The organism is Enterobacter sp. HK169 (assembly GCF_001719105.1).
GTDB lineage: Bacteria > Pseudomonadota > Gammaproteobacteria > Enterobacterales > Enterobacteriaceae > Enterobacter > Enterobacter asburiae_B.
This window is the reverse complement of record NZ_CP017087.1, coordinates 1,653,816-1,711,021: the sequence shown is the minus strand read 5'-3', so window position 1 is coordinate 1,711,021 and position 57,206 is coordinate 1,653,816. Positions and strand designations below refer to the sequence as shown.

Genomic DNA, 57,206 nt, shown 5'->3' with positions numbered 1-57,206 from the left:
GAACCGGCTCGATATGGGGCTGGTGACGCTGCCGGTGAGCGGCAGAGCGCTGGACGTCATGCCGGTAATGGACGAAGAGTTTGTTTTTATCGCGTCGCGGGAGCAGCAGGATGCGTTCAGGGATTTTACCCCGGAGGCGCTGCACGCTCAGCCGCTGATTGCCTTTGAATCAGGCAGCGGTACCCGGGCGCTGATCGATGGCTGGTTTGCGGCGAATGGATTAGCGATCGCACCGGTGATGCAGCTTGGCAGCATCGAGGCGATCAAACGCATGGTTCGTGCGGGTCTGGGCTACAGTATTGTGCCGCGAATGGCGGTCGAACAGGATGCCGATCGCGAAGGGCTATGTGTGATGTCGCTTACGCCCATGCTGCAGCGGCAGCTGGCGGTGGTAATGCGGCAGGATAAAATCCTCAGCAAAGGGATCGCGGCCATTATTCGGCTCGTGCAAGATCCTTCGGCTGTTTAGCGATCGGCGGTGTCGACGGTCAGGCTGGATTGCTGCGACTGGGTTTTGTCCTGATGGTGGTACCAGGCGCCAATTGAAGAGTAAACGAAGCGGCCAAAGAAAAACAGGAAGCTGATGAGCAGTATGATGCGGGTCATTCGGGTATTAAATTGATGTCGTTTTCGCATACGCGTGACCTGACTCACTCTGTTTTTCCTGGATAAGCCCTTTTGGGCGACGAGGATATTAAGGCACAGCGGGAAGATGGGGTCAATTCTGAAGTGTGTAAATAACCGTCAATGTTTACATTGATTAATGTTATTGAAATTAATTAATGCATTTACCATATTGATAATATGAAGAAAATAATTTCAAAAAAACACCGCGAAAAGTTATTTGCGTAAAGTAGTTTGATTTAAGTCAACGGCTTCCCGGCCCTGATATTTAAAATCCTTCCTCCATACAGTTCGCCCCGCACGCCGCCGGGCGGCGCGTACGTCAGGTTGGATGCCTGTCTTTATTTTCCCTCAGGAGCGAAAGGGTTTAACCGGGCATCTATGAACATTCTGGCTTTCCTGAAAAAAAATGAAAACCGCTGGTGGGCATTACCGCTTATTTTGCCTGTGCTTTTACTTCCCGTGCTGAGCATTGCGAATACATTCACGCAGCTGGGCGACGGCATTGCGGCACTCTATTATTTACCCCTCTCATTTTTGCTTTCGCTGATGATGTTCTTTGGCCTGGAAGCGCTGCCCGGGATCGTATTGTCGCTGTTTATCCGCTATTACCCGTCGGTCGGAATGTTTGAAACCGTCGCGGGGATCCTCCATTTTGTCGTCCCTTTAGTGCTCAGCTGGGGTGGCTACCGGGTGTTTGCGCCCAGACGGAATATGACCGCGTACGGCGACGTGCGGCTGATGGCGCAGCGCATCTTCTGGCAGGCGTTCTGCCCCGCGACGCTATTTCTGGTGCTGTTTCAGTTTGCGGTGTATTTAGGCGTGTATGAGAGCCGTCAGAGCCTTGCGGGATTAAATCCGCTCAATATTCGCACGCTCATCAACTATCAGACGCTGCTGGTCAGCGGGCTAACGGGCGTGCCGCTGAGCTATCTGCTGATCCGCCTGCTTCGTCATCCGCGCTATATCAAAAGCCTTCTCTCGCAGATCCGTTCCGAGATAGACAAAAAGGTGACGGTCGTTGAGTTGTTGGTGTGGGCTATCGCGCTTGGCGGGCTGCTTTCGCTGCTGCTGCTTCCGATGAATGAGAACAGCTCCATTTTCACCACCAACTATACTCTTTCCCTGCTGATGCCGGTGATGCTCTGGGGCGCGATGCGTTTTGGCTATAAGCTGATTTCGCTTATCTGGACGCCGATACTGCTGGTGTCTATTCACTATTTTTACCGCTATATCCCGGTGAACCCGGGGTATGACATTCAGCTGGCGATCACCTCTTCCAGTTACCTGGTCTTCTCGTTCGTGGTGATTTATATGTCGATGCTGGCGACCCGGCAGCGCGCGGCGAACAAACGCTCCCGCAGGCTGGCGCTGCTCGACCCGGTCGTCCATATGCCTAATCTGCGGGCGCTGTCGCGCGATCTGGCGAAAAACCCGTGGTCGGCGCTCTGCCTGCTGCGCATTCCGGAGCTGGAAATTCTGGGCCGAAATTACGGCGTGTTGCTGAGGATTCAGTACAAGCAGCAGCTGGCGCAGTGGGTGAATGGCATTCTCCAGCCCAATGAGCTGGTGTATCACCTGACCGGGTATGACCTGGCGGTACGGCTCAACGCGGAATCGCACCAGCAGCGGATTGAAGCCCTGGACGAGCACATCAAGCAGTTCCGCTTTGTCTGGGACGGCATGCCGCTGCAGCCGCAGGTGGGCGTGAGCTATTGCTATGTCCGGTCCCCGGTTAACCATCTTTATCTGGTGCTGGGCGAGCTGGGCGTGGTTGCCGACCTGTCGCTCTCCTCCAACCATCCGGAAAACCTTCAGCAGCGTGGGGCCGTCCATTTGCAGCGCAACCTGAAGGATAAAGTCGCGATGATGAGCCGCCTGCAAAAGGCGCTTGATAACGACGAATTCACCCTGCTGGTTCAACCCGTTCGCGGCATGCGTGGCGATTGCTATCACGAAGTCCTGCTCCGGATGCCGGATATAAACGGGCTATTGATCTCCCCCGACCAGTTCCTGCCCGTCGCGCAGGAGTTTGGTCTCTCCTCGCGGGTAGATTTATGGGTGCTCGAGCACACCCTGCGCTTTCTCGCCGCGCATCGCGAAAGACTGCCCGGCCAGCGCTTTGCCATTAATCTTGCCCCGTCGACCGTGTGTCGGGTGCAGTTTCCGCTTGAGGTGAATCGCCTGCTGGCGAAATACGCCATTGAGCCGTGGCAGCTAATCTTTGAAGTGACGGAGTGCAGCACTTTTTGCAATGCGGAACAGGCGCTACACATCCTCCGGCAGCTGCAGAAAATGGGGGTACGTATTGCAATTGATGATTTTGGCACCGGCTATGCGAGCTATGCGCGGCTGAAAAGCGTGGACGCGGATATTCTCAAGATTGACGGCAGCTTTATTCGCAATATCGTCAACAACAGCCTGGATTATCAGATTGTGGCGTCTATCTGCCATCTGGCGCGCATGAAGAAAATGCTGGTGGTGGCGGAGTATGTCGAAAGCGAAGAGATACGTAGCGCGGTTCACGCGCTAGGCATCGATTATGTGCAGGGTTATCTGATTGGCAGACCGGCACCGCTTGAGTCGCTGCTGGAAGCAGAGGCGTCCACTGCGGACGCCTGAGCCGTTACGCGGCGACGTCGGCGCTCTCTTCTTCAATTTTGAGCAGCCAGCCGGTGACCGCTTCCCAGTACTGCTGCTCTTTTTCCAGATCCAGCAGGACCAGCGCGTTCTGACTAAACCAGTCGTGCGGGAAGCTCAGCGTCCAGTGGTGGTCGTCGGTTTTAAGCTTCAGCGTGGGCGGCGTGGTGGTGGCCTGACGCTGGTTATTGAGCAGCACGCCCAGACGCAGCAGCTGAATAAGCGGCAGAAACTGTTTTTTCTTGAACAGCGTAAAGCGCGGCAGGTCGTCGAGCTTGATGGCCTTGCGGTGATAACGCACCAGGGTCGCCATCATGGTTTGCTGCTCCTGGTTGAAGCCAGGCAGATCGCTGTTTTGCAGAATGTAGGCCGAATGGCGGTGCATCCCGCTGTGGTTGATGTTCAGCCCCACCTCGTGCAGCATCGCGGCCCATTTCAACAGCGCGGCAAGCTGCGGGTGCGCGAGCTTCGGATTCTGCTCCTGCCACTGTTCGTACATCTGCACCGTGGTGTCCAGCACGCGCTTCGCCTGTTCACGGTCGATGTTGTACTGGTTGGCCAGGCTTTGCGCGGTGCGGCTGCGAATATCCTGATGGCGGAAACGGCCTTCCATCTCATACAGCACGCCTTCACGCAGCGCGCCGTCCGACAGACGCAGCTCTTTTATGGCGAGGGCATCAAACACGCCGCAGAGAATAGCCAGCCCCGGCACGAATACCGCTTTACGCTCGTCGGAAAGACCCGGCAGGCTTAAGGCGTCAAAACTTTTATGCTTCAGCACTTCTTCGGTCAGCAATGTCAGGCGTTCGGGCGTGATAAACCCGTCTTTTTCACCCATCGCCAGCAGCACTTCATGCGCCGCCTTGATGGTGCCCGACGCGCCCAGCGCCACGTTCCAGCCCTGAATACGGTACTGCCAGGCCAGATTTTCCAGCTTCTGGACAGCGGCCATACGCGCGCGCTGGAAGTTCTCGCGGGTGATGGTGCCACCCGGGAAATACATCTGCGCGAAGCTGACGCAGCCCATTCGGCGGCTTTCCACCAGGCGCGGCTCAAAGTCTTCGCCGATCACCAGCTCCGTTGAGCCACCGCCGATATCGATAACCAGCTTGCGCCCTTTTTCCGGCTGGGTGTGCTCAACGCCCATGAAAATCAGACGTGCTTCCTCGTTACCGGAGATGATCTCAATCGGGTAGGGGATCACTTTTTCGGCCCGCTTGAGGAACTCCGGGGCGTTCAGGGCCTGGCGCAGGGTGTGGGTGCCCACGATGCACACGCTGGAAGGCGAGAAGCCCTGCAGGCGTTCAGCAAACAGCGACAGGCAGTTTAACCCGCGCTCCATCGCCTCTTCGCTGAGCATGCTGCGTTCATCAAGACCATCCGCCAGGTGTACGCGCTGCTTCAGACGACCGATGATCTGCAGCGCGCCATCCACCTCACGGGCGATGACCATGTGGAAACTGTTAGAGCCAAGGTCGACCGCGGCGAATTCCTGCGGGCGTGGGGTCTTATCATTTATCGGCATAGGTTAATCGGGTTGCTCGAGTGATTTGATATAGTCGTAAATCGCCAGTTGCGACCGCACTTTGCGGCGGTTGCCGCGCGGTACATAGCGGTTACTGAGTTCTTTGTCGATATAGCGTGCTTTCACGGTATCGCTGAACAGAATCTCGATGATGTCGAGGATCTGCTGCTTCAGACGCGGATCCAGCAGCGGTGCCGCGACTTCAATACGGTAGTCAATATTGCGCGTCATCCAGTCTGCCGAAGAGAGATAGACCTGTTTATCACCCGCATTATCAAAAATATAGATCCGATCGTGTTCCAGGTAACGGTCAACGATGCTGATCACACGAATATTGTCGCTGATGCCTTCCAGTTCCGGGATCAGCGAGCACATGCCGCGGATCAGCAGGTTAACCGGCACGCCTGAGCTGGACGCCGCGTACAGCCTGTCCACCAGCCCTTTGTCGACCAGGTTGTTAAGCTTCAGCGTGATGCCGGACGACAGCCCTTTCTGGGCATTGGCGATCTCTTTATCGATCATATCGTACAGCAGGCGGCGCGAGTTCTGCGGCGAGACCAGCAGATAGTCAAAGCTCACCGGACGGTACGGGTTTTCGATAAAGTTAAAGACCCGGCGCACTTCGTTAGTAATGCGGGCGTCGGCGGTTAAGAGCGAGTAGTCGGTATAAATTCGCGCCGTTTTCTCGTTAAAGTTCCCGGTACCGATGTGGGCATAACGCACTACATCGTCGCCCTCTTTACGGGAAATCAGGAACAGCTTGGCGTGAATTTTCAGACCCGGCGCGGAGAAGATGACGTGCACACCGGCTTCCGTCAGACGGCGCGCCCAGTGAATGTTGGCCTCTTCGTCGAAGCGCGCCTGCAGCTCAACCACCACGGTGACCTTTTTGGCGTTGTGCGCCGCATGGATCATCGCGTCGATGATGCGGGAATCTTTTGCCACGCGGTAGATGTTGATTTTGATCGCCAGCACGCTCGGGTCGAATGAGGCCTGACGCAGCAGCTCCAGCACGTGCTCGAAGGTGTGGTACGGATAGTAAAGCAGCACGTCGCGTTCGCGAATGGCGTCGAATCCGTTGCGGAATTTATCGAACCACAGATGGCGCAGGCGCGGCAGCGGCTTGTTCACCAGATTGGCTTTGCCGACGTTCGGGAAGCCAATAAAGTCTTTAAAGTTGTGGTAACGACCGCCCGGCACGATGGAGTCATAGCGCGAAATGGTCAGTTTCTCGCGCAGCATCTCCACCATGGCGTCCGGCATATCGCGCTGATAGACAAAACGTACCGGTTCGGCCGTCAGGCGCTGTTTCAGGCTGGAGGACATCAGCTCCATCAGGCTGGCTTCCATCTCGTGCACCAGGTCATATTCGGCGTCACGGGTCATCTTCATCGAGTAGGCGTTTAACGCATCGTAATCGAAGAAGCCTTTGAAGATGTCGTCCAGGCAGTAGCGCAGGATGTTATCGAGCAGGATCATCGGCTTGCGTCTGCGCGGGGTTTCCGGCGGCAGGTTCACAAAGCGCGGCACCTTGTCGGACGGGATCTCCAGCAGCGCGTAACGGATAGACTCACCGCGAATAATTTCCACCGCCAGGTAGGTGTAATCATCCTTCAGGAACTGAACCAGATCGGTTTCGCGGTTGATCAGAATCGGGGTAATGTGCTGGCGCAGATAGTGTTTGAAGTAGTGGCGCAGCCAGTTTTGTTGGTTAACGGAAAGCTGGCGTTCGTTAATCAGGAAGATTTGATTGCGCGCCATCTCCAGCAGCAGTTCGTTATACAGGCCGTCAAATTCCTGATCGGCTTTCAGCACGCGGGACTGGATTTTGCCCAGCAGATGCCGCGAGTGCGAGTTTAAGCCCTGTTCTTCGCTGATGATGATGCGTCTTTTCAGCTCGGCAAAGCGAACCTTGTAGAACTCATCCAGGTTGTTGGAATAAATGCCCAAAAAACGCATGCGCTCGATTAGCGGGTTACTTTTGTCTGCCGCTTCCTGGAGTACACGTTCGTTGAATGCTAACCAGCTTAGCTCTTTCTCGATATATAACTTTTCCTGACCCATTACAGCTCACACTCCAGTTCAATCACAGGACGTGGTAAATCCGTCTCGTCCTTATTATGGCGAGCATTTCCACGATATGTCCAACAGTGCCAGAAAAGTATGACAGTTATTTTTTTTGTTGGGGATTTTAGAAGGTTGGAGAAGGGAATATCGGGTAATGCAATGAACAGGTCGGGTAAGCGCAGCAGCGCCACCCGACGTAACAACCTACTCTTCCGCCGCATAACCCTGCGGGGGTAACTTCACGCCGTCCAGCCAGGCTGCGCCGTCGCGCATCTCGAGACGCCCGTCGACAAACCAGCTGACCACCAGCGGGTAAATGGCGTGTTCCTGGGTCTGCACGCGTTCGGTCACGTCTTCTTCGCTATCGCCGTCAAAGACCGGAACTTTGGCCTGCAGGATCACCGGGCCGCCGTCCAGCTCGTCGGTAACGAAATGCACGGAGGTGCCGTGCTCCTCATCGCCGTTTTCCAGAACCTGACGATGGGTGTGCAGGCCGGGATATTTCGGCAGCAGGGAAGGGTGGATATTCAGCAGACGACCAGCGAAGTGTTCGACGAAGGCCGGGCTCAGAATACGCATATAGCCCGCCAGCACGACCACGTCCGGCGCGTAGGCATCAATCTCATGCACCAGCTCGCGGTCAAAGGCTTCACGCCCGGCGAACTGACTGGCTTCCAGCGCGTGCGCGGGAATGTTCGCTTCCCGCGCGCGCTCAAGGCCGAACGCGTCGGCCTTGTTGCTGAAAACTGCCCGAATGGTGCCATTGATTTTCTTCTGCTTGCAGGCGTCTATGATGGCCTGCAAATTGCTTCCGTTGCCGGAAATGAGCACCACGATGTTTTTCATTCAATGACCACACGCTGTTCGGAATCGGAAGCTTTAATCGTACCGATTTTCCACGCGTTTTCACCTTTTTCAGTCAGCAGCTTAACCGCTTTATCCGCTTCGCTTGCCGGCAGGGCGATAACCATGCCCACGCCGCAGTTAAAGGTGCGGTACATTTCGTGAGAGCTCACGTTGCCTGCGGTCTGCAGCCAGTTAAATACGGCCGGCCACTGCCATGAGGATTCGTCGATCACCGCCTGGGTGTTATCCGGCAGGACGCGCGGGATGTTTTCCCAGAAGCCGCCGCCGGTCAGGTGAGCGATAGCGTGAACGTCGACGTTCTCGATAAGCTCAAGCACGTTTTTCACGTAGATGCGGGTCGGCGCCAGCAGATGGTCAGCCAGCGGTTTACCGTCCAGCTCGGTGGTCAGCGGGTCACAGCCGCTCACTTCGAGGATTTTACGCACCAGGGAGTAGCCGTTGGAGTGCGGGCCGCTGGAGGCGAGCGCGATCAGCACATCGCCATCGGCCACTTTGCTGCCGTCGATAATTTCTGATTTTTCTACTACGCCGACGCAGAAGCCCGCGACGTCATAATCTTCGCCGTGATACATGCCCGGCATTTCTGCGGTTTCACCACCGACCAGCGCACAGCCGGACTGCAGACAGCCTTCGGCGATACCGTTAATCACGCTGGCAGCGGTATCCACGTCCAGTTTGCCGGTTGCGTAGTAATCGAGGAAGAACAGCGGCTCTGCGCCCTGTACCACCAGGTCATTCACGCACATTGCGACCAGATCGATACCGATCGTGTCGTGACGTTTTAAATCCATCGCCAGGCGCAGTTTAGTGCCTACACCGTCAGTTCCCGAGACCAGAACAGGTTCACGATATTTTTGCGGCAGCGCGCACAGTGCGCCGAAGCCACCCAGACCACCCATCACTTCCGGGCGGCGGGTTTTTTTCACCACACCTTTGATTCGGTCAACCAGCGCATTACCTGCGTCAATATCAACACCGGCATCTTTGTAGCTGAGAGAAGTTTTGTTGGTCACGGCTTAAATCCCCACGCGATTGCATAGCTAGTAAGAAAAATCGGCGCAATTCTAACAGTCCAGGCAAACGTTTGCGAGCCTATTCTGGACGTGGAGATCTTTTTTTCTGTGTGCCACGTGAATGCAGCCAAACTTGACTCTGTTCACGAAAATGAAACCGGTTTCTGAGAACTGCTTGCAACAGCTATGCCCTTTGCACATCATCGAACTGAAACCGGTTTCTGTAATTGTTTTTGCAGAAAATAACGCAGAATGAGGGAAAACGAATGTCAGGATTTAAAGCAGATTTTCTGTGGGGCGGGGCCGTTGCGGCGCACCAGCTGGAAGGCGGCTGGAAAGAGGGCGGCAAGGGCGTGAGCGTTGCCGATGTCATGACCGCGGGGGCGCACGGCGTGCCGCGTGAAATCACCAACGGCGTTCTGGAGGGGAAAAATTATCCTAACCATGAAGCCATTGATTTCTACCACCGCTATAAAGAAGACATCAAACTCTTTGCCGAGATGGGGTTCAAATGCTTCCGCACCTCTATTGCCTGGACGCGGATCTTCCCGAAAGGCGACGAGCTTGAGCCTAACGAGGCTGGCCTGAAATTCTATGACGATCTGTTCGACGAATGCCTGAAGTACGGCATCGAACCGGTTATCACCCTGTCTCACTTCGAGATGCCTTTCCATCTGGTCACCGAATACGGCGGCTGGCGCAACCGTAAGCTGATCGACTTCTTCGTTCGTTTTGCAAAAGTGGTGTTCCAGCGCTACCAGCATAAGGTGAAGTACTGGATGACCTTCAACGAGATCAACAACCAGGCTAACTTCCACGAAGACTTTGCGCCGTTCACGAACTCCGGGCTGAAGTACGCGCCGGGTGAAGACCGTGAACCGGTGATGTTCCAGGCGGCGCACTACGAGCTCGTGGCCAGCGCCCTGGCGGTGAAGGCGGGGCGCGAGATTAACCCGTCGCTGCAGATCGGCTGCATGATTGCCATGTGTCCTATCTACCCGCTGACCTGTGCGCCGGACGATATGATGATGGCGATGAACGCCATGCACCGCCGCTACTGGTTCACCGACGTGCACGTTCGCGGGAAGTACCCGCAGCACCTGCTCAACTACTTCGAACGTCGCGGCTTCGCGCTGGATATCACCGAAGAGGATAAAGCCGCGCTGAAGCAGGGCTGCGTCGATTACATCGGCTTCAGCTACTACATGTCCTTCGCCACCAAGGCGACGGCGGACAACCCGCAGCTGGATTACGACGAAAGCAAGAGCCTGGTCTCTAACCCCTACGTGCAGAAATCCGACTGGGGCTGGCAGATTGACCCGGTCGGGCTGCGTTACTCCCTGAACTGGTTCTGGGATCACTACCAGCTGCCGCTGTTTATCGTTGAGAACGGCTTTGGCGCGATCGACGTGCAGGAGAGCGACGGCACGGTGAACGACCAGTACCGTATTGATTATCTGGCCGCCCATATCCGCGAGATGAAAAAAGCGGTGGTGGAAGATGGCGTGGATCTGATGGGCTACACCCCGTGGGGCTGCATCGACCTGGTGTCTGCCGGCACGGGCGAAATGAAAAAACGCTACGGCTTTATCTTTGTGGATAAAGACAATGATGGAAACGGCACGCTGAACCGCAGTAAGAAAAAATCGTTCGACTGGTATAAGCAGGTGATTGCGAGCAACGGCGAGAACCTGTAATTGTCGGGTGGCGCTAACGCTTACCCGACCTACACTACACGTAGGCCCGCGTAAGCGCAGCGCCACCGGGCAGAACCCCGCACCCAAGCCGGAGTCTCGCCTCCGGTTTTTTTGTCTCTAAATCACTTTGCTTGATATACGTCAAGCAACATGGGTATGGCCTAATCCGAAAAAAGCGGTATAATCCCGCGATTTTTTTGCGGACGCCACCTCAGAGGAGAAAGAGAATGAAGATTGTGGAAGTGAAACACCCACTCGTTAAACACAAGTTGGGCCTGATGCGTGAGCATGACATCAGCACGAAGCGTTTTCGCGAACTGGCATCTGAAGTCGGCAGCTTGCTGACCTACGAAGCGACCTCTGATCTGGAAACAGAAAAAGTCACCATCGAAGGCTGGAACGGCCCGGTGCAGGTTGAGCAGATCAAAGGTAAGAAAATTACCGTGGTGCCAATCCTGCGTGCCGGTCTCGGCATGATGGAAGGCGTGCTGGAGCACGTGCCAAGCGCGCGTATCAGCGTGGTGGGTATCTACCGTAACGAAGAAACCCTTGAGCCGGTTCCTTACTTCCAGAAGCTGGTCTCTAACATCGACGAGCGTATGGCGCTGGTGGTTGACCCAATGCTCGCGACCGGTGGCTCTATGATCGCCACCATCGACCTGCTGAAAAACGCGGGCTGTAACAGCATTAAGGTGCTGGTACTGGTTGCCGCTCCGGAAGGTATCGCGGCGCTGGAAAAAGCGCACCCGGACGTTGAGCTGTATACCGCCTCTATCGACCAGGGGCTGAACGAGCACGGGTACATCATCCCGGGGCTCGGCGATGCCGGCGATAAGATCTTTGGTACGAAATAATCGAATAACGATAAATAAGCCGACTTTGATAGTCGGCTTTTTTTTGAATAAAACACCAACAATACTACACAGAGGAAAACACTATGACGCGCCGTGCTATCGGGGTGAGTGAAAGACCGCCGCTTTTACAGACTATCCCGCTTAGTTTGCAGCACCTGTTCGCCATGTTTGGCGCAACCGTGCTGGTGCCAATCCTGTTCCACATTAACCCGGCCACCGTGCTGCTGTTCAACGGCATCGGTACGCTGCTGTACCTCTTTATCTGTAAAGGCAAAATCCCGGCGTATCTCGGGTCGAGCTTCGCCTTTATCTCGCCGGTGTTACTGTTGCTTCCGCTGGGTTATGAAGTCGCGCTGGGCGGCTTTATCATGTGTGGCGTCCTGTTCTGCGTGGTGTCCTTCATTGTGAAGAAAGCCGGTACCGGCTGGCTGGACGTGATGTTCCCCCCTGCGGCGATGGGCGCAATCGTTGCCGTCATCGGTCTTGAGCTGGCGGGCGTCGCGGCGAATATGGCCGGTCTGCTGCCTGCTGACGGTCAGTCACCGGATTCCAAAACCATTATCATCTCGCTGGTAACGCTGGGCGTCACGGTGTTTGGCTCCGTGCTGTTCCGCGGCTTCATGGCGATTATCCCGATCCTGATCGGCGTGCTGGCGGGCTATGCGCTCTCCTTCGCGATGGGCGTGGTGGACACCACCCCGATTGCTCAGGCGCACTGGTTCGCCCTGCCGACCTTCTATACGCCACGCTTCGAATGGTTTGCTATTTTCACCATTCTGCCCGCGGCGCTGGTGGTGATTGCGGAGCACGTCGGACACCTGGTGGTGACGGCGAACATCGTTAAGCGCGATTTAATCCGCGACCCGGGCCTGCACCGCTCCATGTTTGCGAACGGTTTCTCCACCATCATCTCCGGTTTCTTCGGCTCGACGCCAAACACTACCTACGGCGAGAACATCGGCGTGATGGCGATTACCCGCGTCTACAGTACCTGGGTTATCGGCGGCGCGGCGATTATCGCCATTCTGCTCTCCTGCGTCGGTAAACTTGCGGCAGCGATTCAGATCATTCCGGTGCCGGTAATGGGCGGCGTTTCTCTGCTGCTGTACGGCGTGATCGGCGCCTCCGGTATTCGCGTGCTGATTGAATCCAAAGTGGATTACAGCAAGGCGCAAAACCTGATCCTGACCTCCGTTATCCTGATCATCGGCGTGAGCGGCGCGAAGGTGCACATTGGTGCGGCCGAGCTGAAGGGCATGGCGCTGGCGACCATCGTCGGCGTGGGCCTGAGCCTGATCTTCAAGCTGATCTCGGTCATCCGCCCGGAAGAAGAAATTCTCGACGCGGACGACAGCGAAAAAGCACCACATTGATCGAAAAGTCGGGCGAGGGATCGCCCGGTTCTCTCCTTGCAGGTTCCGTGTTAAACTCCATTCCGATTTTACGTAGGATCTCTGGTTGAGGTATTTCTGAACGGACCGGCACAGCTCTCTCTGCCACTCTATCTCCCTGACGACGAAACTTTCGCGAGTTTCTGGCCGGGTGATAACCCCTCTTTACTGGCTGCACTGCAAAACGTGCTGCGCCAGGATCACAGCGGATACATCTATATCTGGTCACGTGAAGGCGCGGGGCGCAGCCATCTGCTGCATGCCGCCTGCGCGGAGCTTTCGGCGCGCGGTGATGCAGTAGGCTACGTGCCGCTGGATAAACGTACCTGGTTCGTGCCTGAGGTGCTGGAGGGAATGGAACATCTCTCGCTGGTCTGCATCGATAATATCGAATGCGTGGCGGGGGACGAGCCGTGGGAAATGGCGATCTTTAACCTCTACAACCGCATTCTGGAGTCGGGCAAAACCCGGCTGCTGATCACCGGCGATCGTCCGCCGAGACAGCTCAATCTGGGGCTGCCGGATCTGGCGTCTCGTCTGGACTGGGGGCAAATCTACAAGCTCCAGCCGCTGTCGGATGAAGATAAGCTTCAGGCGTTACAGCTGCGCGCAAAACAGCGTGGGTTTGAGCTGCCGGAGGATGTGGGGCGCTTCCTGCTCAAGCGGCTGGATCGCGAAATGCGCACGCTGTTTGACACCCTCGATCAGCTCGATCGCGCCTCCATTACCGCCCAGCGCAAGCTGACCATTCCGTTTGTGAAAGATATTCTTAAGCTTTGAGTTTTTTGCCCGGTGGCGGCTGCGCCTTACCGGGCCTACGAAAACCTGCCGCCCTTTGTAGGCCGGGTAAGGCGCAGCCGCCACCCGGCTAAAGATCTCCTATCAGGTGCTCCACCAGCAGCGGAATCGGTCTTCCCGACGCCACGCTCCTGCCGCTCTCTCGCCACAGCGCCGTACCGCTAATGTCCAGATGCGCCCACGGGATCGTCGGCGGGCAAAAGTGGTGCAGCAGCCACGCCGCCGAGGCGCTGATCGCCGCATTGTTGGTCGGCGTGTTGCACAGATCGGCAATCGCGCTTTCGGTCTGTTTTTTCAGCCGCGCATCCAGCGGCAGGGACCACACTTCATCGCCGCTCTGCTTGCCCGCCAGCGTCAGCGCCGCACGCAGCGGTTCATCCTGCGTCATCAGCCCGCTCAGCTCATACCCCAGCGCCTTCACGACCGCACCGGTTAAGGTCGCCATATCAATAATATAGCGCGCCTGCGGATGACGAAGGCTGGCCCAGGCGATGGCGTCCGCCAGCACCAGTCGGCCTTCGGCATCGGTGTTGTTGATTTCAACCGTGGTGCCATTGCAGGCCGTCGCCACCGTGCCGGGCTGCATGGCGTCTGGGCCGATGGCGTTTTCCGCCAGCGCCAGCACGCCCATGATGCGTACGGGCAGCGCCAGCTCTGCCACGGTCAGCATCAGGCCTAGCACGTTAGCCGCACCGCACATGTCGTATTTCATGGTGTACATGCCCGCGCCTTCCTTCAGCCACAGGCCGCCGGTATCGAAGGTTATGCCTTTTCCCACATAGCAGCGCACCGGGCCGTCGTTGACGCCGTCATAATGGATCGCCAGCAGGCGCGGCGGACAGGTCGCCCCTTTGCCAACGGCGTGCAGCAGCCCCAGACCCTGCTCAGCAATAGCCTTTTCGTTCAGCACTTCGCAGCGCAGGGCGGGGAAGGCGGCACAGAGCCTTTGCGCCTCTTCCACCACAAACTGCGGCGTGCATCGGTCGGACGGGATATCCGCCAGACGTCGCGCCGCGACCATGCCGCGGGCGATGGCCTGCTGCTGGCGGAAGACATCCTCCAGTTTTGCCTGCTGTTCCGGCAGGCAGAGGGCGGTGATGTGCGTAAGGCGCACCGTGGATTCATCCGTTTTCTTCAGCTTCAGGTCGCTTAGCCTGTGCGCCTGATTAAAGAGAAAACGCAGCACCTGCGCCAGCACCACATCGTCGATAGCAGTAACGTCCAGTATCAGCCCGGGGCTGACGGGCGAGGCCAGCAGCGGGCGCAGCGCCGTCAGCAATCCTTCGGTCAGGCTATCCTGCCAGAGGGCATCCGGCAGCAGAGTGATCCGGGCAAACGGGGCGCAGCCAAAGCGGGTGTCAGCGATGCTGGCAGACTCGCGCATTTCCGCGACAAGCGCCGTTTCGGGCAAATGCGTACAGGAGGCGGACGCAATCAAATGGCTTTGCGGAGCCGCGTCAGAAAGCGCGGTGATAAACTGATACGTGATCATCATGACTCCTCAATCGGCGCGCGGATCCGCGCGGCATAGGCCTGCATCCACTCATCGTCTACGGCGTAATAATGCGTTTTCTCCCGCAGGCGTTCGGTACGAAAAACGGTGAGGGGCTGGCGAGCCGTCGCCACCACAAACGAGAAGGTTTTGATGTTGGTGGCAGCCCCGAATTCGCCCCTGTTGTTCATGCACACCACGGAAAGATCGCCCGCGCGGCCAAAGCGCGACATCAGCTTGTCTTCCAGCTCGAACACCACCGAATCCGCCGCCTGCTGGGGCGTCATACCCTGCGCCATGCGGCGGACGATTTCGTAGCTGGTGCAGCCTTTCATTAGATCTTCACCGACGCCCGTTGCGGTGGCCGCGCCGGTTTCACTGTCGCAGTAAAAGCCGGAACCAATAATGGGTGAATCCCCGAGTCGACCGCGCTTTTTCATGAACAGGCCGCTGGTGGAGGTGGCGACGCTCATTGACCCCTGCTTATCGAGGCCGATAATGCCGACGGTGTCATGTCCGTCGTAAGGGCTTAGGCCCTTATCCAGCGTTTCGCGGCAGCGTTTGCGGTAGTGCTGCATGGCGCGGTCAGTGAGCATGGTTTTGTCGGCAAAGCCCTGGCTCAGCGCCCATTCCCGCGCGCCCTGGCCGACCAGCAGGCTGTTGTAGCGCTGGCGGCTTAACGCATGCGCCACGCGCACCGGGTTGGCAATATCCACCAGGTTGCCCACGGCGCCAAACGCCAGCGTGTCGCCGTCCATGTAGGCGGCGTCCAGCTCCACCTCGCCATTTTCGGTGGGCAGTCCGCCGTAGCCGACGGATTTATAAAACGGAAAGTCTTCGACGGCGGCGACGGCATCCACCACCGCAGCGGAGACCGGTTTCCCCGCAGCCAGCGCGGATGCAGACTCCGTAACGCCTTCAAGCGCCATTCTCCAGGTCGCGATAATTCCCCACATGCTTTACTCCTGTTTTGCAAGGGCGGTGTCGGTTTGCGTAACGGTGGCCATTTCCGCCGCACGGTACTGTTTGTCCACGATACGCATGAAAGGCAGGTACAGCATGGCGCCAATCAGCAGGTTGATAAGCTGCATCACGCTGCCGCTCAGGTGCCCGGTGACGATAAAACCGCTGATGACCGGCGGCAGCGTCCAGGGAATAAACACCCCGGTGGTGACGGCAACCGCGCCAATCTTCATCGCCGCATACTGCACGGTGACCAGCACCAGCGGCACCAGGTTGAACGGGATAAGCATGATTGGGTTCATGATCACCGGCAGGCCAAACAGGATCGGTTCGTTGATGTTAAACACCGACGCCCCGGCGCCGAGGCGCGCCACTTCACGCATGTTTTTGCTGCGGGCGAAAATCAGCATTGCAATGACCAGCGACAGCGTGGCCCCCGCGCCGCCCATCCAGATCATGTCAAAAAATTGTTCAGTGATAATGTGTGGCGGCGTCGAACCTGCCTGAATCGCAGCGATGTTGTCGGTCTGGTTTTCCATCCACAGCGGGCGAATGATGCCGTTGATCATGGAGCCGGAGTTAATGCCCACTGACCACAGGATGGTGATGCTGAACACCGTCATCAGAGCGCCAAAGTAAGAGGTGCCGTAGTGGCGCACCGGCGTGGCAACCACTTCGTAAATAAACTGGTGGATGGTGTTGTAGTGGGTGTTTTCAAACACGATGCGGATACCCAGCACCAGAATCATCACCAGCAGGGCCGGGATCAGCGCGGCGAACGACTCCTGCACCGCCGGAGGCACGCCGTCCGGCATTTTGATCACCAGTTTTTTGCGCTTGAGCCAGCAGAACAGTTCCGTCCACAGCAGGGAACCGATCATCGCCACGAACAGCCCTTTGCTGCCAATCCACTCCACCGGAATGACGGTAATACCGCCGTTTTCCGCCACTTTGATAAAGGGCGTCAGGATGAGAAAGGCGACCAGCGCCAGGATACCGCAGGAGATGCGGTCTTCACCGTAGTGTTCCGCCAGGCGGAAGGCCACCAGGAAGCTGATGAACAGCGACATGGTGGAGAACACCGCGTTGAACGGGATTTCAATAATGGCGCTCCAGCTCTCACCAAAGGCCTGAGACATAAACTGCTGATAGGCTTGATTCGGGAACGACGAGATCACCAGCAGAATAGAGCCGACGATGATAAACGGCATGAATGACACGTAGGCGCCGCGAATGGCCCCGAGGTGACGCTGCTGGGCCGTTTTGGCCGCCAGCGGCATCAGTTTTGCTTCAAGAAATCCCAGAACATTGTTCATTGTGAACTCCGTACAAGATTGAGGGGTGTTGTTTGTGTTATGTCTGGGGATTATCAGTGAAGCGCGGCGGGCGAAAGGTGAAATCGGTCACAAAGCAATCGCTGGTGTAGTATAAATCTCATAAGATTGGTTCTGAGGATCCTGCGATGGAAATTAAACTGCATGCTAATGCCACCACGACGCCGCGCATCCGTCGCTATCTACAGCAGTCAGATAAAAGCGACAGGGAGCTGGCCACGGAGCTGGGTATTTCGGTCACTACCGTCAGGCGCTGGCGCAACCGCGAGCAGGTTTCGGATAATCACACGACGCCAAAAGTGATACACAAAGCATTGAGACAGGAGCAGGTTGCGCTGGTCAATGCCCTGCGGGATATCACTGGCGCCCCGCTGGACGAACTGCTGCAGATGGTCAATAGCGAACTCGGGATCGCCGTGTCCCGCGCGACCCTGAACCGCTATCTCAAACCGGCTTCGATAAAGCAGAAGGGCGCGACGTTGCAGGGAAAAAAGGCGCTGAAGGCAGGTATCGTGCCGCAAAAACTCCTGTTACATCATCAGCCTCTGTCGCTGCATATGGACGATGGCGGGGAACAGCATCTGCTGTGGGCGCGTGAACCCGTGAGCGGCTGGTGCTACGCCCGGCTGTACGCGGGCATTTCTCCGCAGCTGCTGGCCCACTGGGCGAATGACGCTCTGGAAGCCTGTCCGGCTGATATTCAATCTGTTGAGACTTTTGGTTTCGAGGTGAAGCTTGAGGAGCGTAATATCAACGTGACAGCGCATCCACAGCAATACCGCGCCGTTCAGGTTGATCTACCGCTATGTGAAATCATCCCACGTCTGAACAGTGAACCGGCAGGCGAGCTGTTGATCCAGCTGTGCGAATTTTACAACCGGGGAAAAGCGCAGAAAAAGCTGGGAGAGAGTACGCCGCAGGCCTTTCTGGAAGCGCTGCGGCATAAGGACTAGAGGATCTCGAGCACGTCTTCCGGCGGGCGTCCAATGCGCGCCTGGCCGTTCGCCACTACTATCGGGCGCTCAATCAGCTTTGGATTTTCAACCATCGCCTGGATCAGCTCAGCCTCGGTGAGACGGCTGTCATCCAGGTTAAGCGACTTATACAGATCTTCTTTCTGACGCATCAGCTCTCTTGCACTGCCCATTCCCAGCATGTGCAGCAGCTGGCGGAGGGTTTGCGCGTCAGGTGGGGTGTCGAGGTACAGCACCACTTCCGGCTCAACGCCGTTAGACTTCAGCAGGCTCAGGGTATCGCGGCTCTTGGAGCAGCGAGGGTTGTGATAAATTTTTACGGCGTCTGTCATGACGTGAATTCTCCTTTATTACATCTTCTCGTACGGCTTAAAGCGCTGCTGCAGGCCGCGCAGCTGATCGATACGCGCGTCGTAACGGGCCTGCTGGAGGCTGCCGAGTTTGACCTGCGCGCTGGCGCTGCTGAGCGTGGAAATCGCCTGATCGAGGCGGCCCACCAGGGCAAAACCTTCGGCACGCGCCGCCAGCTCCTGATCGCGGTTGCCGAGCTGGGCTTCCGCCTGAGCGAGCAGATCCCAGCCGTTTTGATCGTCTTTATTGTTGAAGGTGTAGCGGTTCAGAATGGTCGCCGCTTCGCCAGGCTGACCGCCCTGTAAGTAAGCGTTCGCCAGGTTAAGCTGCAGCACCGGGTTGGTACGGACGTCTTTCGCCCCTTTCAGACGGTTGATCGCATCGGCCGTTTTCTTCTGCCCCAGATCGATATCCGTTGACAGATCGAGGTACCACGGGTTGTTCGGGTCGGCTGCCAGAAGCGGCTGCAGCGCTTTACGCGCCTCGTCGTATTTGCTGGCTTCCATCGCCTGGAGCGCCTGACCATACTGCGCGGCGTTTTTCTCACGCACGTTGCCTTTCGCCAGGGAATCCAGCAGGTCGCTGGTGAGCTGGTTACGCCCGGAGTTGTACATCCCAAGCGTTCTCACTTTCGCCATGTAGAAATCCTGTGATGACTGGACCACCACCGGACGCATCTGGTTGGCACGGTTACGCGCGTCCGACAGTCGGCTTTCAGGTAATGGGTGCGTCAGCAGGATTTCCGGCGGACGGGAAGAGTAACGCGCCTGATCGAGCAGTTTTTCGAGGAAGCTCGGCATGGCCTGCGGGTCAAAGCCCGAACGCTGCAGCACCTGAATCCCGATGCGGTCCGCTTCCTGTTCATTTTGCTGGGTAAAGCTGATCATTCCCTGGCGCGTTCCAGCCAGCGTACCGGTCAGGGCCGCCATCCCGGCCTGCGGGCTGGCCATCGCCAGCAGAATGGAGCCCAGCGCGCCCACCCAGGTGAGGGGGGCGTTACGTTTCTGGTCTTCCATGGCGCGCGCCAGGTGGCGCTGGGTGACGTGCGAAATTTCGTGCGCCATCACCGAGGCCAGCTGGCTTTCGTTGTCAGAGTAACGGAATAACGCCGAGTGCAGCACCACGTTTCCGCCAAAGAAGGCGAAGGCGTTGATTTCGTCATTATTGATTAAATAGAAATGGAAGGGCGTTTTTACCGAGTCGGCGTGCGAAACCAGGCGCATCCCCAGCCCGTTAATGTACTGTACCAGCAAAGGGTCGTTAATCAGCGGGGCGCTGCCGCGCAGCTGGCGAACATAGTAATCCCCCATTTGCATCTCTTGCCCAATAGAGAGCGTGCTTCCTGCTGTGGTGCCCATGTCCGGCAATGAATCGGACGAGTCAGCAAAAGCGGGCAACACCTGACCGACCGTCACCGCGGCAATCAGTGTTGCAACCAGTGTTTTTCTCAACTGCCTGAACATAACCACTGTCCTGTATGTTGGATGTGCTAATTTGACCGATGAAGCGGCATATCGTTCATCTCTGCTGCTCTGCGAGTGTAGCCGTGTTGCAGCATGAAGAAAATCCCATTCATCAGGCTTTTGCGGATTGCGATCGGGATACAAAAAGCGAAAGTCTTTTTTGTGACAGTTAGATACAATTCACCGTCTCACTCCCGCCATTCGATTCAGGGAAGGGTTGTATGCTCGAAATGTTAATGCAGTGGTACCGGCGTCGGTTCAGCGACCCGGAAGCTATTGCTTTGTTGGTTATTCTGGTTGCCGGGTTCGGTATTCTGTTCTTCTTCAGCGGCCTGCTCGCGCCACTGCTGGTGGCGATTGTGCTGGCGTACCTGCTGGAGTGGCCAACAGTTCGCCTGGAACACATCGGCTGTTCCCGGCGCTGGGCGACCAGCATCGTACTGGTGCTGTTTGTCGGCATCCTGCTGTTGATGGCCTTTGTGGTGATGCCGGTTGCCTGGCAGCAGGGAATTAACCTGATCCGCGACATGCCCGGTATGCTGAACAAGCTGTCTGATTTCGCCGCCACGCTACCGCGCCGTTACCCGGCCCTGATGGATGCCGGGATTATCGACGCGATGGCCGAAAATATGCGCGCCCGCATCATGACGATGGGCGATTCGGTGGTGAAGTACTCTCTGGCCTCGCTGGTCGGGCTGCTGACGCTGGCGGTTTACCTTGTGCTCGTGCCGCTGATGGTCTTCTTCCTGGTGAAAGATAAAGATCAGATGCTCAACGCCGTGCGCCGTATTCTGCCGCGCAACCGCGGTCTGGCAGGACAGGTCTGGGAAGAGATGAACCAGCAGATCACCAACTACATTCGCGGCAAGGTGCTGGAGATGATTGTCGTGGGGGTAGCCACCTGGATTGGCTTCCTGATTTTCGGGCTGAACTACTCGCTGCTGCTGGCGGTGCTGGTGGGGTTGTCGGTCCTGATTCCGTACATCGGCGCGTTTGTGGTGACCATTCCGGTTGTTGGGGTCGCACTGTTCCAGTTTGGGCTGGGGACGGAGTTCTGGAGCTGCTTTGCGGTGTACCTGATTATTCAGGGCCTGGACGGTAACCTGCTGGTGCCGGTGCTGTTCTCCGAAGCGGTGAACCTGCATCCGCTGGTGATTATCTTATCCGTGGTGATTTTCGGCGGGCTGTGGGGATTCTGGGGCGTGTTCTTTGCGATTCCGCTGGCGACGCTGATTAAGGCCGTGGTCCACGCGTGGCCGGATGTGCCGGCGGTGGAAGATAAGTAGTTTTTGTGCGGCCTGATGCCCTCACTCCGACCCTCTCCCACGGGGAGAGGGGGAAAACATTAAAAACGGCAACCTGGGTTGCCGTTTTGCTGTTTATCAGGCGCTTGCTTTCAGCCAGTTCAACACCACGTCGTGGTGGTTGCTGGTTTTGAAGTCGTCAAACACATGTTCAACTTTACCGTCAGCGTCAATCAGGAAGCTGATGCGGTGAATGCCGTCGTAGGTTTTACCCATAAACGTCTTCTCGCCCCAGACGCCGAACTGCTCGCACACCTGATGATCTTCATCAGAAAGCAGCGTGAAGTTCAGCAGCTCTTTTTCAGCAAATCGTGACAGCTTTTCTGGTTTATCCGTGCTGATACCCAGCACTTCCACACCGACTTTTTTCAACTCGTCCATGTTGTCGCGTAAGCCGCAGGCCTGTACGGTGCAGCCGGGGGTCATGGCTTTCGGGTAGAAATAGACCAGAACACGCTGTCCCTGGAAGTCGGTCAAATTTACTTGCTCGCCGTCTTGATCCGGTAAGCTAAATTTCGGTGCGATGTCACCGGCTTTCAGTGGGTTCATTACTCAACTCCATCCTGTTCGTGCTGCGAATAATTGACGACGCTTATACTGCCCTGCGCGTTTAATTCTGTACAGAGGGCTTTGAACGCTTGCTCGATATTTGACGCATCCTGTGAGGCAGGGCTGTGCGCGGTAATTTGAATAAACAGCACCGGAAGACGCTGGTCACCGCTTGTCTGCGTACGGGAAACCAGTTCGGCAATATTCATCTGATGATTGTCAAAAAGCGCGGTGAAACGCTCAATCAGATGCGGTGAATCAGGCACTTCAACCTGCACCCAGACGGTAGAAGGCAGTGCCGGACGCGGACGCGCGGTGGTGCGCTTCATGACAATCAGCAAATCCAGTTCGGCCCCTTCAGCGGCAGGGTCGATTCAATCAACGTAATGGCGTTCCATGTCCCGGAAAGCAACATAATAAATGTGAACTCTTCGCCAAGCATCGCCAGACGGCTGTCTTCGATATTACAGCCGCAGCTGCTTACGTGACGGGTGATGGTGTTCACGATACCCGGCCTGTCGGCACCCAGCGCAGTGATAACCAGGTAATGTTGTGATGAGGTTGTCAAACCTGTTCTTCCTTTGCATGGTTAAGTCTTCCTAAGGAAAGCATAAAAAAAACATGCATACAACCGCCTGCGAGCCTCAGGTCGCTTGCTTTTATTACAGTTCCAAACGTAACATTGAGGCTCTTGTTCGCACAGAGGATGGCTCATGTTCACGGGAAGTATTGTCGCGCTTGTTACACCGATGGATGAAAAAGGTAATGTCTGCCGGTCAAGCATGAAGAAGCTCATTGATTACCATGTCGCCAACGGAACCTCGGCGATCGTTTCGGTAGGGACTACCGGTGAATCCGCAACGCTGAGCCACGACGAGCACGGCGATGTGGTGATGCTGACCCTGGAACTGGCGGACGGACGTATTCCGGTCATCGCGGGGACAGGGGCTAATGCAACCGCAGAAGCTATCAGCCTGACCAAACGTTTTAACGACAGCGGCATCGTGGGCTGTCTGACGGTGACCCCTTATTACAACCGTCCTACTCAGGAAGGTTTGTTCCAGCACTTCAAAGCCATCGCTGAACATACTGACTTGCCACAAATTCTGTATAATGTGCCGTCCCGTACCGGTTGCGATATGCTGCCGGAAACCGTTGGTCGTCTCTCGGAAGTAAAAAATATTATCGGTATTAAAGAGGCGACAGGGAACTTAAGCCGCGTTCATCAGATCAAAGAGCTGGTTTCAGACGACTTTATCCTGTTGAGTGGTGATGATGCGACCGCGCTGGACTTTATGCAGCTCGGTGGTCATGGCGTGATCTCCGTAACGTCAAACGTTGCGGCGCGCGATATGGCTGAAATGTGCAAACTGGCCGCAGCCGGTCACTTTGATGAAGCGCGCGTCATTAATCAGCGTCTGATGCCGCTGCACAATAAATTATTTGTCGAACCCAATCCGATCCCAGTGAAATGGGCATGTAAGGAGTTGGGGCTTGTAGCAACCGATACGCTGCGTCTGCCAATGACACCGATTACCGACCACGGTCGTGATATCGTCAGGGCGGCGCTGAAGCATGCCGGTTTGCTGTAGAGTTTAGGGAGATTTGATGGCTTATTCAGTACAGAAGTCGCGCCTGGCGAAGGTTGCGAGTGTTTCGCTTGTTATGCTGCTCGCTGCCTGTAGTTCAGATTCGCGCTACAAGCGCCAGGTGAGCGGTGATGAATCCTATCTGGATGCGACCCCGCTTGCTGAACTTCACGCACCGGCTGGTATGATCCTGCCGATTCAGAACGGCGATTATAATATTCCCGTGACCAACGGCAGCGGCCTGGTCGGTAAAGCGCTTGATATTCGTCCGCCAGCACAGCCTCTGGCGCTGGTGAGCGGGGCGCGTACCCAGTTCACCGGTGATACGGCGTCTCTGATGGTTGAGAGCGCGCGCGGTAGCACGCTGTGGCCGCAGGTTGTCAGCGTCATTCAGTCGAAGAACTACACCATCGATAAACGCGATGACGCCAGCCAGACGTTAACCACCGACTGGATCGAATGGAACCGTCTGGATGAAGACCAGCAGTACCGTGGTCGCTATCAAGTCTCCGTTAAACCACAGGGTTACCAGCAGGCGGTTAACGTTAAGCTGTTGAACCTGGAGCAGGCGGGTAAACCGGTTGCGGATGCCGCGTCCCTGCAGCGTTACAGCACCGAAATGCTGAACGTGATTGCCGCGGGTCTGGATAAGACCGCTACCGATGCCGCCAACGCCGCGCAGAGCCGCAACGGCGCGACCTTCGATGTGCAAAGCGGTGCGGATGATACCGGCCTGCCAATGCTGGTGGTGCGTGCACCGTTTAACCAGACCTGGCAGCGTCTGCCAGCGACGCTGGAAAAAGTGGGCATGAAAGTGACCGACAGCACGCGTTCAACCGGCAGCATGACGGCAACGTATAAGCCGCTCTCCGACAGCGCATGGCAGGAACTGGGCGCGAAAGATCCTCAGCTTGCCTCCGGTGACTACAAGATTCAGGTAGGCGACCTTGATAACCGCAGCAGTCTGCAGTTTATCGATCCAAAAGGTCATACGCTGACCCAGTCGCAGAACGATGCGCTGGTCGCTGTCTTCCAGGCAGCATTCAGCAAATAAATACGAGGGCTGGTGAATCCAGCCCTTTTTATTTTAGTGCTACGCAAACGTGTGCGTGGCATAATATCCCCAGTTTTGAACACAAATCATCACACCAGGAGTAATGAAGATGCAGAAGCAAGCTGAGTTGTATCGTGGCAAAGCGAAGACCGTATACAGCACGGAAAACCCGGATCTGTTGGTGCTCGAGTTCCGCAATGATACGTCAGCAGGGGATGGCGCACGCATTGAGCAGTTCGATCGTAAAGGCATGGTGAACAACAAGTTCAACCACTTCATTATGACCAAACTGGCCGAAGCGGGCATCCCGACCCAGATGGAAGCGTTGCTGTCCGATACGGAATGTCTGGTGAAAAAACTGGATATGGTTCCGGTTGAGTGCGTTATTCGTAACCGTGCGGCGGGCTCCCTGGTGAAGCGTCTGGGCATTGAAGAAGGTATCGAACTGAATCCACCGCTGTTCGACCTGTTCCTGAAAAACGATGCCATGCACGACCCGATGGTCAACGAATCCTACTGCGAAACCTTCGGCTGGGTGAGCAAAGAGAACCTGGCGCGTATGCAGGAGCTGACCTACAAAGCCAACGACGTGCTGAAAAAACTGTTTGATGACGCGGGCCTGATCCTCGTCGACTTCAAGCTGGAGTTTGGTCTGTTCAAAGGCGAAGTGGTGCTGGGCGATGAGTTCTCACCGGACGGTAGCCGCCTGTGGGATAAAGAAACCCTGGATAAAATGGACAAAGACCGTTTCCGTCAGAGCCTGGGTGGCCTGATTGAAGCGTACGAAGCGGTTGCTCACCGTTTAGGCGTTAAGCTCGACTAACTCCCTCACTTGCCAAAGGATGTTCCCATCCTTTGGCGTCTTACCTTTGTTTCCTATGGTAATCTTGCCGTTAACCGCCTACGATCATAGCTATTATAAATGGAATAGTTCGAGGTGGTTATGCGCTGGCAAGGGCGTCGTGAAAGTGACAATGTAGAAGACAGACGTAGTGATGGCGGCGGCGGTCCTTCAATGGGTGGGCCAGGCTTCCGGTTACCCAGCGGCAAGGGCGGGATAATCCTGCTGATTGTCGTGCTGGTTGCGGGGTATTACGGCGTTGACCTCACCGGGTTGATGACCGGTCAGCCGCTGCAGCAGCAGGAGCATTCTCAGCGCTCCATCAGCCCGAATGAAGATGAAGCGGCCAAATTTACCTCCGTTATTCTCGCCACAACAGAAGACACCTGGGGTCAGCTGTTTGAGAAGATGGGGCGTACCTACCAGCAGCCGAAACTGGTGATGTACCGGGGGCAACCCGCACCGGATGCGGTACCGGGCAATCTGTGATGGGGCCGTTCTACTGCCCGGCAGACGGCACCGTCTATATCGATCTCTCTTTTTACGATGACATGAAACGCAAGCTTGGCGCTGACGGTGATTTTGCCCAGGGCTACGTGATCGCGCATGAAGTCGGTCATCACGTGCAAAAGCTGCTGGGGATTGAGCCAAAAGTGCGCCAGCTTCAGCAAAATGCGTCTCAGGCTGACGTGAACCGCCTTTCCGTTAAAATGGAACTGCAGGCGGACTGCTTCGCGGGGGTCTGGGGCCACAGCATGCAGCAGCAGGGCGTGCTGGAATCCGGCGATCTTGAAGAGGCGTTAAATGCCGCTCAGGCTATCGGTGACGACCGCCTTCAGCAGCAAAGCCAGGGGCGCGTCGTGCCGGACAGCTTCACTCACGGTACTTCACAGCAGCGCTATAGCTGGTTCAAACGCGGCTTCGACAGCGGCGATCCGGCGCAGTGTAATACCTTCGGCAAAGCGATGTAATGTTGCAGTTTGAACAGCTGATAAGCGAGCTTGAGCGCACAGGCCATCGTCGGCTGGTGGTGCTCAGCGGTGAGGCGCAGTGGACGTTAACCCAGGCGCTGACCCTGCGTGACGCCTTGCCCGGAGACTGGGTAAGGCTTGACGAACACCCTTCAAAAGCCATCGGCGGCCTGCTGGGACGCGAGTTCCGGCACGCTGTTTTTGACGCCAGCGCCGGGTTTGATGTCGCCGCATTTGCCGCCCTGAGCGGAACGCTGAGCGCCGGAAGCCTTCTGGTGCTGCGGGTTCCGCCGCTTGATGCGTGGCCCGGGTTGCCAGACAGCGATTCACTGCGCTGGAGCGACAGCGCCGAAGCGATAGCCACGCCGCATTTTGTCCACCATTTCTGCCGGACGATTGCCGCCGATCCCGACGCTATTGTCTGGCTTCAGGGCTGCGGGTTATCCCTTCCGCCTTTACCCGACGCGCCAGACTGGCAGCCTGCCAGCGGCGCACCGCAGCGCGAGCAGGCTGAGATCCTGGATGTGCTGCTGGGGATGCCGGAGGGCATCGTGGCCGTCACCGCCGCGCGCGGGCGAGGAAAATCAGCCCTGGCGGGAATGCTGCTGAACCGCATTGCCGGCAGCGCCGTGGTTACCGCACCGTCGAAGGGGGCGACGGATATCATCGCCCGCTTTGCCGGAGAGCGTTTTCATTTTATGGCCCCGGACGCGCTGCTTGCCTCTTCATACCAGGCTGACTGGCTAATTGTCGATGAAGCCGCTGCGATCCCCGGACCTCTGCTGGAAAAGCTAGTTGCCCGTTTCCCTCGCGTGCTGTTGACCACCACGGTGCAGGGATATGAAGGGACGGGCCGGGGATTCTTGCTTAAATTCTGCGGTCGGTTTACCGGGCTGCAGCGCTACAGCTTATCTACACCGGTACGCTGGGCGGCGGGCTGCCCGCTTGAGCGGGTTGTCGCCAGCGCGCTGCTGTTTGACGATACGCTGATCGACCGTCGTCCGGAAGGGGAGGTGCGTTTAACGTCCCTGACGCCGACGGCATGGGAAAGCCGCCCGGCGCTTGCAGCGAGCGTATACGAGCTTCTCTGCGCGGCGCATTATCGCACCTCGCCGCTCGATTTACGCCGCATGATGGACGCGCCCGGGCAGCAGTTTGCCGTTGCCGAAACGAATCCGGTTATCGCCGGGGCGCTCTGGCTGGTGGAGGAGGGCGGGCTCTCCCCTGAGCTTAGCCGCGCCGTATGGGCAGGATATCGGCGTCCGCGCGGTAACCTGGTGGCGCAGTCTCTGGCGGCGCACGGCGGCTCTCCGCTGGCGGCGACGCTCAGAGGACGACGGGTCACCCGCATTGCCGTACATCCTCACCGTCAGCGGGAAGGGATTGGCCAGGCGCTTGTTCGCGGCGCCAGGGGCGAAGACTATCTGTCGGTGAGCTTTGGTTATACCGATGAGCTGTGGCGTTTCTGGCAGCAATGTGGGTTTGTGCTGGTGAGGATGGGCAGCCATCGTGAAGCCAGCAGCGGCTGCTACACCGCGATGGCCTTGCTGCCCCAGAGCGAGGCCGGGCGTCAGCTGTGCGAGCAGGCGCAGCAGCGTCTGAAGCGCGATGCGCGGGTGCTATCGGCCTGGAACGGTGAAAAGATCCCCGTGGAAGACGGCTGGGAAGCTACCCTTAATAATGACGACTGGCTGGAGCTGGCGGGGTTTGCTTTTGCGCATCGGGCGTTTTCAACCTCGGTTGCCGCACTGACGCGGCTGTTGTTAACCGTGGACATGCCGCTTCCTGCCCTGCGTGGGAAAATGGATGGAAAAACGGAAGACGTCGGGCGAAAAGCGTTGCTGGCAACGTTGCGAAATGAAACCGCGCAAGCGATTGAAAGTCTTGATTATCTCCGTAGCCAGCAGTTGAAAGAAGACATTTTGCAATGGCAATTTTTTCAATGACTTCTTCAGTAAAGTGGCATGGTCATTCACGTCGGGAGGCGTAGAATCCAGGTCATCTATTAAGGAGACCACCATGAAACGCGACCATTTTGTTGTTCAAAGCCCTGACAAACCGGCTAAACAGTTACTGCTTCTGTTTCATGGCGTTGGCGATAATGCCGTCAATATGGGTCAGATTGGCAGCTGGTTTGCGCCCGTGTTTCCGGAGGCATTGATTGTCAGCATCGGTGGCGTAGAGCCATGTGGTCCGAACGGACGCCAGTGGTTCTCTGTTCAGGGCGTGACGGAAGAGAACCGTCAGGCTCGCATCGACGCCATCATGCCTACCTTTATCGACATCGTCCGCTACTGGCAGCAGCAGAGCGGCGTGGGTGCTGACGCGACCGCGCTGATTGGCTTCTCGCAGGGGTCAATCATGTCGCTGGAAAGCGTAAAAGCGCAGCCGGGTCTGGCGTCACGCGTCATTGCGTTTAACGGCCGTTTTGCGACGTTACCGACAAGCGCGACCACGCAGACCACGATCCACCTGATCCACGGTGGTGAAGACCGGGTGATTGAGCTCTCGCATGCGGTTGCCGCTCAGGAAGCGCTGATTCGCGAAGGTGGGGACGTGACGCTGGATATTGTTGACGATCTGGGCCACGCGATTGACGACCGTAGCATGCAGTTCGCGCTCGATCGTTTGCGCTATACCGTACCGAAGCACTACTTTGATGAAGCGCTCAGCGGCGGCAAGCCGGATAACGATGATATTGTAGAGTTTATGTGATTATTTCCCCTCACCTCTAAGGGGGAGGGAACATGGCTCCCCTCGCCCCTCTGGGGATGTACGGTCCGGGGACATGGTAGACAGGTGTTCGGGGACATGGTGAACACTTTTTAACACCCTTTACCCATGGTGATCGACTTTTTCTTCAGGTCGATCACCCCCACTTTCGTGCTGTACCACCACACTTCATAGCAGCCATTTTCCTCCGTCTCCTTCAGCCCGACCCGCTCTCCCCTGAACGCCTTGCCTGCGCTCAGACTCACCCCTTTCACGCTCAGCTTGCCGCTGATATCCACTTTCCTGACCATCACCCCGTCATCATATTCCGGTGGCGTCATGATGCCTCTGTACTGCCGCGCTGACGGCTGATACCGCGAGGCCGGTACCGCCATATCCAGCGCCTCGTGCGGGCGTTCAAGGTTGTAGACCGTCCGCCAGTGGTCAAAGGCGCGCTGCAGCTCACCGCTGTCCGCGAACCATTTTCCCTGCAGCACTTCGGCCTTCAGGCTGCGGTGAAAACGCTCCAGCTTGCCCTGCGTCTGCGGATGATAAGGCCGGGAATGGCCCACCCGGATACCCTGGCGCATCAGCCACAGCTCCAGCGCTGTCCAGGTACCGGTGGTGTCGCCCCACGGTGAGCCGTTGTCCATCGTCATCCGGTCCGGCAGGCCGTAGCGTTCAAACACGCTGACCAGTTGCTGCTGCACGGTCTCGCGCCGTTCATCGGTACAGTGTGTGAGGCACAGGGAAAAACGGGAGTGGTCGTCCAGCAGGGTGAGCGGATGGCTGCGGCCACCGTCAAAGGAAAAGTGGCCCTTAAAATCCATCTGCCAGAGGCGGTTCGGCGCGTCGTGTTCGAAGCGGCCCGTGCCGGGAATGCCCGGTGAAGCGCCCGGCAGAAGACCATGGCGGGCCATCAGGTTATGGACGGTGCTGAAGGCGGGCATGCGGTGCCCCTGGTCTTCGAGCCAGCGCTTAATCTTGCGTGCTCCCCAGCGTTCATGGCGGTCATGGGCCATGCGCAGCAGGGCTGTAATGTCGTCTGACGAGCGGTTCGGGGAATGACGGGGTATGCGGGGGCGGTCCTGAAGGCCGGACGGGCCTTCCTGAGCCCAGCGCTGAAGCCACTTGTAGCCGGTGGCAGGTGAAATGCCGTAGTGACGGCAGAGGTAACGGATGTTCGCCCCGTCCTGCGAGGCGAACAAAACAAACTCGGTACGTAATGACATGGTATCTCTCGCATCCCAGGGCATAAGCGACTCCATAAACGGGTTCTTATGCCTTAGTTGTAAGTGTCTACCATGTCCCCGAACAAGTGTTCACTATGTCCCCGGATCGTACAGGGGAGAGGGGCTGGGGGTGAGGGGATTACTTCTTCTGGTCCTTCTTCGGCCAGTCGTCGTCATCGTCCCACTTGTCGTTAAAATCACGGTGCGGGGGAAGATCCGGTTTGTTGGCGAGAAATTTTTTATGGTCAACGCGCTTAAGATCTTTAATCACGTTCAGCAGTACGCCAACCAGAAAAACTAACACCAGAATCCACCAGTACTTTGAAAGCCAATCCATTCGCTATTCCTCTCAGAGCGTTCGTCAGGCGACGAGTTGCTCCATAATACGTTGATACATACGGGCCAGCAGTTGCAAATCTGCCGCATTGACACACTCATTGATTTTATGAATGGTTGCGTTCACTGGACCCAGTTCGACAACCTGGGCGCCCATACGGGCGATAAAGCGTCCGTCTGAGGTGCCACCCGTTGTCAGCAGCTGTGGCTTAATTTCATTATAGTGCTCGATGGCGTTCACCACCGCATCCACCAGCTTACCGCGCTGCGTCAGGAACGGCTGGCCGGAAAGCCACCACTCCACAGTGTAGCGCAGGTGATATTTTTCCAGCAGCGCGATAACGCGCGCCTTGATCATCTCATCGGTCAGTTCGGTGCTGAAGCGGAAGTTAAACTGGACGAAGTAATCACCCGGGATCACGTTATTGCTGCCGGTCCCGGCCTTGACGTTCGCAATCTGCATGCTGGTTGGCGGAAAAAATTCGTTGCCTTTATCCCACTCGATGCCCACCAGTTCGCTCAGCATCGGCGCAGCGCGATGGACCGGGTTATCGGCCAGATGCGGGTAAGCCACGTGCCCCTGAACGCCGTGAATGGTCAGGTTACAGGTCAGCGAGCCTCGGCGCCCGTTTTTGACGACATCGCCCACCACTTCGGTACTGGACGGCTCACCGACCAGGCAGTAGTCGAGACGCTCGTTACGCGCCATCAGCGCTTCAACAACCTTCACGGTGCCGTTATGGGCGCTGGCTTCTTCGTCGGAGGTGATTAAAAACGCCAGACGGTTTTTGTGGTTTGGATGCTGAGCCACAAAGCGCTCTGCCGCCACGACCATCGCCGCCAGCGAGCCTTTCATGTCTGCCGCGCCGCGACCAAACAGCATGCCGTCGCGGATGGTCGGTTCAAACGGCGGGTTGATCCAGCGATCCGCGTCACCGGCGGGAACGACGTCAGTATGCCCGGCAAAGGCCAGCGTTTCGCCCTGTCCGCGCCACGCCCAGAAGTTCTGGGTATCGCCAAAATCCATGCGTTCAACGGTAAAACCGATGGCACGCAGGCGCTCAATCATAAGTGCCTGACAACCTGCGTCGTCCGGGCTAAGGGAAGGACGGCGAATAAGCTGCTGAGTCAGCTCAATGACCGGGCATGACATAAACTACACCTCAACGAAAAAAGTCGGAATAAAGGGTTTCACTGAAACCCAGCAGCATAGGCTGCCCTGGCGCGCAGAGCAATGGGCGTTTGATAATTGCCGGCATGTCGAGCATCAGTTTTGCCGCGCTGTCGGCGTTGTTGATGCTGGCGCGCAGAGATTCGTCCAGCTTACGCCAGGTGGTGCCGCGGGTGTTCAGCAGGGCTTCCCACCCCAGCTCGCCGATCGCGCTATGCAGAAATTCTGCATCAAGCCCGTCTGCACGGTAATCGTGAAAACGATACTCCACGTCGTTTGCTTCCAGCCAGCGGCGGGCTTTTTTGATGGTGTCGCAATTTTTAATGCCGTACATCACAACCATGGTGAATCCTTTTGACCTAATGATGATTAAATGTTCAGTAAATTCGAAGATATATCCTTAAGTGGAATATAACACATTCAGGAATCGTCTGGATTTACGCTTCTTCTTAATTCAACTCACATCTGTACGCTGAATATTCTTTCACCCTTTAAGCATAGATGTCCATAAAGTTTAAATTTCGAATAAACTCAGCGGGTAAAATAAAACTCACCCGTTCGGAGGGTTATTTCAAAATATTGCTAGCCGTCACAAAAAATTGAGGCCTCTCCGTTCATATTTATCATAAATCCCCGCAGGACGTGGGGTACAATCACAGCAATTGGTTAAATAATCTTCACAATGATGGTCCGTTTTTGTAGAATGCGCATAATAATAAGAGAGGTTGTTATGATTGAACGTGAACTGGGGAACTGGAAAGATTTTATCGAAGGCATGCTTCGTAAATGACATTCAGTAAGAATTGCAAGAGCACTAAAATAAGTAAAATAACCATAGTGTGAATTAATCACACAATAAAAAGGCGGCCGATAAAGCCGCCTTTTTTATTTCAATCACTTACTCAGCCCGTTCCTTTAGCGGGAAGCGACGACGCACCAGCACAAAGAACAACGGCACGAAGTAAATGGCCAGGATGGTGGCCGAAATCATGCCGCCCATCACCCCCGTCCCGACGGCATGCTGGCTGCTGGAGCCTGCACCCGTACTGGTTGCCATCGGCAGTACGCCAAAGACAAACGCCAGCGACGTCATCAGGATCGGGCGTAAGCGCTGACGGCAGGCGTGCAGCGTGGCGGCCATCAGCTCGTGGCCTTTGGCATTCATCTCGTTGGCAAATTCAACGATCAGAATGGCGTTTTTCGCCGATAGCCCAATCACGGTGAGCAGACCCACCTGGAAGTAAACATCGTTCTCGAGGCCGCGCATCCAGGTCGCCAGCAGCGCACCGATAACCCCAAGGGGCACGACCAGCATGACCGAGAACGGTACCGACCAGCTTTCATACAGTGCGGCTAGGCAGAGGAAGACCACCAGCAGAGAGAGCGCGTAAAGTGCGGGAGCCTGTGCCCCGGAGAGACGCTCCTGGTAGGACATGGCCGTCCACTCCAGACCAAAACCGGCGGGCAGCTGCTGGACCAGTTTTTCCATGGTATCCATAGCGGTACCGGTACTGACGCCCGGCGCAGCTTCCCCGACGATTTCAACCGCAGAGTAGCCGTTATAGCGCTCCAGACGCGGCGAACCGCTCTCCCAGCGCGAGGTGGCAAACGCGGAGAACGGCACCATGCCGCCAGCGTTATTCCTGACAAACCAGCGGTTTATATCATCCGGCAGCATGCGGAACGGCGCGGCGGACTGGACATACACTTTTTTCACGCGGCCGCGATCCATAAAGTCATTCACATAGCTTGAGCCCCACGCCGTTTGCAGGGTGTCGTTGATATCGTTGATCGAGACGCCCAGCGCCTGCGCCTTACGCTGATCGATATCCACCTGGAGCTGCGGGCTGTCGTCAAGACCGTTATGGCGGACGCGGGTCAGGCCAGGATCGTTGCCCGCCAGCGCTAACAGCTTATCGCGTGCCGCCATCAGCGCCGTGTGGCCCGCACCGGCGTGATCCTGCAGCTCCATATCAAACCCGGCGGAACTGCCCAGACCGCTTATCGCCGGCGGGCTGCTGGCGAAGACGCGCGCCTCTTTAATATGCGCAAAAGCTTTGGTCGCACGTTCAATAATGGCAAATGACGTTCCGGTTTTGGTATCGCGCTCGTCCCAGTCCTTCAGGCGGACGAACATGCGGGCGACGTTCTGCCCGTTTCCGCCCGGGCCAGAGCCCACGGTGGAGAAGACCGACACAACGTTATCTTTCTCTTTGGTGAAGAAGTACTGCTCCACTTTCTGGACCACTTTCAGCGTCTGCTGCTGCGTTGCGCCGCTCGGGAGCTGAACCGAGGTGGTGAACATGCCCCGGTCTTCCATCGGCAGGAACGAGGTGGGGAGATGCATAAACAGCCAGACCATGCCGCCCAGCAGCACAACGTAAATCATCATCCAGCGCAGGCTGCGATGGAGCACGCCACCGACGGCAGATTCATACCGCGCGGCATTGCGGTTGAACATCCGGTTAAACCAGCCGAAGAACCCTTTTTGCCCGTGCTGCTCCCCTTTGTGCAGCGGTTTCAGAATGGTGGCGCACAGCGCGGGGGTGAGGATCAGCGCCACCAGCACGGAGAGCACCATCGCCGAGACGATGGTTATTGAGAACTGACGGTAAATCGCCCCGGTTGTGCCGCCAAAAAAGGCCATCGGGATAAAGACGGCCGACAGCACCATCGCGATACCGACCAGCGCCCCCTGAATTTGCCCCATGGATTTGCGCGTCGCCTGGCGCGGGGAGAGTCCTTCTTCGCTCATGATGCGTTCGACGTTTTCAACCACCACGATGGCATCATCCACCAGAAGGCCAATCGCCAGCACCATCGCAAACATCGTCAGGGTGTTAATGCTGTACCCGAACGCGTAAAGCACCGCAAAGGTCCCCAGCAGCACCACGGGCACGGCAATGGTTGGGATCAGCGTCGCGCGGAAGTTTTGCAGGAACAGGTACATCACCAGGAACACCAGCGCGATGGCCTCCAGCAGGGTCTTCACCACGTCCTCGATCGACGCTTTAACGAAGGAGGTGGTTTCATAGGCGACTTTGTACTCCAGCCCGTGCGGGAAATACTGTGAAAGCTCGTCCAGACGGTCCAGCACCAGTTTCGCCGTGGCCATTTCGTTTGCGCCCGAGGCAAGCTTTATCCCCAGACCGGAGGCCTGATTGCCGTTAAAGCGGCTTAGGTAGTCATATTTTTCCGCCCCCATTTCCACCGTGGCGACATCGCCCAGACGCACTTCCGACCCATCCTGATTCACGCGCAGGGTGATGTTGCGGAACTGGTCCGGCGTCTGCAGCAGGGATTGCGAATTGATGGTGGCGTTCAGGGCCTGCTTATCGACGGACGGCGTTCCCCCCAGCTGCCCCACCGCAATCTGGGCGTTCTGGGCCTTGATGGCATTCGTCACGTCGGTTGCCGTCATCTGGACGCTGTTCAGCTTGTTGGGGTCGAGCCAGATGCGCATAGAGTATTGTGAGCCATAGGCGTCGATATCCCCGACGCCGTTGATACGGCTGATGGGATCCTGAATATTACTGGCGACGTAGTCGGCAATGTCCTGTTTATCCATCGAGCCATCTGTCGAGACAAACGCGATGGTTAAAATGTTGGTATCACCGGTTTTACGCACGGTCACGCCCTGATTCTGCACCGCCTGGGGCAGCTTGCGCATGGCCGACTGCAGCTGGTTTTGCACCTGCTGCACCGCTTCGTCCGGGTCCGTGCCCGCCTTAAAGCTCAGGGTAACCGTCGCCTGGCCCGTGGCGCTACTTTGTGAGGACATGTACATCAGGTTATCCAGACCCGTCATGTTCTGCTCGATAACCTGCGTCACGGTGTTTTCCAGCGTTTGAGCGGAGGCGCCGGGGTAGTTTGCCGTTACGCGCACGTTAGGCGGTGCCAGATCGGGGTATTGCTCAACAGGAAGTGAAGTAATCGCCAGGACACCTGTCAGACACAACAGGATGGCAAGCACCCAGGCAAAAATGGGGCGATCGATGAAAAAATTCGCCATGAAAGTGTGACCTCGTTTTGCTGCACGTCATTATTGTTTATTGCCCGCATAACTTTAGCGGTAAGGCCCAGGTCAAACGTGGAGAAATAAAGGAGATAATGTAAATTATCATGCGCTTTTTCCCGCGCGTCCTCCTTTACCGTTATTTACCCGTTAACGGCGCGGGTGCAGGGAACGTCACGCTGACCAGCGTGCCGCCGTTTTGCGGCTGCGAGAAGTGCAGCATTCCTCCGAGCCGTTGCGCACGTTCGCGCATAATATTCAGGCCGTAATGTCCTGGCGGCTCGCTGGCTTCGCCAATCCCGATGCCGTTGTCACGAATGCTGACGCTGTGCGTACCGTCCACGGCGGTCACGCAGCTGACGGTGATCTCGCTGGCCTGCGCGTGCTTAATGGCGTTCAGCACGGCCTCACGCACGATCTGCAGCAAATGCACCTGCTTTTGCGCGTCCAGCGCCAGCGAGGAGAGGCGGCAGTCTAAATGCAGCTTCGCCTGCGTCTGGCTCTGCAGGACGTCGAGGGACTCCTGCAGCGCCGCGGGTAAGTTTGCGTGGTTCAGCGTCAGGCGGAAGGTGGTGAGCAGCTCGCGCAGCTGCTGCCAGGCATTATTCAGCTCGCGTGAGAAGTCGGTGATGATGGTCTGCGCCGGGGTATTTTCCTCGGGCACGGCGCGTTTGAGTAGCGCAAGCTGAATGCGCAGATACGACAGCACCTGCGCCAGCGAATCGTGCAGCTCGCGGGCAATGGTGGCGCGCTCTTCCATCAGCAGCAGCTGCTGGTAATGTTTTTGCGCCTGGTTAAAGTACAGCCCGCGCCCGAGCATGGTCGCCACGCTTCTCATCAGCGGAAGGGGAACGCTGTCCGTCTCGCTTTGCCAGCGCAGCTCGCCGTAAAGGGTGTCCTGCATCAGTACCGGCAGGTGCTGCAGAGGAATACCATGTGACTCCGTCCCTTCAGACAGCCGCCAGTCGTCGCTGGTGCGCAGTTCGAGATAATTCATCTGCGTATAGTCATGGACAATCTGCAGGATATGCCGAAAGCAGTGGCTGTCTATCTGGCCGGTATTCAGCGCCTGAGAGCATTTGAACAGCATGTCGAGCTGCTGGTGGGCTTCATGCAGATGCCGAGTCTTTTCCGCGACCGAGGCTTCGAGCGAACGGTAGAGCGTAGCCAGCTCGGCGGACATGTGGTTGAAGGCGCGGGAGAGTTGGCCCAGCTCGTTCGGCAGGGCGGTATCGGGCGCCGGGGTTGCAAATTCCCCTCGCTCAACCCGTTCGCTGGCCGCCACCAGATTGTTAAGCGGCAACACCACCTGGCGACGGATGCGTCGCAGGGTAAATAGCGTCAGCAGCAGGATCCCGAGAGCGCCCGCCAGCGAGAGCAGGGTCACCGTCTGGATTTTATGTTCGGTGTAGTTCTGGAGGGCGAGCACAAAGGCATCAATGCGGCCGACAAAATCCTCAATGTGGGTTTGATACCACGCGCTGTCGCCGCGGGCGATGCGCGCATCCATCTCCAGCCAGGCTACGTGCAGCTGCTGGTAGCGCGCTTTAACATTGTCCGGGACGTACCAGCGGTTCAGCTTCTGCAGGGCAGGCGCGCTCAGCGTCCGTTGCCAGCTGTCGCGATGCGCGGCAAGGGCATGGCTGTTGCGCTGCATCTCGTAGCCCAGACGATAGCTCTGCATGCGCAGCGAACCCGCGATATTAATGGCTTCGGCGTCACGCTGGCTGCTGGCTAGCGTCAGCAGCGCGACGGTACTGGTCAGCACCGATAAGGCAATTATCGAAAAGAAAGCCCAGGCAAGGCTTCCGGAAACGGGTCGTTTAACGGTCACAGAACGGCTCTCTGAATAAAATTGATCTGCTACAGGTTCACTGTAAATAATTCGGCATTCCGGGCATTTGAACATTGCCCGATCGCGCCGTGATGCGTAAATACCATATTCATACAAAGAATAAGGTTATTGAACCAAAAACAGGTGTGGTTATGAATCGTTTTATTATGGCTAACAGCCAGCAGTGCATCGGGTGTCGCGCCTGCGAAGTGGCCTGCGTGATGGCGCACAACGATGAGCAGCACGTCCTGAGCGAGCGCCATTTTCATCCCCGCATTACGGTCCTGAGGTCCGGCGAGAAGAGTAGCCCCGTCACCTGCCATCACTGTGAAAATGCGCCCTGCGCGCAAAGCTGTCCGAACGGCGCCATCAGCAAATGCGATGACAGCGTACAGGTGAATCAACAAAAATGCATCGGCTGTAAGGCCTGCGTGGTGGCCTGCCCGTTTGGCACGATGGAGATTATCGTCACCCCGCTCGACAACGGCGGCGTGAAGGCCTCGGCGAATAAATGCGATCTCTGTCTGACGCGGCTACACGGCCCGGCCTGTATCGAAAATTGCCCGGCAGATGTCCTCTCACTGGCGACGCCTGCTGTCCTTGATACTCTGGCGAAATCGCGCCGCCAGCGCACGGCCTGCCTGGAAGCGCAGCCCTGGCATGCGGAAGCCGTCAGAGAGGACGCTTCGCGCACCAAACTGCATCAGATGCAAACAACCCCGCCACGCGGCGAGCCCGACAAGCTGGCTGCCGCAGAACGCGTGGGCCATTTTAACGAAATTTACCTGCCGTTCCGGGACGAGCAGGCCGCCCGCGAGGCGTCGCGCTGCCTGAAATGCGGAGAGCACAGCATTTGCGAATGGACCTGCCCGCTGCATAACCACATCCCGCAGTGGATCGAGCGCCTCAACACGGGGGATATCGCCGGCGCGGTCGAGCTTTCACATCAGACCAACTGTTTACCTGAAATTACCGGCCGCGTCTGTCCGCAGGACCGATTATGCGAGGGTGCCTGCACAATACGTGAAGAGGCGGGATCCGTGACCATCGGTAACATCGAGCGCTATATCTCCGATCGGGCGCTGGCGATGGGCTGGCGGCCAGATATGTCCGCCGTCACGCCGACAGGTAAACGTGTCGCGATCGTCGGCGCGGGGCCCGCCGGGCTGGCGTGCGCCGACGTGCTGGCGCGCAGCGGCGCGAGTGTGACTGTCTATGACCGGCATCCGGAAATTGGCGGATTGCTGACCTTTGGCATCCCGGCATTCAAGCTGGACAAATCGCTGCTCGCGCGGCGCAGAGAGATATTTACCGCGATGGGGATCCGCTTCGAGCTGAACTGCGAGGTGGGCCAGGACGTGTCGATGTCGCAGTTAAAGAACGAGTACGACGCCCTGTTTATTGGCGTGGGAACCTACCGCTCGATGAAGGCGGGTATCCCGCATGAAGACGCGCCTGGGGTTTATGACGCGCTGCCTTTCCTTGTAGGTAATACGCGCCATGTTATGGGGCTGGAGTCGACGGCCAGCGAACCGTTTATCGATACCCAGGGCTTAAACGTGGTGGTGCTTGGCGGGGGCGATACCGCGATGGACTGCGTCCGCACCGCGTTACGCAACGGCGCGGCAAAGGTGACCTGCGCCTATCGTCGGGATGAGGCCAATATGCCGGGCTCGAAGAAAGAGGTGAAGAACGCCCGAGAAGAGGGCGCGGCGTTTGAATTTAACGTCCAGCCGGTTGAGCTGACGCTGGATCCGAACGGTAAGGTCAACGGTATCCGAATGCTGCGTACTGAGCTCGGTGAACCGGACGCGCAGGGACGGCGTCGACCGGTTCCCGTGGCGGGCAGCGAGTTCGTGATGGCCGCTGATGCGGTCATCATGGCGTTTGGTTTTAACCCGCACGCGATGCCGTGGCTGCAGGCGCAGGGTGTCGAAACGGACGACCGGGGGCGGATCGTTGCCTCCGTCGAGAGCCGCTACCGTTACCAGACGACTAACCCACAGATCTTCGCCGGGGGCGATGCGGTACGCGGCGCGGATCTGGTGGTGACCGCAATGGCGGAAGGGCGTCATGCGGCGCAGGGGATACTCGACTGGCTTGGGGTTAACGCCCCAAATCATCATTAAACCGGCGGGCGACAAAGCGGGATTGACGGCGTAGTATAAGACGACTCATTGTGTTGTGGAGCCCGTATGACCCTGAAAATTGACGTTATCAAAGACAAAATTCTCTCTGAAAACTACTTTGTCCTGCGTAACATCACCTATGATCTTACGCGTAACAACGGTGAGGTGATCCGGCACAAACGCGAGGTCTACGACCGCGGCAACGGGGCAACCATTCTGCTCTATAACCGTGAAAAGCAGAGCGTGGTGCTGATCCGTCAGTTCAGGGTGGCGACATGGGTTAATGGCAACCCTGACGGACGTCTGATTGAAACCTGCGCGGGCCTGCTCGATGATGATGAGCCGGAAGTTTGTATCCGCAAAGAGGCCGTGGAAGAGACCGGCTTCGAAGTGGGCGAGGTCAAAAAGGTCTTCGAGCTGTTTATGTCGCCGGGCGGCGTAACGGAAATTGTGCATTTCTTCATTGCGGAATACAGCGACGCGCAGCGCACTCACCGGGGCGGTGGCGTGGAGGATGAAGATATCGAAGTGCTGGAGCTTCCTTTTGCCCGGGCGCTGGAGATGGTGCGTTCAGGCGAAATCAGGGATGGTAAAGCGGTGATATTACTGCAGTATTTACAGACAACCGGGCTGATGAACACCACTTTCGAACGGATATAGCCTGTTTTTCGGGTATATCTGATAAATCCGATTGAGCAACCCCGGCGGGAACACGAAGATACTGCCCAGTTAAGCGTTTTCGTTCCGGGATTGTGTCATTCATGCGCTACAGCGTCTTTTTGTTTTACCTGTTTTGTGTGCTCCTCGCGCCGCAGGTGCGGGCTGCACCTGCCCAGCAAGCCTTCTCCGACTGGCAGGTAACCTGCAATAACCAGAATTTTTGCCTCGCACGCAATACCGGTGAACACCGTGGTCTGGTCATGACGCTCACCCGTAGCGCCGGGGCGAAAACGGACGCCACGCTGCGTATCGATCTCGGCGGCCTTGATACGCCCTCGGTAAAAGAGCCAGAGATTGCCCCCCGGCTGCTGCTGGATAACGTTCCCCTGAAGCTGGACAAACAGCGCTGGCAGCTCACGCCCTGGCATCTTAAAACGGACGATGCGGCCACCATCACCGCCTTTCTGAAAAACATCCAGGAAGGGAAGGCCCTGACCCTGCGCGACGGCAAGCAGGTTATTTCGCTGAGCGGTCTGAAAGCCGCGCTGCTGTTCATTGATGCGCAGCAAAAGCGCGTCGGCAGCGAAACCGCGTGGATCAAGAAAGGTGACGATCCGCCGTTAAGCGTTCCGCCTGCTCCTGCCCTTAAAAAGGTGGCGGTCGTCAACCCGACCCCGACGCCGCTCTCCCACGCCGAACTGAACGACCTGCTGGATTATGGCACCGGGCGGATGAACACCAGCCAGTGCTCGCTGGATCCTAACCGCCGGGAAGTGCGCGTCACCGCGTTAACCGATGACAAAGCGTTGCTGATCGTCAGCTGCGAGGCGGGGGCCTATAACACGGTCGATCTGGCGTGGCTGGTATCGCGTAAAAAACCGTTCACCGCGCGCAGCGTCAGGCTGCGTCTGCCGTTTACGCCGTCAGGCGACGGGAGCGAAATGGAGTTGATGAACGCGAGCTTTGATGAAAAGACGCGCGAGCTGACAACGCTCGCGCTGGGGCGCGGTTTGGGCGATTGCGGGATCCAGACGCGCTGGCGTTTTGACGGCCAGCGCTTCCGCCTGGTTCGCTACGCCGAGGAGCCCAGCTGCGACAACTGGAACGGGCCAGATGCCTGGCCCACGCTGTGGATCACGCGGTAGTTTTATGCCGGGTGGCGCTGTTGCTTACCCGGCCTACGGTTTGGCGGTTTTAGTAGGCCGGGTAAGGCGTAGCCGCCACCCGGCAACGCAGACCCCACTAGATCACGCTCAGCGCCTTCTCCACCACGTTCTCAACGGTAAAGCCGAAGTACGGGAACAGCTTATCGGCAGGGGCGGACTCGCCGTAGCCCCGCATGCCGACAATCGCCCCTTTGAGCCCGACATATTTGTACCAGTAGTCGGCAATACCGGCTTCCACCGCTACGCGAGCCGCGACGCTGGACGGCAGGACCGATTCCCGGTACGCCTCGTCCTGGGCGTCGAAAATGTCCGTTGAGGGCAGGGACACCACGCGCACCGCGTGACCTTCGGCAGTCAGTTTCTCCGCCGCTTTCACCGTGATTTCCACCTCGGACCCGGTCGCAATCAGGATCACGTCCGGCTTGCCGCCGCTGTCCTTCAGGATGTAGCCGCCGCGGGCGATGTTTTTGACCTGCTCCGGGGTTCGCTCAATCTGCGCCAGGTTCTGGCGTGACAGGATCAGTGCCGTTGGGCCGTTGTGGCGTTCTACCGCCAGCTTCCAGCCCACCGCCGCTTCGACCTGATCGCACGGACGCCAGGTGCTGAAGTTCGGCGTCAGGCGCAGGCTTGCCAGCTGTTCAACCGCCTGGTGAGTAGGCCCGTCTTCCCCGAGTCCGATGGAGTCATGGGTGTAGACCATAATCTGCCGCGCCTTCATTAAGGCCGCCATGCGCGCCGCGTTACGGGCGTACTCGACGAACATCAGGAAGGTGGCGGTGTACGGCACAAACCCGCCGTGATGGGCGATGCCGTTGGCAATGGCGGTCATCCCAAACTCGCGCACGCCGTAGTGGATGTAGTTCCCGGCGATGTCCTCTTTCAGCGATTTTGAGCCCGACCAGATGGTCAGGTTGCTGGGCGCCAGATCCGCCGAGCCGCCGAGCAGTTCGGGCAGGAGAGGGCCGATTGCGTTCAGGGTATTTTGCGACGCCTTGCGGGTGGCGATTTTCGCCGGGTTGGACTGCAGGTTTTCAATCAGCGCCTGGGTTCTATCGTCCCAGTCCTCCGGCAGGCCACCGCTCATGCGGCGGGAAAACTCGGCGGCGAGATCCGGGTGCGCTTTTTTGTAGGCGGCGAACTTCTCGTTCCAGGACTGCTGGGCCTTTTCACCCGCCTCACGGGCATCCCAGGCTCTGTAGATCTCTTTCGGGATCTCAAACGGTGGATGTTTCCACCCCAGCTTCTGCCGGGTCAGCGCGACTTCCTCCTCGCCCAGCGCCGCGCCGTGCGCCTCCTCTTTGCCCGCCTTGTTCGGCGAGCCGAAGCCGATGACCGTGCGGCAGATAATCAGGGACGGTTTATCCTTCACGCTCTGCGCTTCCTGAATCGCTTTTTTCACCGCCTCAGGATCGTGGCCGTCGATCTCGTGCACCACGTGCCAGTGGTAGGCTTCAAAGCGTTTTGCCGTGTCGTCGGTAAACCAGCCTTCGGTATCCCCGTCGATGGAGATGCCGTTGTGATCGTAGAAGCCAATCAGCTTGCCGAGCCCCAGCGTGCCCGCCAGGGAGCAGACCTCATGTGAAATCCCCTCCATCAGGCAGCCGTCGCCCATAAACACGTAGGTGTAGTGGTCGACAATCTCGTGGTCCGGCTGGTTAAACTGTGCCGCCAGCGTGCGTTCAGCAATCGCCAGCCCGACCGCATTGGCCAGCCCCTGACCGAGTGGTCCGGTCGTCGTTTCCACCCCCGGGGTATAGCCAATTTCCGGGTGCCCCGGCGTTTTGGAGTGCAGCTGGCGGAAGTTTTTCAACTCCTCAAGCGGCAGATCGTAGCCGGAAAGGTGCAGCAGGCTGTAGAGCAGCATTGAGGCGTGACCGTTGGAGAGAATAAAGCGGTCGCGATCGTACCAGGTCGGGTCATTGGGGTTGTGCTTCAGAAAGTCGTTCCACAGCACTTCGGCAATATCAGCCATGCCCATCGGCGCGCCGGGGTGGCCGGAATTGGCTTTTTGCACGGCATCCATGCTGAGGGCGCGAATGGCATTGGCTAGCTCTTTACGGGACATAGTTCACTCCGTGGCAAGGTTAAAGTTTGGCGGCGAGAAGATCTTCAAGTTTGCGCTGGTCGACGGCGAACTGGCGGATGCCGTCCGCCAGTTTTTCCACGGCCATGGCGTCCTGATTGTGCTCCCAGCGGAACTCCGCTTCGGTCATGGCTTTCGGTTTTGGCAGAACGGTGGAGGTCGGCACCAGCTTGCGGATCACCGTTTCTTCTTTGTCCTGGAGCTCCTGGAGCAGGTTAGGGGAGATGGTCAGACGGTCGCAGCCTGCCAGGGCGAGGATCTGCTCGGTACGGCGGAAGCTGGCCCCCATCACGATAGTTTCGTAGCGGTGCTGTTTGTAATAGTCGTAGATATTACGGACCGATTTCACGCCCGGATCCTCATCCACTACGTACGGATCAATCGGCTGTTTCGCCTGATACCAGTCGTAGATGCGCCCGACAAACGGCGAGACGAGGAACACGCCCGCTTCAGCGCAGGCGCGCGCCTGGGCAAACGAGAACAGTAGGGTCAGGTTGCAGTGGATGCCCTCTTTTTCCAACACCTCAGCCGCGCGGATGCCTTCCCAGGTGGACGCCAGCTTGATCAGAATGCGTGATTTATCGATCCCCTGCTCCTCGTACAGTTCCACCAGGCGACGCGCCTTATTAATGCTCTTTTCTTTATCGAACGAGAGGCGGGCGTCGACTTCGGTCGAGACGCGGCCCGGGATGCTTTTAAGAATTTCCGCACCAAAATTAACCGCCAGCTTATCGCTGGCTTCGGCGACCTGCTGCTCCTGCGTTTTCCCGCGCTGTTTACCGTAGGCAATGGCGTCATCAATCAGATGACTAAAATGGGCGAGCCCTGCAGCTTTGAGCAGTAGCGAAGGGTTAGTGGTCGCGTCCTCCGGCTGATAGTGGCGAATCGACTCGATATCGCCGCTGTCTGCAACCACGGTGGTGAATTTTTTGATGCCGTCTAGCTGGTTCATAAATGATTACTCCTTGGAAATAAAAGAGTTAGATGAGTGCGTTAGTTCACACTTCTGGAAAAATCATGATGGACTTAACAAAAAAGCATAGCAGACGGGGGAGGCATTGCTTTTGAGACGGGTAACATGGCTGTTATAAATTGATAACAATTTTTAATGTGTGATGGTGAGAGTTTGGCTGCCTTCAAAGTTTAGGAGGCGGCCTGAGGCGATACTAGGCGGCACACCAGGGTGTGCACCAGGATCGCTTACGTCACCCTTTTGACCGATACGTGAAAGGAAAAATAAGATGGATGAGCAGTTGAAACAGAGTGCCCTCGATTTTCACGAGTTCCCTGTCCCGGGCAAAATCCAGGTCTCCCCAACCAAGCCGCTGGCAACCCAGCGCGATCTGGCGCTGGCCTATTCGCCGGGCGTCGCAGCCCCGTGTCTGGAAATCGAAAAAGACCCGCTGGCGGCCTACAAATACACCGCGCGCGGCAACCTTGTCGCCGTGATCTCTAACGGCACGGCGGTGCTGGGGCTGGGCAACATCGGCGCGCTGGCCGGTAAGCCGGTGATGGAAGGGAAGGGGGTACTGTTCAAGAAATTCGCCGGTATCGACGTGTTCGATATCGAGGTGGACGAACTCGATCCTGACAAATTCATCAACGTGGTGGCCGCGCTGGAGCCGACCTTCGGCGGGATTAACCTGGAAGACATCAAAGCGCCGGAATGTTTCTATATCGAGCAGAAGCTGCGCGAGCGTATGAACATTCCCGTGTTCCATGATGACCAGCACGGGACCGCGATTATCAGCACCGCCGCGATTCTCAACGGCCTGCGCGTGGTAGAGAAAAATCTCTCCGACGTGCGCATGGTGGTCTCTGGCGCAGGCGCCGCGGCCATCGCCTGTATGAACCTGCTGGTGGCGCTGGGTATGCAGAAACACAACATTGTGGTCTGCGACTCCAAGGGCGTTATCTATAAAGACCGCGAGCCGAACATGGCGGAAACCAAAGCGGCGTATGCGGTGGACGACGACGGTAAACGCACCCTGGACGACGTGATCGACGGCGCGGATATCTTCCTCGGCTGCTCGGGTCCGAAAGTACTGACCCAGGAGATGGTGAAGAAGATGGCGCGTGCGCCAATGATCCTGGCCCTGGCGAACCCGGAACCGGAAATCCTGCCGCCGCTGGCGAAAGCGGTGCGTGAAGACGCCATCATCTGTACCGGCCGTTCGGACTACCCGAACCAGGTCAACAACGTGCTCTGCTTCCCGTTCATCTTCCGCGGCGCGCTGGACGTTGGCGCAACGGCGATCAACGAAGAGATGAAGCTTGCCGCCGTTCACGCCATCGCGGAGCTGGCGCACGCCGAGCAGAGCGAAGTGGTTGCGTCCGCGTACGGCGATCAGGATCTGAGCTTCGGCCCGGACTACATCATTCCAAAACCGTTCGACCCGCGTCTGATTGTTAAGATTGCACCAGCGGTGGCCAAAGCGGCGATGGACTCCGGCGTGGCGACGCGTCCGATTCACGATTTCGACGCCTACGTCGATAAGCTCACCGAGTTTGTCTATAAAACGAACCTGTTCATGAAGCCGATCTTCTCTCAGGCCCGCGCCGACGCGAAGCGCGTGGTGCTGGCGGAAGGGGAAGAGGCGCGCGTGCTGCACGCCACCCAGGAGCTGATCACCTTAGGCCTGGCGAAGCCGATCCTGATTGGTCGTCCGAGCGTGATTGAAATGCGTATCCAGAAGCTTGGCCTGCAGATTAAGCCGGGCATCGACTTCGAGATCGTTAACAATGAATCCGATCCGCGCTTCAAAGAGTACTGGAGCGAATACTACGCGATCATGAAGCGCCGGGGGATCACCCAGGAGCAGGCTCAGAAAGCGGTCATCAGCAACACGACGGTGATCGGCGCGATCATGGTGCATCGCGGCGAGGCGGACGCGCTGATCTGCGGCACCATCGGCGACTACCACGAGCACTTTAGCGTGGTGCAGGAGATCTTCGGCTATCGCGACGGCGTCCATACCGCCGGGGCGATGAACGCGCTGCTGCTGCCGAGCGGCAACACCTTTATTGCCGATACCTACGTTAACGACGATCCGACCCCGGACGAGCTGGCGGAGATCACGGTGATGGCCGCCGAGACCGTCCGTCGCTTTGGCATCGAGCCGAAGGTGGCGCTGCTGTCGCACTCTAACTTTGGTTCGTCTAAATCCGCGGCGGCCTGCAAAATGCGTCAGACGCTGGAGCTGGTGCGCGAGCGTGCGCCGGAGCTGATGATTGACGGGGAAATGCACGGCGATGCCGCGCTGGTGGAAAGCATCCGTAACGAACGTATGCCGGACAGCCCGCTGAAGGGATCGGCCAACATACTGATTATGCCGAACGTGGAAGCGGCGCGTATCAGCTATAACCTGCTGCGCGTCTCCAGCTCTGAAGGGGTGACCGTAGGACCGGTACTGATGGGCGTGGCGAAACCGGTGCACGTGTTAACGCCGATTGCCTCTGTGCGTCGTATCGTGAATATGGTGGCGCTGGCGGTGGTTGAGGCGCAGACGCAGCCGCTGTAATTTTTACCCTCACCCTCTCCCTTTGGGAAAGGGCCGGGGTGAGGGGAGGGCTACACCCAGTCCCGAACCTGAATAAACTCACGCAAGGCAGCCTCCGGGCTGCCTTCTTTTGGTTCGTAGCAGTACTCCCAGCGCACCAGCGGCGGCATCGACATCAGAATCGACTCCGTGCGCCCCCCGGTCTGCAGACCGAACAGCGTCCCGCGATCCCACACCAGATTGAACTCCACGTAGCGCCCGCGGCGGTAAAGCTGGAACTCGCGCTCGTGCACGCCGTAGTCGGTATTTTTACGGCGCTCGACGATGGGCAGATAAGCGTCGGTATACCCTTCGCCTACCGCGCGCATAAAGCTGAACGCGGTATCAAAATCAGGCGCGTTGAGATCGTCAAAGAACAGCCCGCCGATGCCGCGCTGCTCGTCGCGGTGCTTCAGGTAAAAATAGTCGTCGCACCACTTTTTAAATTTCGGGTAGATGTCTTCGCCAAACGGCAGGCAAAGATCCCGCGCGGTGGTGTGCCAGTGCACGGCATCTTCTTCGAAGCCGTAGTAGGGCGTTAAATCGAAACCGCCGCCGAACCACCAGACCGGGTCGGCACCCGGTTTTTCCGCAATGAAAAAGCGCACGTTGGCGTGGCTCGTCGGCACGAACGGGTTGTGCGGGTGCACTACCAGCGAAACGCCCATCGCCTCGAAGCTACGGCCCGCCAGTTCAGGACGATGCGCCGTCGCAGACGCGGGCATGGCGTCGCCGTGAACGTGGGAAAAATTCACGCCCGCCTGTTCGAAGATTCCGCCGTTTCGCAGCACCCGGCTGCGCCCGCCGCCCCCGGCCTCGCGCTGCCAGTTATCTTCCTGAAATTCACCGCCGTCTGCGGCGGCCAGTTTCTGGCAGATCTCATCCTGCAGCTGCAGCAGGAAGGTTTTGACCAGTTGAGCATCGGGTTTCATCAACGTTTCCTGGAGTGCGCTTTTTGGTTATCGAACCAGTTGAAGTAACTGATAATGCCGGAGGCGATGGCGTTGGCGATCTTCTGACGAAACGCCGTGGTGCCGAGGAGCCGCTCTTCTTCCGGGTTGGTAATGAAGGACGTTTCCACCAGCACGGACGGGATGGACGGCGATTTCAGGACCACGAACGCCGCCTGCTCGGTGCCTTTACTGTGCAGACGATGCACTGGCTTAATCTTCTTCAGAATATGCGAGCCGAGCGTCAGGCTGTTTTTAATCGTATCCGTCTGCACGAGGTCGAACAGCACCTGCTGTAGCAGATGATCTTTGTCGGTGGCTTTTTTCCCGGCGACTTCATCCGCCCGGTTTTCGCGGTCGGAGAGGTATTTTGCCATGGCGCTACTGGCGCCACGGTTAGAGAGTGCAAACACCGAGGCGCCGGCCGCAGAAGGGTTGGTAAAGCCGTCGGCGTGAATCGACATAAACAGATCCGCACCGTGCTGGTGGGCGATCTCAACGCGGTCATACAGCGGAATAAAGGTGTCGCCAGAGCGCGTCAGACGGGCGTCAATGCCGTTGCTGCGTAAAATTGCGCGCACATTTTTTGCAATTGCCAGCACGACGTGTTTTTCTTTCGACCCGTTTTTGCCGATGGCGCCGGTATCAATACCGCCGTGGCCCGGGTCGAGCATTACCAGACGCTTCGCGCCCGGCTTTTTGGCTTTCGGTTTGCTGTGTCCGTTACTGGTTTTGAGCGTGCTCTCGTCTTTCGCCTGAGCCTGCTTTGCGATACCCGTTAACGTTAAGGCCGCCAGCCCCGCTTTGAGAACCTGACGACGCGATGTGAGTGCTTTTAATGGTTTGAATGTGCTCATGCGGCCTGAATACTAAAAAATGGGGTCCTGGTGTTATATCGTATCGTGTTTCCCGTTACGACAGTCCATATTGATAATTGTTTTACTTTTCATTTCAATACGTGACAAAGTGACATTATGCCAAATTTTGGCGAGATTTTCCCCGGTTATTGGCGAAAGGCGAGCTTCGCGCCATAATCACTGTTTTTAAACCCGAAAAGGCGGTTAATACCATGGAGATACGCGTTTTTCGCCAGGAAGATTTCGAAGAGGTGATCACCCTTTGGGAGCGCTGCGATCTGCTGCGTCCGTGGAACGATCCGGAAATGGATATCGAACGTAAGGTGAATCACGACGTCAGTCTGTTTCTGGTCGCGGAAGTCAATGGCGAGGTTGTGGGGACGGTAATGGGCGGTTACGACGGCCACCGCGGCTCGGCCTATTATCTGGGCGTCCACCCCGAATACCGTGGCCGCGGTATCGCCAATGCGCTGCTGAACCGGCTCGAGAAGAAGCTGATCGCCCGCGGCTGCCCGAAAATCCAGATCATGGTGCGGGAAGATAACGACGTGGTGCTGGGCATGTATGAGCGTCTGGGCTACGAGCATTCTGACGTGCTGAGTTTAGGAAAGCGTCTGATCGAAGATGAAGAGTACTGAGATCCATCCGGCAGACTATGACGCGCAGGGCCGCGTCAGGCTGCCCTTTTTATTCTGGTGCGTTCTGCTGCTCCAGGCTCGAACCTGGGTACTGTTTGTGATGGCCGCCGCGTCGCGCGGGCAGGGCGACACGCTGCTGAATCTCTTTTATCCCGATCACGACGCCTTCTGGCTCGGCTTGCTGCCGGGCGTACCGGCGGTGGTCGCTTTTTTGTGCAGCGGACGACGGCATGCGATCCCACGTTTCTGGCGCGCGCTTCGCTGGCTGCTGATCCTCGCCCAGGTTGCGCTGCTCTTCTGGCAGCCGGTACTCTGGTGGTACGGTGAGCCGCTGACGGGCACCGGCGTTGCGCTGGTGGTTGCCGATATTGTGGCCCTGCTGTGGCTGCTGACCAACCCGCGTCTTCGCGCCTGTTTTGCGCATCAGGATGATTAATCCGGCACTTTTTGCCGATGTCGCACTCCAACAAGCGTTGATTTAACAAGAAAGGACGTTTCAATGAAATCGCTGCGTTTACTTTTATGCGCTCTCCCGCTGGCGTTGACCGGCTGTTCGACGCTCTCCTCCATTAACTGGTCCGCCGCGTATCCGTGGAACTGGTTTGGCTCATCAACGGAAGTGACCGAGCAGGGCGTGGGGAAAATTACCGCCGCGACGTCGCTGGATCAGGACGCCATTCAGGATGCGCTCAGCGGCGATTACCGCCTGCGCAGCGGCATGAAAACGGAGAATGGCAATATTGTTCGCTATTACGAAGCGCTGAAAGGCGACAAGCTGGCGCTGGTGATTAACGGTGACAAAGGCACCGTAAACCGTATCGCTGTGATGGATGACGATATTCCGACGGCGAGCGGTGTGAAGGTGGGTACGCCGTTTAGCGACCTTTATAAGCAGGCCTTTGGCAACTGTACCAGCCTGCCGTCTGACGACAAGGTCGCGGTGGAATGTAAGGCTGAAGGCAGCCAGCACATCAGCTATGTCTTCACCGGAACCTGGAGCGGCCCGGAAGGTCTGATGCCGTCCGACGACACGCTCAGGAGCTGGAAAGTGAGCAAAATACTCTGGAAGCAGTAATTTGCGCCTGAACAAACCGCCTCGCTGAAATCCGGGTATAATAGCCACCATCAATGCCACGCTGACGTGGCATCTTTATTTCAGGAGGAGCGATGTCTCAGGTTCAGAGTGGCATTTTGCCAGAACATTGCCGCGCGGCGATTTGGATTGAAGCCAATGTCAAAGGGGACGTGGATGCCCTGCGTGCGGCCAGTAAAGCGTTTGTTGATAAGCTGGCCACCTTCCAGGCCAAATTCCCTGAAGCCCACCTCGGCGCGGTTGTTGCCTTTGGCAATAACGTCTGGCGTCAGCTGAGCGGTGGCGAAGGGGCGGAAGAGCTAAAAGACTTCATCCCTTACGGCAAAGGTCTGGCTCCGGCAACCCAGTACGACGTGCTGATCCACATTCTCTCCCTGCGTCACGACGTGAACTTCTCCGTTGCCCAGGCGGCAGTAGCGGCCTTTGGCGACAGCATTGAGGTGCAGGAAGAGGTTCACGGCTTCCGCTGGGTGGAAGAGCGCGATCTGAGCGGCTTCGTCGACGGCACCGAAAACCCGGCGGGTGAAGAGACGCGTCGTGAAGTCGCGGTAATCAAAGACGGCGTGGACGCGGGCGGCAGCTACGTGTTCGTGCAGCGCTGGGAGCACAACCTCAAGCAGCTTAACCGCATGAGCGTGCACGACCAGGAGATGATGATTGGCCGCACTAAAGAAGCCAACGAAGAGATCGACGGCGACGACCGTCCTGTAACCTCTCACCTGACCCGCGTTGACCTCAAAGAAGACGGCAAAGGGCTGAAGATTGTCCGCCAGAGCCTGCCTTACGGCACGGCAAGCGGCACGCACGGCCTCTACTTCTGCGCGTACTGCGCGCGCCTGTATAACATTGAGCAGCAGCTGCTGAGCATGTTCGGTGATACCGACGGCAAGCGCGACGCCATGCTGCGCTTCACCAAACCGGTGACCGGCGGCTACTACTTTGCGCCGTCCGTTGAGCGTCTGCTGGCGCTGTAATGGCCTTTCTCCCTCTCCCTGTGGGAGAGGGCCGGGGTGAGGGCATCAGGCCTCCCCCTTATTCCCTTTTCTGCTTCTAAATCACCAAACGGTATATAAAACCGTTACTCCTTTCATCCCCGTTATAAATATTATGACTATAAGATAGTCATCACATTTATAAGGGTTCGCAATGGCCGTTACTGTACTGAAAAAAGGAACTCTGGCGCTGGCAGGTTTACTGCTGGTGGCACAGGCGCAGGCGACTGAACTGTTGAACAGTTCGTATGACGTCTCCCGCGAGCTGTTTGCCGCCCTTAATCCACCGTTTGAACAGCAGTGGGCGAAAGATAATAACGGCGACAAGCTGACCATCAAGCAGTCCCACGCCGGGTCGTCCAAGCAGGCGCTGGCGATTTTGCAGGGCCTGAAAGCGGATGTGGTGACCTACAACCAGGTGACTGACGTGCAGATCCTGCACGACAAAGGCAAGCTGATCCCGGCAGACTGGCAGAGCCGACTGCCGAACAACAGCTCACCGTTCTATTCCACCATGGGCTTCCTGGTGCGTAAGGGCAATCCGAAGAATATCCACGACTGGAGCGACCTGGTGCGTTCCGACGTGAAGCTGATTTTCCCGAATCCAAAAACTTCCGGTAACGCGCGTTATACCTATTTAGCCGCGTGGGGCGCGGCGGACAAGGCTGACGGTAACGATAAAGCCAAAACCGAGCAGTTCATGACCCAGTTCCTGAAAAACGTCGAAGTGTTTGATACCGGCGGCCGCGGGGCGACAACGACCTTCGCGGAACGCGGTCTCGGCGATGTTCTGATCAGCTTTGAATCGGAAGTGAATAACATCCGCAAACAGTACGAAGCGCAGGGCTTCGAGGTCGTTATCCCGAAAACCAACATCCTGGCCGAGTTCCCGGTGGCGTGGGTGGATAAAAACGTGCAGGCAAACGGTACCGAGAAAGCGGCAAAAGCCTATCTCAACTACCTGTACAGCCCGCAGGCGCAGACCATCATTACCGATTACTACTACCGCGTGAATAACCCGGACGTAATGAACAAGCTGAAAGATAAGTTCCCGCAGACCGATTTGTTCCGCGTGGAAGATCATTTCGGCTCCTGGCCTGATGTGATGAAAACGCATTTTGCCAGCGGCGGTGAGTTAGACAAACTGCTGGCGGCGGGGCATAAGTAATGTTTGCAGTTTCGACAAAACGCGTGCTGCCGGGTTTTACCTTAAGCCTCGGGACCAGCCTGCTGTTCGTCTGCCTGATCCTGCTGTTGCCGCTCAGCGCGCTGGTGATGCAGCTTGCTCAGATGAGCTGGGCGCAGTACTGGGACGTGGTCACCAACCCGCAGGTGGTGGCGGCCTACAAGGTGACGCTGCTGTCGGCGTTTGTTGCCTCCATTTTTAACGGCGTGTTTGGCCTGCTGATGGCGTGGATCTTAACCCGCTATCGCTTCCCGGGTCGCACGCTGCTTGACGCCCTGATGGATCTGCCGTTTGCGCTGCCGACGGCGGTGGCGGGCTTAACCCTCGCGTCGCTCTTCTCCGTGAACGGGCTGTACGGCGAGTGGCTGGCGAAATTTGACATCAAAGTGACCTACACCTGGCTCGGTATCGCGGTGGCGATGGCCTTTACCAGCATCCCGTTTGTGGTCCGTACCGTGCAGCCGGTGCTGGAAGAGTTGGGCCCGGAATACGAAGAAGCGGCGGAAACGCTGGGTGCCACGCGCTGGCAGAGCTTCCGCAAGGTGGTTCTGCCGGAGCTCTCTCCGGCGCTGATGGCGGGCGTCGCGCTGTCGTTTACCCGCAGCCTCGGTGAGTTCGGCGCGGTGATTTTTATCGCCGGGAACATCGCCTGGAAAACAGAAGTCACCTCGCTGATGATTTTCATCCGTTTGCAGGAGTTTGATTATCCGGCGGCGAGCGCGATTGCCTCGGTGATCCTGGCGGCGTCGCTGCTGCTGCTGTACTCGATTAACACTCTGCAAAGTCGCTTTGGTCGACGTGTGGTAGGTCACTGATGGCGGAAGTTACGCAATTGAAGCGATACGATGCACCCCGCATCAACTGGGGTAAATGGTTTCTGATTGGGGCGGGCGTGCTGGTTTCCGCCCTCATTCTCGTCGTGCCGACGGTTTATATCTTCGTTCAGGCGTTCAGCAAGGGGCTGATGCCCGCGCTGGAAAACCTGGCGAACCCGGATATGCTGCATGCCATCTGGCTGACCGTGCTGATTGCGCTGATCACCGTGCCGGTGAACCTCGTGTTCGGGACCCTGTTGGCCTGGCTGGTGACCCGCTTTAACTTCCCGGGACGTCAGCTGCTGCTGACCCTGCTGGACATTCCTTTCGCCGTATCGCCGGTGGTGGCGGGTCTGGTGTACCTGCTCTTTTACGGCTCCAACGGCCCGTTGGGCGGCTGGCTGGACGAGCATAACCTGCAGATCATGTTCGCCTGGCCGGGCATGGTGCTGGTCACCATCTTCGTGACCTGTCCGTTTGTGGTGCGTGAGCTGGTGCCGGTGATGTTAAGCCAGGGGAGCAACGAAGACGAAGCGGCGGTGCTGCTGGGCGCGTCTGGCTGGCAGATGTTCCGTCGCGTGACGCTGCCGAATATCCGCTGGGCGCTGCTTTACGGCGTGGTGCTGACCAACGCCCGCGCGATTGGTGAGTTCGGTGCCGTTTCCGTCGTCTCCGGCTCCATCCGGGGTGAAACCCTGTCGCTGCCGCTCCAGATTGAGCTGCTGCAGCAGGACTACAACACCATCGGCTCGTTTACTGCCGCAGCGTTGCTGACGCTGATGGCCATCTTGACCCTGTTTTTGAAGAGTGTGGTGCAGTGGCGTTTAGAAAATCAGGAAAAACGTCAGCATCAGGAGGGAAATCATGAGCATTGAGATTGCCAATATTAAGAAGTCTTTTGGTCGCACCCAGGTGCTGAATGATATCTCGCTGGATATCCCTTCCGGACAAATGGTGGCGCTGCTGGGGCCGTCCGGCTCGGGCAAAACCACGCTGCTGCGTATTATCGCCGGGCTTGAGCATCAGACCAGCGGGCACATCCGCTTCCACGGCACCGACGTGAGCCGTCTGCACGCCCGCGATCGTAAAGTAGGCTTTGTGTTCCAGCACTACGCGCTGTTCCGCCACATGACCGTGTTCGACAACATCGCGTTTGGCCTGACCGTGCTGCCGCGTCGCGAACGTCCGGATGCGGCAACTATTAAGGCGAAAGTGACCAAACTGCTGGAGATGGTGCAGCTGGCTCACCTGGCGGATCGTTTCCCGGCCCAGCTGTCCGGCGGGCAGAAACAGCGCGTGGCGCTGGCGCGCGCGCTGGCCGTTGAGCCGCAAATTCTGCTGCTGGATGAACCCTTCGGCGCGCTGGATGCGCAGGTGCGTAAAGAGCTGCGCCGCTGGCTGCGTCAGCTCCATGAAGAGCTGAAATTCACCAGCGTCTTCGTGACCCACGATCAGGAAGAGGCGATGGAAGTTGCGGATCGCGTGGTGGTCATGAGCCAGGGCAACATTGAGCAGGTTGACGAGCCGGAGCAGCTCTGGCGTGAACCGGCGACCCGCTTCGTGCTGGAGTTTATGGGCGAGGTAAACCGTCTGCAGGGCACTATTCGCGGCGGACAGTTCCACGTTGGCGCGCATCGCTGGCCGCTGGGCTATACCTCCGCGCATCAGGGGCCGGTCGATCTGTTCCTGCGTCCGTGGGAAGTGGACGTGAGCCGCCGAACCAGCCTGGATTCACCGCTGCCGGTGCAGGTGCTGGAAGCTAGCCCTAAAGGTCACTACACCCAATTGGTGGTACAGCCGCTGGGCTGGTATACCGAGCCGCTGACCGTGGTCATGCGCGACGACGTGCCGCCGCACCGGGGTGAGCGCCTGTTTGTTGGTTTGCAGCACGCCCGTATTTATCACGGGAAGGAGCGCATCGAGACGCGCGAGGATATTGCTCTGGCGGAGTCAGCCTGATAGGTTAGGATTACGTAGTTTTGCCGGGTGGCGCTGCGCTTACCCGGCCTACAATATGACGTCTGTAGGCCCGGTAAGCGAAGCGCCACCGGGCTTTTTATTGGACAGCGATCATGAATACATTAGAACACACCATCGGCAACACTCCTCTGGTCAAGCTTCAGCGCATGGGGCCGGACAACGGCAGCGAAATCTGGGTCAAACTCGAAGGCAATAACCCGGCGGGCTCGGTGAAAGACCGCGCGGCGCTGTCGATGATTGTCCAGGCCGAAAAACGCGGAGAAATTAAGCCAGGCGACGTGCTGATTGAGGCCACCAGCGGCAACACCGGTATCGCCCTGGCGATGATTGCTGCGCTGAAAGGCTACCGCATGAAGCTGCTGATGCCGGACAACATGAGCCAGGAGCGCCGCGCCGCGATGCGTGCCTACGGCGCCGAGCTGATTCTGGTGACCAAAGAGCAGGGAATGGAAGGCGCGCGCGACTTAGCGCTGGAGATGGCCGGGCGCGGTGAAGGTAAACTGCTGGATCAGTTCAACAACCCGGACAACCCGTACGCGCACTACACCTCCACCGGCCCGGAAATCTGGCAGCAAACCGACGGGCGTATCACCCATTTTGTCTCCAGCATGGGCACCACCGGTACCATTACCGGGGTATCGCGTTTTCTGCGCGAGCAGGAAAAAGCCGTCACCATCGTTGGCCTCCAGCCGGAAGAGGGGAGCAGCATTCCGGGGATTCGCCGCTGGCCGGCGGAGTATATGCCCGGCATCTTTAATGCGCAGCTGGTGGATCAGGTGCTGGATCTTCACCAGCGCGAGGCGGAAAATACCATGCGTGAGCTGGCCGTGCGCGAAGGTATCTTCTGCGGCGTCAGCTCGGGCGGCGCGGTAGCGGGGGCGATTCGGGTAGCGCAGGCAAACCCGGGGGCGGTAGTGGTGGCGATTATTTGCGATCGCGGCGATCGCTATCTGTCTACCGGCGTCTTTGGTGAAGAGAGTTATTCGCAGGGGGCGGGGATTTAAGCGTCATGGAGATGATTCTATTCCGGGATAACACCCGGGCGCAGCAAACCGACATTGTCGCCGTGCAGTCGCAGGTGGTTTACGGCAGCGTGGGGAACAGCATTGCGGTACCGAATATTCGTACCCACAGGCTGAACGTCACCGCCGTGCCGACGGTTCTGTTTAGCAACACGCCGCATTACGATACGTTTTATGGTGGGGTGATCCCCGACGAGTGGTTCAGCGGCTATCTTAAGGCACTGGAAGAGCGCGAGATCCTGCGCGAGCTTAAAGCGGTCACCACCGGCTATATGGGCAGCGCCAGCCAGATCGTCCTGCTGGCTCAATGGCTGAAGGCGGTCAAAGCGCAGCATCCTGACCTGCTGGTGCTGGTCGACCCGGTTATCGGCGATATCGACAGCGGAATGTACGTGAAGCCTGAGATCCCGCAGGCATATCGGGAACACCTGCTGC

At 57.6% G+C, this 57,206-nt stretch carries 49 protein-coding genes and 2 pseudogenes (2 of these 51 cut by a window edge); 29 read left to right on the top strand and 22 right to left on the bottom strand.

Annotated elements, in window-relative coordinates; all coding sequences use genetic code 11:
* Nucleotides 1-469, top strand: the 3' portion of a protein-coding gene (locus tag EnteroDNA1_RS08110; protein WP_069303163.1) for a LysR family transcriptional regulator. It extends 422 nt beyond the left edge of the window; only the last 469 of its 891 coding nucleotides appear in the window; its start codon lies beyond the left edge, outside the window; its stop codon occupies nt 467-469.
* Here the strand turns inward: EnteroDNA1_RS08110 and EnteroDNA1_RS08105 are convergent.
* Entirely contained in the window at nt 466-636 is a 171-nt protein-coding gene (locus EnteroDNA1_RS08105; RefSeq protein WP_023333002.1) for a YfgG family protein, read from the bottom strand. The two genes, EnteroDNA1_RS08110 and EnteroDNA1_RS08105, sit on opposite strands and share 4 nt — an antisense overlap.
* 369 nt (nt 637-1,005) lie before the next feature.
* Between EnteroDNA1_RS08105 and EnteroDNA1_RS08100 the strand changes: the two genes are divergently transcribed.
* Entirely contained in the window at nt 1,006-3,246 is a 2,241-nt protein-coding gene (locus tag EnteroDNA1_RS08100; RefSeq protein WP_069303162.1) for an EAL domain-containing protein, read from the top strand.
* Between the two features lie 4 nt (nt 3,247-3,250).
* Here the strand turns inward: EnteroDNA1_RS08100 and ppx are convergent, their stop codons facing one another.
* The 4 genes from ppx to purM form a co-directional block, all read right to left on the bottom strand.
* Nucleotides 3,251-4,789, bottom strand: a complete 1,539-nt coding sequence (gene ppx, locus EnteroDNA1_RS08095; RefSeq protein WP_023308773.1) for an exopolyphosphatase — start codon at nt 4,787-4,789, stop codon at nt 3,251-3,253.
* 3 nt (nt 4,790-4,792) lie between these two features.
* Nucleotides 4,793-6,853 (bottom strand): polyphosphate kinase 1, encoded by a 2,061-nt coding sequence (gene ppk1, locus EnteroDNA1_RS08090; RefSeq protein WP_033146179.1) that lies wholly within the window; start codon nt 6,851-6,853, stop codon nt 4,793-4,795.
* Between the two features lie 207 nt (nt 6,854-7,060).
* Nucleotides 7,061-7,702, bottom strand: a complete 642-nt coding sequence (purN, locus tag EnteroDNA1_RS08085) for a phosphoribosylglycinamide formyltransferase (RefSeq protein WP_023308771.1) — start codon at nt 7,700-7,702, stop codon at nt 7,061-7,063.
* Complete coding sequence (gene purM / locus EnteroDNA1_RS08080; RefSeq protein WP_008501643.1) at nt 7,699-8,736, bottom strand: phosphoribosylformylglycinamidine cyclo-ligase; 1,038 nt, start codon at nt 8,734-8,736, stop codon at nt 7,699-7,701. The genes purN and purM overlap by 4 nt, the downstream gene beginning before the upstream one ends.
* Before the next feature lie 266 nt (nt 8,737-9,002).
* Here purM and EnteroDNA1_RS08075 point away from each other — a divergent pair, with 266 nt between their 5' ends.
* The 4 genes from EnteroDNA1_RS08075 to EnteroDNA1_RS08060 all read left to right on the top strand — a co-directional run bounded on the left by EnteroDNA1_RS08075 (nt 9,003) and on the right by EnteroDNA1_RS08060 (nt 13,458).
* Nucleotides 9,003-10,433 carry a 6-phospho-beta-glucosidase gene (locus EnteroDNA1_RS08075; protein WP_069303161.1) on the top strand — a complete coding sequence of 477 codons (1,431 nt, stop codon included), beginning with the start codon at nt 9,003-9,005 and terminating at the stop codon, nt 10,431-10,433.
* A 227-nt stretch (nt 10,434-10,660) separates the two neighbouring features.
* Nucleotides 10,661-11,287 carry a uracil phosphoribosyltransferase gene (gene upp / locus EnteroDNA1_RS08070; RefSeq protein WP_023308769.1) on the top strand — a complete coding sequence of 209 codons (627 nt, stop codon included), beginning with the start codon at nt 10,661-10,663 and terminating at the stop codon, nt 11,285-11,287.
* A gap of 83 nt (nt 11,288-11,370) precedes the next feature.
* Nucleotides 11,371-12,660 carry a uracil permease gene (gene uraA / locus EnteroDNA1_RS08065; protein WP_029739962.1) on the top strand — a complete coding sequence of 430 codons (1,290 nt, stop codon included), beginning with the start codon at nt 11,371-11,373 and terminating at the stop codon, nt 12,658-12,660.
* Nucleotides 12,661-12,756: 96 nt separating this feature from the next.
* Entirely contained in the window at nt 12,757-13,458 is a 702-nt protein-coding gene (locus EnteroDNA1_RS08060; protein WP_211438414.1) for a DnaA inactivator Hda, read from the top strand.
* A gap of 88 nt (nt 13,459-13,546) precedes the next feature.
* Here EnteroDNA1_RS08060 and EnteroDNA1_RS08055 read toward each other — a convergent pair whose 3' ends face one another.
* The 3 genes from EnteroDNA1_RS08055 to celB are packed head-to-tail and all read right to left on the bottom strand — an operon-like array spanning nt 13,547 to nt 17,247.
* Nucleotides 13,547-14,968 carry a leucyl aminopeptidase family protein gene (locus tag EnteroDNA1_RS08055; RefSeq protein WP_069303160.1) on the bottom strand — a complete coding sequence of 474 codons (1,422 nt, stop codon included), beginning with the start codon at nt 14,966-14,968 and terminating at the stop codon, nt 13,547-13,549.
* Nucleotides 14,968-15,924, bottom strand: coding sequence for a N(4)-(beta-N-acetylglucosaminyl)-L-asparaginase (locus EnteroDNA1_RS08050; protein ID WP_039263716.1), 957 nt, complete (start codon nt 15,922-15,924; stop codon nt 14,968-14,970). The genes EnteroDNA1_RS08055 and EnteroDNA1_RS08050 overlap by 1 nt, the downstream gene beginning before the upstream one ends.
* Nucleotides 15,925-15,927: 3 nt before the next feature.
* Nucleotides 15,928-17,247 (bottom strand): PTS cellobiose transporter subunit IIC, encoded by a 1,320-nt coding sequence (gene celB / locus EnteroDNA1_RS08045; RefSeq protein ID WP_069303159.1) that lies wholly within the window; start codon nt 17,245-17,247, stop codon nt 15,928-15,930.
* 146 nt (nt 17,248-17,393) lie between these two features.
* Here celB and EnteroDNA1_RS08040 point away from each other — a divergent pair, with 146 nt between their 5' ends.
* Entirely contained in the window at nt 17,394-18,218 is an 825-nt protein-coding gene (locus tag EnteroDNA1_RS08040; protein WP_069303158.1) for a helix-turn-helix domain-containing protein, read from the top strand.
* On the opposite strand, the gene arsC is transcribed toward EnteroDNA1_RS08040, so the two are convergent.
* Nucleotides 18,215-18,571 carry an arsenate reductase (glutaredoxin) gene (arsC, locus tag EnteroDNA1_RS08035; protein ID WP_023308762.1) on the bottom strand — a complete coding sequence of 119 codons (357 nt, stop codon included), beginning with the start codon at nt 18,569-18,571 and terminating at the stop codon, nt 18,215-18,217. The genes EnteroDNA1_RS08040 and arsC overlap by 4 nt on opposite strands.
* An 18-nt stretch (nt 18,572-18,589) precedes the next feature.
* Nucleotides 18,590-20,053, bottom strand: a complete 1,464-nt coding sequence (gene bepA, locus EnteroDNA1_RS08030; protein ID WP_069303157.1) for a beta-barrel assembly-enhancing protease — start codon at nt 20,051-20,053, stop codon at nt 18,590-18,592.
* A gap of 221 nt (nt 20,054-20,274) precedes the next feature.
* Between bepA and EnteroDNA1_RS08025 the strand changes: the two genes are divergently transcribed.
* Nucleotides 20,275-21,339, top strand: coding sequence for an AI-2E family transporter (locus EnteroDNA1_RS08025; protein WP_069303156.1), 1,065 nt, complete (start codon nt 20,275-20,277; stop codon nt 21,337-21,339).
* 96 nt (nt 21,340-21,435) lie between these two features.
* On the opposite strand, the gene bcp is transcribed toward EnteroDNA1_RS08025, so the two are convergent.
* Nucleotides 21,436-21,906, bottom strand: a complete 471-nt coding sequence (bcp, locus tag EnteroDNA1_RS08020) for a thioredoxin-dependent thiol peroxidase (protein ID WP_032659360.1) — start codon at nt 21,904-21,906, stop codon at nt 21,436-21,438.
* Nucleotides 21,906-22,474: pseudogene (locus EnteroDNA1_RS08015) on the bottom strand (glycine cleavage system transcriptional repressor). Before EnteroDNA1_RS08015 ends, bcp begins: the two are co-directional and overlap by 1 nt.
* 145 nt (nt 22,475-22,619) lie before the next feature.
* Between EnteroDNA1_RS08015 and dapA the strand changes: the two are divergent.
* The 6 genes and pseudogenes from dapA (at nt 22,620) to ypfH (ending at nt 29,076) form a co-directional block, all read left to right on the top strand.
* Complete coding sequence (gene dapA, locus EnteroDNA1_RS08010) at nt 22,620-23,498, top strand: 4-hydroxy-tetrahydrodipicolinate synthase (RefSeq protein WP_033146170.1); 879 nt, start codon at nt 22,620-22,622, stop codon at nt 23,496-23,498.
* A gap of 16 nt (nt 23,499-23,514) precedes the next feature.
* A complete protein-coding gene (gene bamC, locus EnteroDNA1_RS08005; protein ID WP_033146169.1) occupies nt 23,515-24,549 on the top strand; it encodes an outer membrane protein assembly factor BamC in 1,035 nt (344 codons plus the stop codon).
* A gap of 109 nt (nt 24,550-24,658) precedes the next feature.
* The gene (gene purC / locus EnteroDNA1_RS08000; protein ID WP_023332985.1) at nt 24,659-25,372 is read left to right on the top strand and encodes a phosphoribosylaminoimidazolesuccinocarboxamide synthase; all 714 of its coding nucleotides are present in this window, start codon (nt 24,659-24,661) and stop codon (nt 25,370-25,372) included.
* 120 nt (nt 25,373-25,492) lie between these two features.
* Nucleotides 25,493-26,361, top strand: a pseudogene (ypfJ, locus tag EnteroDNA1_RS07995) (KPN_02809 family neutral zinc metallopeptidase).
* Nucleotides 26,361-28,307: a tRNA(Met) cytidine acetyltransferase TmcA gene (locus EnteroDNA1_RS07990; protein ID WP_069303155.1), complete on the top strand. Its 1,947-nt coding sequence runs from the start codon at nt 26,361-26,363 to the stop codon at nt 28,305-28,307. Before ypfJ ends, EnteroDNA1_RS07990 begins: the two are co-directional and overlap by 1 nt.
* A 73-nt stretch (nt 28,308-28,380) precedes the next feature.
* Nucleotides 28,381-29,076 (top strand): esterase, encoded by a 696-nt coding sequence (gene ypfH / locus EnteroDNA1_RS07985; RefSeq protein WP_069303154.1) that lies wholly within the window; start codon nt 28,381-28,383, stop codon nt 29,074-29,076.
* Between the two features lie 110 nt (nt 29,077-29,186).
* Here the strand turns inward: ypfH and EnteroDNA1_RS07980 are convergent, their stop codons facing one another.
* The 4 genes from EnteroDNA1_RS07980 to EnteroDNA1_RS07965 all read right to left on the bottom strand — a co-directional run bounded on the left by EnteroDNA1_RS07980 (nt 29,187) and on the right by EnteroDNA1_RS07965 (nt 32,155).
* On the bottom strand, nt 29,187-30,329 hold the full coding sequence (locus EnteroDNA1_RS07980; protein WP_069303153.1) for an IS481 family transposase: 1,143 nt from the start codon (nt 30,327-30,329) through the stop codon (nt 29,187-29,189).
* A gap of 115 nt (nt 30,330-30,444) precedes the next feature.
* Nucleotides 30,445-30,642, bottom strand: a complete 198-nt coding sequence (locus tag EnteroDNA1_RS07975) for a YpfN family protein (RefSeq protein ID WP_014171111.1) — start codon at nt 30,640-30,642, stop codon at nt 30,445-30,447.
* A 24-nt stretch (nt 30,643-30,666) separates the two neighbouring features.
* On the bottom strand, nt 30,667-31,794 hold the full coding sequence (gene dapE, locus EnteroDNA1_RS07970) for a succinyl-diaminopimelate desuccinylase (protein WP_039263709.1): 1,128 nt from the start codon (nt 31,792-31,794) through the stop codon (nt 30,667-30,669).
* Nucleotides 31,795-31,804: 10 nt separating this feature from the next.
* Entirely contained in the window at nt 31,805-32,155 is a 351-nt protein-coding gene (locus EnteroDNA1_RS07965) for an ArsC family reductase (protein ID WP_064673735.1), read from the bottom strand.
* A gap of 387 nt (nt 32,156-32,542) precedes the next feature.
* Between EnteroDNA1_RS07965 and ypfM the strand changes: the two genes are divergently transcribed.
* Entirely contained in the window at nt 32,543-32,602 is a 60-nt protein-coding gene (gene ypfM, locus EnteroDNA1_RS22325; protein ID WP_015572204.1) for a protein YpfM, read from the top strand.
* Between the two features lie 108 nt (nt 32,603-32,710).
* Here the strand turns inward: ypfM and acrD are convergent, their stop codons facing one another.
* Both acrD and narQ read right to left on the bottom strand, forming a co-directional pair.
* Nucleotides 32,711-35,824: a multidrug efflux RND transporter permease AcrD gene (gene acrD / locus EnteroDNA1_RS07960; RefSeq protein ID WP_069303152.1), complete on the bottom strand. Its 3,114-nt coding sequence runs from the start codon at nt 35,822-35,824 to the stop codon at nt 32,711-32,713.
* Nucleotides 35,825-35,966: 142 nt separating this feature from the next.
* Nucleotides 35,967-37,661: a nitrate/nitrite two-component system sensor histidine kinase NarQ gene (narQ, locus tag EnteroDNA1_RS07955; protein WP_069303151.1), complete on the bottom strand. Its 1,695-nt coding sequence runs from the start codon at nt 37,659-37,661 to the stop codon at nt 35,967-35,969.
* Nucleotides 37,662-37,813: 152 nt separating this feature from the next.
* Between narQ and aegA the strand changes: the two genes are divergently transcribed.
* The 3 genes from aegA (at nt 37,814) to EnteroDNA1_RS07940 (ending at nt 41,595) form a co-directional block, all read left to right on the top strand.
* Nucleotides 37,814-39,790, top strand: coding sequence for a formate-dependent uric acid utilization protein AegA (gene aegA / locus EnteroDNA1_RS07950; protein ID WP_069303150.1), 1,977 nt, complete (start codon nt 37,814-37,816; stop codon nt 39,788-39,790).
* A gap of 66 nt (nt 39,791-39,856) precedes the next feature.
* Entirely contained in the window at nt 39,857-40,450 is a 594-nt protein-coding gene (gene nudK, locus EnteroDNA1_RS07945; RefSeq protein ID WP_064673731.1) for a GDP-mannose pyrophosphatase NudK, read from the top strand.
* A 101-nt stretch (nt 40,451-40,551) separates the two neighbouring features.
* Nucleotides 40,552-41,595 carry a DUF1176 domain-containing protein gene (locus EnteroDNA1_RS07940; RefSeq protein WP_048978872.1) on the top strand — a complete coding sequence of 348 codons (1,044 nt, stop codon included), beginning with the start codon at nt 40,552-40,554 and terminating at the stop codon, nt 41,593-41,595.
* Nucleotides 41,596-41,692: 97 nt separating this feature from the next.
* Here EnteroDNA1_RS07940 and tkt read toward each other — a convergent pair whose 3' ends face one another.
* Together tkt and tal are read right to left on the bottom strand one after the other, a co-directional pair.
* A complete protein-coding gene (tkt, locus tag EnteroDNA1_RS07935; protein WP_069303149.1) occupies nt 41,693-43,681 on the bottom strand; it encodes a transketolase in 1,989 nt (662 codons plus the stop codon).
* Nucleotides 43,682-43,700: 19 nt separating this feature from the next.
* The gene (gene tal, locus EnteroDNA1_RS07930; RefSeq protein ID WP_069303148.1) at nt 43,701-44,651 is read right to left on the bottom strand and encodes a transaldolase; all 951 of its coding nucleotides are present in this window, start codon (nt 44,649-44,651) and stop codon (nt 43,701-43,703) included.
* Nucleotides 44,652-44,940: 289 nt separating this feature from the next.
* On the opposite strand from tal, the gene maeB reads away from it, so the two are divergent.
* Nucleotides 44,941-47,220 (top strand): NADP-dependent oxaloacetate-decarboxylating malate dehydrogenase, encoded by a 2,280-nt coding sequence (maeB, locus tag EnteroDNA1_RS07925; protein WP_064673728.1) that lies wholly within the window; start codon nt 44,941-44,943, stop codon nt 47,218-47,220.
* Nucleotides 47,221-47,270: 50 nt separating this feature from the next.
* On the opposite strand, the gene hemF is transcribed toward maeB, so the two are convergent.
* Together hemF and amiA are read right to left on the bottom strand one after the other, a co-directional pair.
* Nucleotides 47,271-48,170: an oxygen-dependent coproporphyrinogen oxidase gene (hemF, locus tag EnteroDNA1_RS07920; protein WP_069303147.1), complete on the bottom strand. Its 900-nt coding sequence runs from the start codon at nt 48,168-48,170 to the stop codon at nt 47,271-47,273.
* Nucleotides 48,170-49,045 carry an N-acetylmuramoyl-L-alanine amidase AmiA gene (gene amiA, locus EnteroDNA1_RS07915; protein WP_024907603.1) on the bottom strand — a complete coding sequence of 292 codons (876 nt, stop codon included), beginning with the start codon at nt 49,043-49,045 and terminating at the stop codon, nt 48,170-48,172. The genes hemF and amiA overlap by 1 nt, the downstream gene beginning before the upstream one ends.
* A 212-nt stretch (nt 49,046-49,257) precedes the next feature.
* Between amiA and EnteroDNA1_RS07910 the strand changes: the two genes are divergently transcribed.
* From EnteroDNA1_RS07910 to pdxK, 10 genes are all read left to right on the top strand, one after another.
* Entirely contained in the window at nt 49,258-49,683 is a 426-nt protein-coding gene (locus EnteroDNA1_RS07910; protein WP_023308738.1) for a GNAT family acetyltransferase, read from the top strand.
* Nucleotides 49,670-50,119, top strand: coding sequence for a DUF2919 domain-containing protein (locus EnteroDNA1_RS07905; protein ID WP_039263703.1), 450 nt, complete (start codon nt 49,670-49,672; stop codon nt 50,117-50,119). The genes EnteroDNA1_RS07910 and EnteroDNA1_RS07905 overlap by 14 nt, the downstream gene beginning before the upstream one ends.
* A gap of 63 nt (nt 50,120-50,182) precedes the next feature.
* On the top strand, nt 50,183-50,758 hold the full coding sequence (locus EnteroDNA1_RS07900; RefSeq protein WP_069303146.1) for an RpoE-regulated lipoprotein: 576 nt from the start codon (nt 50,183-50,185) through the stop codon (nt 50,756-50,758).
* A gap of 92 nt (nt 50,759-50,850) precedes the next feature.
* The gene (locus EnteroDNA1_RS07895; RefSeq protein ID WP_039263701.1) at nt 50,851-51,750 is read left to right on the top strand and encodes a Dyp-type peroxidase; all 900 of its coding nucleotides are present in this window, start codon (nt 50,851-50,853) and stop codon (nt 51,748-51,750) included.
* 172 nt (nt 51,751-51,922) lie between these two features.
* Nucleotides 51,923-52,936, top strand: coding sequence for a sulfate ABC transporter substrate-binding protein (locus EnteroDNA1_RS07890; RefSeq protein WP_023308734.1), 1,014 nt, complete (start codon nt 51,923-51,925; stop codon nt 52,934-52,936).
* Entirely contained in the window at nt 52,936-53,769 is an 834-nt protein-coding gene (cysT, locus tag EnteroDNA1_RS07885) for a sulfate/thiosulfate ABC transporter permease CysT (protein WP_004123378.1), read from the top strand. Before EnteroDNA1_RS07890 ends, cysT begins: the two co-directional genes overlap by 1 nt.
* Nucleotides 53,769-54,644: a sulfate/thiosulfate ABC transporter permease CysW gene (gene cysW, locus EnteroDNA1_RS07880; RefSeq protein ID WP_023308733.1), complete on the top strand. Its 876-nt coding sequence runs from the start codon at nt 53,769-53,771 to the stop codon at nt 54,642-54,644. Before cysT ends, cysW begins: the two co-directional genes overlap by 1 nt.
* Nucleotides 54,634-55,728 (top strand): sulfate/thiosulfate ABC transporter ATP-binding protein CysA, encoded by a 1,095-nt coding sequence (gene cysA / locus EnteroDNA1_RS07875; protein WP_008501607.1) that lies wholly within the window; start codon nt 54,634-54,636, stop codon nt 55,726-55,728. The genes cysW and cysA overlap by 11 nt, the downstream gene beginning before the upstream one ends.
* A 113-nt stretch (nt 55,729-55,841) precedes the next feature.
* Nucleotides 55,842-56,753, top strand: a complete 912-nt coding sequence (cysM, locus tag EnteroDNA1_RS07870) for a cysteine synthase CysM (RefSeq protein ID WP_069303145.1) — start codon at nt 55,842-55,844, stop codon at nt 56,751-56,753.
* Between the two features lie 5 nt (nt 56,754-56,758).
* Nucleotides 56,759-57,206, top strand: partial view of a pyridoxine/pyridoxal/pyridoxamine kinase gene (gene pdxK / locus EnteroDNA1_RS07865; protein WP_023332955.1) — the 5' portion only. The gene runs 389 nt beyond the window's last position; only the first 448 of its 837 coding nucleotides appear in the window; it begins with the start codon at nt 56,759-56,761; its stop codon lies off the right edge, out of view.

Excerpts from the sequence above, each read along its gene's own strand:
- EnteroDNA1_RS08105 (WP_023333002.1), bottom strand. The coding sequence starts at position 636 with ATGCGAAAACGACATCAATTTAATACCCGAATGACCCGCATCATACTG.
- EnteroDNA1_RS08100 (WP_069303162.1), top strand. The coding sequence starts at position 1,006 with ATGAACATTCTGGCTTTCCTGAAAAAAAATGAAAACCGCTGGTGGGCA.
- ppx (WP_023308773.1), bottom strand. The coding sequence starts at position 4,789 with ATGCCGATAAATGATAAGACCCCACGCCCGCAGGAATTCGCCGCGGTC.
- ppk1 (WP_033146179.1), bottom strand. The coding sequence starts at position 6,853 with ATGGGTCAGGAAAAGTTATATATCGAGAAAGAGCTAAGCTGGTTAGCA.
- purN (WP_023308771.1), bottom strand. The coding sequence starts at position 7,702 with ATGAAAAACATCGTGGTGCTCATTTCCGGCAACGGAAGCAATTTGCAG.
- EnteroDNA1_RS08075 (WP_069303161.1), top strand. The coding sequence starts at position 9,003 with ATGTCAGGATTTAAAGCAGATTTTCTGTGGGGCGGGGCCGTTGCGGCG.
- upp (WP_023308769.1), top strand. The coding sequence starts at position 10,661 with ATGAAGATTGTGGAAGTGAAACACCCACTCGTTAAACACAAGTTGGGC.
- uraA (WP_029739962.1), top strand. The coding sequence starts at position 11,371 with ATGACGCGCCGTGCTATCGGGGTGAGTGAAAGACCGCCGCTTTTACAG.
- EnteroDNA1_RS08055 (WP_069303160.1), bottom strand. The coding sequence starts at position 14,968 with ATGATCACGTATCAGTTTATCACCGCGCTTTCTGACGCGGCTCCGCAA.
- EnteroDNA1_RS08050 (WP_039263716.1), bottom strand. The coding sequence starts at position 15,924 with ATGTGGGGAATTATCGCGACCTGGAGAATGGCGCTTGAAGGCGTTACG.
- celB (WP_069303159.1), bottom strand. The coding sequence starts at position 17,247 with ATGAACAATGTTCTGGGATTTCTTGAAGCAAAACTGATGCCGCTGGCG.
- EnteroDNA1_RS08040 (WP_069303158.1), top strand. The coding sequence starts at position 17,394 with ATGGAAATTAAACTGCATGCTAATGCCACCACGACGCCGCGCATCCGT.
- arsC (WP_023308762.1), bottom strand. The coding sequence starts at position 18,571 with ATGACAGACGCCGTAAAAATTTATCACAACCCTCGCTGCTCCAAGAGC.
- bepA (WP_069303157.1), bottom strand. The coding sequence starts at position 20,053 with ATGTTCAGGCAGTTGAGAAAAACACTGGTTGCAACACTGATTGCCGCG.
- EnteroDNA1_RS08025 (WP_069303156.1), top strand. The coding sequence starts at position 20,275 with ATGCTCGAAATGTTAATGCAGTGGTACCGGCGTCGGTTCAGCGACCCG.
- bcp (WP_032659360.1), bottom strand. The coding sequence starts at position 21,906 with ATGAACCCACTGAAAGCCGGTGACATCGCACCGAAATTTAGCTTACCG.
- dapA (WP_033146170.1), top strand. The coding sequence starts at position 22,620 with ATGTTCACGGGAAGTATTGTCGCGCTTGTTACACCGATGGATGAAAAA.
- bamC (WP_033146169.1), top strand. The coding sequence starts at position 23,515 with ATGGCTTATTCAGTACAGAAGTCGCGCCTGGCGAAGGTTGCGAGTGTT.
- purC (WP_023332985.1), top strand. The coding sequence starts at position 24,659 with ATGCAGAAGCAAGCTGAGTTGTATCGTGGCAAAGCGAAGACCGTATAC.
- EnteroDNA1_RS07990 (WP_069303155.1), top strand. The coding sequence starts at position 26,361 with ATGTTGCAGTTTGAACAGCTGATAAGCGAGCTTGAGCGCACAGGCCAT.
- ypfH (WP_069303154.1), top strand. The coding sequence starts at position 28,381 with ATGAAACGCGACCATTTTGTTGTTCAAAGCCCTGACAAACCGGCTAAA.
- EnteroDNA1_RS07980 (WP_069303153.1), bottom strand. The coding sequence starts at position 30,329 with ATGCCCTGGGATGCGAGAGATACCATGTCATTACGTACCGAGTTTGTT.
- EnteroDNA1_RS07975 (WP_014171111.1), bottom strand. The coding sequence starts at position 30,642 with ATGGATTGGCTTTCAAAGTACTGGTGGATTCTGGTGTTAGTTTTTCTG.
- dapE (WP_039263709.1), bottom strand. The coding sequence starts at position 31,794 with ATGTCATGCCCGGTCATTGAGCTGACTCAGCAGCTTATTCGCCGTCCT.
- EnteroDNA1_RS07965 (WP_064673735.1), bottom strand. The coding sequence starts at position 32,155 with ATGGTTGTGATGTACGGCATTAAAAATTGCGACACCATCAAAAAAGCC.
- acrD (WP_069303152.1), bottom strand. The coding sequence starts at position 35,824 with ATGGCGAATTTTTTCATCGATCGCCCCATTTTTGCCTGGGTGCTTGCC.
- aegA (WP_069303150.1), top strand. The coding sequence starts at position 37,814 with ATGAATCGTTTTATTATGGCTAACAGCCAGCAGTGCATCGGGTGTCGC.
- nudK (WP_064673731.1), top strand. The coding sequence starts at position 39,857 with ATGACCCTGAAAATTGACGTTATCAAAGACAAAATTCTCTCTGAAAAC.
- EnteroDNA1_RS07940 (WP_048978872.1), top strand. The coding sequence starts at position 40,552 with ATGCGCTACAGCGTCTTTTTGTTTTACCTGTTTTGTGTGCTCCTCGCG.
- tkt (WP_069303149.1), bottom strand. The coding sequence starts at position 43,681 with ATGTCCCGTAAAGAGCTAGCCAATGCCATTCGCGCCCTCAGCATGGAT.
- tal (WP_069303148.1), bottom strand. The coding sequence starts at position 44,651 with ATGAACCAGCTAGACGGCATCAAAAAATTCACCACCGTGGTTGCAGAC.
- maeB (WP_064673728.1), top strand. The coding sequence starts at position 44,941 with ATGGATGAGCAGTTGAAACAGAGTGCCCTCGATTTTCACGAGTTCCCT.
- hemF (WP_069303147.1), bottom strand. The coding sequence starts at position 48,170 with ATGAAACCCGATGCTCAACTGGTCAAAACCTTCCTGCTGCAGCTGCAG.
- amiA (WP_024907603.1), bottom strand. The coding sequence starts at position 49,045 with ATGAGCACATTCAAACCATTAAAAGCACTCACATCGCGTCGTCAGGTT.
- EnteroDNA1_RS07910 (WP_023308738.1), top strand. The coding sequence starts at position 49,258 with ATGGAGATACGCGTTTTTCGCCAGGAAGATTTCGAAGAGGTGATCACC.
- EnteroDNA1_RS07905 (WP_039263703.1), top strand. The coding sequence starts at position 49,670 with ATGAAGAGTACTGAGATCCATCCGGCAGACTATGACGCGCAGGGCCGC.
- EnteroDNA1_RS07900 (WP_069303146.1), top strand. The coding sequence starts at position 50,183 with ATGAAATCGCTGCGTTTACTTTTATGCGCTCTCCCGCTGGCGTTGACC.
- EnteroDNA1_RS07895 (WP_039263701.1), top strand. The coding sequence starts at position 50,851 with ATGTCTCAGGTTCAGAGTGGCATTTTGCCAGAACATTGCCGCGCGGCG.
- EnteroDNA1_RS07890 (WP_023308734.1), top strand. The coding sequence starts at position 51,923 with ATGGCCGTTACTGTACTGAAAAAAGGAACTCTGGCGCTGGCAGGTTTA.
- cysT (WP_004123378.1), top strand. The coding sequence starts at position 52,936 with ATGTTTGCAGTTTCGACAAAACGCGTGCTGCCGGGTTTTACCTTAAGC.
- cysW (WP_023308733.1), top strand. The coding sequence starts at position 53,769 with ATGGCGGAAGTTACGCAATTGAAGCGATACGATGCACCCCGCATCAAC.
- cysA (WP_008501607.1), top strand. The coding sequence starts at position 54,634 with ATGAGCATTGAGATTGCCAATATTAAGAAGTCTTTTGGTCGCACCCAG.
- cysM (WP_069303145.1), top strand. The coding sequence starts at position 55,842 with ATGAATACATTAGAACACACCATCGGCAACACTCCTCTGGTCAAGCTT.